Source organism: Pelagimonas sp., from assembly GCF_050633425.1.
In the GTDB taxonomy this organism is placed as follows: domain Bacteria; phylum Pseudomonadota; class Alphaproteobacteria; order Rhodobacterales; family Rhodobacteraceae; genus Pelagimonas.
In genome coordinates, this window is sequence record NZ_JBOEGM010000035.1 from 55,764 (window position 1) to 109,198 (window position 53,435).

Annotated in this window: 49 protein-coding genes and 1 pseudogene; 22 read left to right on the forward strand and 28 right to left on the reverse strand. The window is 55.7% G+C overall.

Annotation, left to right across the window (positions count from 1 at the left end; all coding sequences use genetic code 11):
* Positions 1-21 precede the first annotated feature (21 nt).
* From ACRBB0_RS24055 to ACRBB0_RS24070, 4 genes are all read right to left on the reverse strand, one after another.
* The gene (locus ACRBB0_RS24055; protein WP_431377023.1) at positions 22-777 is read right to left on the reverse strand and encodes a phosphate/phosphite/phosphonate ABC transporter substrate-binding protein; all 756 of its coding nucleotides are present in this window, start codon (positions 775-777) and stop codon (positions 22-24) included.
* Entirely contained in the window at positions 774-1,214 is a 441-nt protein-coding gene (locus tag ACRBB0_RS24060; protein WP_431377024.1) for a TerB family tellurite resistance protein, read from the reverse strand. The genes ACRBB0_RS24055 and ACRBB0_RS24060 overlap by 4 nt, the downstream gene beginning before the upstream one ends.
* Positions 1,215-1,311: 97 nt before the next feature.
* Positions 1,312-1,755 (reverse strand): TerB family tellurite resistance protein, encoded by a 444-nt coding sequence (locus ACRBB0_RS24065; RefSeq protein WP_431377025.1) that lies wholly within the window; start codon positions 1,753-1,755, stop codon positions 1,312-1,314.
* Positions 1,756-1,891: 136 nt separating this feature from the next.
* Positions 1,892-2,680 carry a 23S rRNA (adenine(2030)-N(6))-methyltransferase RlmJ gene (locus ACRBB0_RS24070; protein WP_431377026.1) on the reverse strand — a complete coding sequence of 263 codons (789 nt, stop codon included), beginning with the start codon at positions 2,678-2,680 and terminating at the stop codon, positions 1,892-1,894.
* A gap of 188 nt (positions 2,681-2,868) precedes the next feature.
* Between ACRBB0_RS24070 and ACRBB0_RS24075 the strand changes: the two genes are divergently transcribed.
* Complete coding sequence (locus tag ACRBB0_RS24075) at positions 2,869-3,336, forward strand: hypothetical protein (protein WP_431377027.1); 468 nt, start codon at positions 2,869-2,871, stop codon at positions 3,334-3,336.
* A 31-nt stretch (positions 3,337-3,367) separates the two neighbouring features.
* On the opposite strand, the gene ACRBB0_RS24080 is transcribed toward ACRBB0_RS24075, so the two are convergent.
* The 3 genes from ACRBB0_RS24080 to secG all read right to left on the reverse strand — a co-directional run bounded on the left by ACRBB0_RS24080 (position 3,368) and on the right by secG (position 6,415).
* Positions 3,368-3,709, reverse strand: coding sequence for a hypothetical protein (locus tag ACRBB0_RS24080; protein ID WP_431377028.1), 342 nt, complete (start codon positions 3,707-3,709; stop codon positions 3,368-3,370).
* A 115-nt stretch (positions 3,710-3,824) separates the two neighbouring features.
* Positions 3,825-5,468 (reverse strand): CTP synthase, encoded by a 1,644-nt coding sequence (locus tag ACRBB0_RS24085; RefSeq protein WP_431377029.1) that lies wholly within the window; start codon positions 5,466-5,468, stop codon positions 3,825-3,827.
* Positions 5,469-6,040: 572 nt separating this feature from the next.
* Positions 6,041-6,415 carry a preprotein translocase subunit SecG gene (gene secG / locus ACRBB0_RS24090; RefSeq protein WP_431377030.1) on the reverse strand — a complete coding sequence of 125 codons (375 nt, stop codon included), beginning with the start codon at positions 6,413-6,415 and terminating at the stop codon, positions 6,041-6,043.
* A 151-nt stretch (positions 6,416-6,566) separates the two neighbouring features.
* Here secG and nthA point away from each other — a divergent pair, with 151 nt between their 5' ends.
* Genes nthA through ACRBB0_RS24105 form a run of 3 tightly spaced genes read left to right on the forward strand, consistent with a single transcriptional unit; the run spans position 6,567 to position 8,232 of the window.
* Positions 6,567-7,199, forward strand: a complete 633-nt coding sequence (nthA, locus tag ACRBB0_RS24095; protein ID WP_431377031.1) for a nitrile hydratase subunit alpha — start codon at positions 6,567-6,569, stop codon at positions 7,197-7,199.
* The gene (nthB, locus tag ACRBB0_RS24100; protein WP_431377032.1) at positions 7,196-7,897 is read left to right on the forward strand and encodes a nitrile hydratase subunit beta; all 702 of its coding nucleotides are present in this window, start codon (positions 7,196-7,198) and stop codon (positions 7,895-7,897) included. The genes nthA and nthB overlap by 4 nt, the downstream gene beginning before the upstream one ends.
* Positions 7,894-8,232 carry a nitrile hydratase accessory protein gene (locus ACRBB0_RS24105; RefSeq protein WP_431377033.1) on the forward strand — a complete coding sequence of 113 codons (339 nt, stop codon included), beginning with the start codon at positions 7,894-7,896 and terminating at the stop codon, positions 8,230-8,232. Before nthB ends, ACRBB0_RS24105 begins: the two co-directional genes overlap by 4 nt.
* Before the next feature lie 3 nt (positions 8,233-8,235).
* On the opposite strand, the gene ACRBB0_RS24110 is transcribed toward ACRBB0_RS24105, so the two are convergent.
* Both ACRBB0_RS24110 and ACRBB0_RS24115 read right to left on the reverse strand, forming a co-directional pair.
* Positions 8,236-8,631: a DUF6524 family protein gene (locus ACRBB0_RS24110; RefSeq protein ID WP_431377034.1), complete on the reverse strand. Its 396-nt coding sequence runs from the start codon at positions 8,629-8,631 to the stop codon at positions 8,236-8,238.
* Between the two features lie 31 nt (positions 8,632-8,662).
* The gene (locus tag ACRBB0_RS24115; RefSeq protein WP_431377035.1) at positions 8,663-9,208 is read right to left on the reverse strand and encodes a GNAT family N-acetyltransferase; all 546 of its coding nucleotides are present in this window, start codon (positions 9,206-9,208) and stop codon (positions 8,663-8,665) included.
* A 74-nt stretch (positions 9,209-9,282) separates the two neighbouring features.
* Between ACRBB0_RS24115 and ACRBB0_RS24120 the strand changes: the two genes are divergently transcribed.
* Positions 9,283-10,596, forward strand: coding sequence for an adenylosuccinate synthase (locus ACRBB0_RS24120; RefSeq protein WP_431377036.1), 1,314 nt, complete (start codon positions 9,283-9,285; stop codon positions 10,594-10,596).
* Between the two features lie 4 nt (positions 10,597-10,600).
* Positions 10,601-10,843: a DUF2842 domain-containing protein gene (locus ACRBB0_RS24125; protein ID WP_431377037.1), complete on the forward strand. Its 243-nt coding sequence runs from the start codon at positions 10,601-10,603 to the stop codon at positions 10,841-10,843.
* Between the two features lie 142 nt (positions 10,844-10,985).
* Here ACRBB0_RS24125 and ACRBB0_RS24130 read toward each other — a convergent pair whose 3' ends face one another.
* The gene (locus ACRBB0_RS24130) at positions 10,986-13,535 is read right to left on the reverse strand and encodes a hypothetical protein (RefSeq protein ID WP_431377038.1); all 2,550 of its coding nucleotides are present in this window, start codon (positions 13,533-13,535) and stop codon (positions 10,986-10,988) included.
* A 138-nt stretch (positions 13,536-13,673) separates the two neighbouring features.
* Here ACRBB0_RS24130 and ACRBB0_RS24135 point away from each other — a divergent pair, with 138 nt between their 5' ends.
* Positions 13,674-14,363 (forward strand): thiamine diphosphokinase, encoded by a 690-nt coding sequence (locus tag ACRBB0_RS24135; RefSeq protein WP_431377039.1) that lies wholly within the window; start codon positions 13,674-13,676, stop codon positions 14,361-14,363.
* On the opposite strand, the gene ACRBB0_RS24140 is transcribed toward ACRBB0_RS24135, so the two are convergent.
* The 4 genes from ACRBB0_RS24140 to ACRBB0_RS24155 all read right to left on the reverse strand — a co-directional run bounded on the left by ACRBB0_RS24140 (position 14,281) and on the right by ACRBB0_RS24155 (position 17,885).
* Entirely contained in the window at positions 14,281-15,228 is a 948-nt protein-coding gene (locus ACRBB0_RS24140; protein WP_431377040.1) for a DMT family transporter, read from the reverse strand. The genes ACRBB0_RS24135 and ACRBB0_RS24140 overlap by 83 nt on opposite strands.
* A gap of 60 nt (positions 15,229-15,288) precedes the next feature.
* Entirely contained in the window at positions 15,289-16,218 is a 930-nt protein-coding gene (locus ACRBB0_RS24145) for an AEC family transporter (RefSeq protein ID WP_431377041.1), read from the reverse strand.
* A 69-nt stretch (positions 16,219-16,287) separates the two neighbouring features.
* Positions 16,288-17,088, reverse strand: a complete 801-nt coding sequence (locus ACRBB0_RS24150) for an MBL fold metallo-hydrolase (RefSeq protein ID WP_431377042.1) — start codon at positions 17,086-17,088, stop codon at positions 16,288-16,290.
* Complete coding sequence (locus tag ACRBB0_RS24155; protein WP_431377043.1) at positions 17,085-17,885, reverse strand: TatD family hydrolase; 801 nt, start codon at positions 17,883-17,885, stop codon at positions 17,085-17,087. Before ACRBB0_RS24155 ends, ACRBB0_RS24150 begins: the two co-directional genes overlap by 4 nt.
* Positions 17,886-18,246: 361 nt before the next feature.
* Here ACRBB0_RS24155 and ACRBB0_RS24160 point away from each other — a divergent pair, with 361 nt between their 5' ends.
* Both ACRBB0_RS24160 and ACRBB0_RS24165 read left to right on the forward strand, forming a co-directional pair.
* The gene (locus ACRBB0_RS24160; protein ID WP_431377044.1) at positions 18,247-18,819 is read left to right on the forward strand and encodes a hypothetical protein; all 573 of its coding nucleotides are present in this window, start codon (positions 18,247-18,249) and stop codon (positions 18,817-18,819) included.
* Between the two features lie 117 nt (positions 18,820-18,936).
* A complete protein-coding gene (locus ACRBB0_RS24165) occupies positions 18,937-20,619 on the forward strand; it encodes a methyl-accepting chemotaxis protein (protein WP_431377045.1) in 1,683 nt (560 codons plus the stop codon).
* A gap of 390 nt (positions 20,620-21,009) precedes the next feature.
* Here ACRBB0_RS24165 and ACRBB0_RS24170 read toward each other — a convergent pair whose 3' ends face one another.
* Together ACRBB0_RS24170 and ACRBB0_RS24175 are read right to left on the reverse strand one after the other, a co-directional pair.
* The gene (locus tag ACRBB0_RS24170) at positions 21,010-22,689 is read right to left on the reverse strand and encodes a DUF1963 domain-containing protein (RefSeq protein ID WP_431377046.1); all 1,680 of its coding nucleotides are present in this window, start codon (positions 22,687-22,689) and stop codon (positions 21,010-21,012) included.
* 540 nt (positions 22,690-23,229) lie between these two features.
* Positions 23,230-23,628, reverse strand: coding sequence for a CPBP family glutamic-type intramembrane protease (locus ACRBB0_RS24175; RefSeq protein ID WP_431377047.1), 399 nt, complete (start codon positions 23,626-23,628; stop codon positions 23,230-23,232).
* Positions 23,629-24,025: 397 nt separating this feature from the next.
* Between ACRBB0_RS24175 and ACRBB0_RS24180 the strand changes: the two genes are divergently transcribed.
* Positions 24,026-24,823, forward strand: coding sequence for a hypothetical protein (locus ACRBB0_RS24180; protein WP_431377048.1), 798 nt, complete (start codon positions 24,026-24,028; stop codon positions 24,821-24,823).
* A 326-nt stretch (positions 24,824-25,149) separates the two neighbouring features.
* Here ACRBB0_RS24180 and ACRBB0_RS24185 read toward each other — a convergent pair whose 3' ends face one another.
* Positions 25,150-25,557: a hypothetical protein gene (locus ACRBB0_RS24185; protein WP_431377049.1), complete on the reverse strand. Its 408-nt coding sequence runs from the start codon at positions 25,555-25,557 to the stop codon at positions 25,150-25,152.
* A 243-nt stretch (positions 25,558-25,800) separates the two neighbouring features.
* Between ACRBB0_RS24185 and ACRBB0_RS24190 the strand changes: the two genes are divergently transcribed.
* Positions 25,801-26,352, forward strand: a complete 552-nt coding sequence (locus ACRBB0_RS24190) for a hypothetical protein (RefSeq protein WP_431377050.1) — start codon at positions 25,801-25,803, stop codon at positions 26,350-26,352.
* Positions 26,353-27,557: 1,205 nt separating this feature from the next.
* On the opposite strand, the gene ACRBB0_RS24195 is transcribed toward ACRBB0_RS24190, so the two are convergent.
* From ACRBB0_RS24195 to ACRBB0_RS24215, 5 genes and pseudogenes are all read right to left on the reverse strand, one after another.
* Positions 27,558-28,031 carry a pseudoazurin gene (locus ACRBB0_RS24195; protein ID WP_431377051.1) on the reverse strand — a complete coding sequence of 158 codons (474 nt, stop codon included), beginning with the start codon at positions 28,029-28,031 and terminating at the stop codon, positions 27,558-27,560.
* A complete protein-coding gene (locus ACRBB0_RS24200; protein ID WP_431377052.1) occupies positions 28,015-28,788 on the reverse strand; it encodes an ABC transporter ATP-binding protein in 774 nt (257 codons plus the stop codon). Before ACRBB0_RS24200 ends, ACRBB0_RS24195 begins: the two co-directional genes overlap by 17 nt.
* Positions 28,785-29,855: a FecCD family ABC transporter permease gene (locus ACRBB0_RS24205; RefSeq protein ID WP_431377053.1), complete on the reverse strand. Its 1,071-nt coding sequence runs from the start codon at positions 29,853-29,855 to the stop codon at positions 28,785-28,787. The genes ACRBB0_RS24200 and ACRBB0_RS24205 overlap by 4 nt, the downstream gene beginning before the upstream one ends.
* Before the next feature lie 61 nt (positions 29,856-29,916).
* On the reverse strand, positions 29,917-31,074 hold the full coding sequence (locus ACRBB0_RS24210) for an ABC transporter substrate-binding protein (RefSeq protein ID WP_431377054.1): 1,158 nt from the start codon (positions 31,072-31,074) through the stop codon (positions 29,917-29,919).
* Positions 31,075-31,415: 341 nt separating this feature from the next.
* Positions 31,416-32,148: pseudogene (locus ACRBB0_RS24215) on the reverse strand (IS91 family transposase); the annotation flags it as partial.
* A 513-nt stretch (positions 32,149-32,661) separates the two neighbouring features.
* On the opposite strand from ACRBB0_RS24215, the gene ACRBB0_RS24220 reads away from it, so the two are divergent.
* The gene (locus tag ACRBB0_RS24220; protein WP_431377055.1) at positions 32,662-33,558 is read left to right on the forward strand and encodes an MBL fold metallo-hydrolase; all 897 of its coding nucleotides are present in this window, start codon (positions 32,662-32,664) and stop codon (positions 33,556-33,558) included.
* 123 nt (positions 33,559-33,681) lie between these two features.
* Here the strand turns inward: ACRBB0_RS24220 and ACRBB0_RS24225 are convergent, their stop codons facing one another.
* A complete protein-coding gene (locus tag ACRBB0_RS24225; RefSeq protein WP_431377056.1) occupies positions 33,682-34,206 on the reverse strand; it encodes a hypothetical protein in 525 nt (174 codons plus the stop codon).
* Between the two features lie 314 nt (positions 34,207-34,520).
* On the opposite strand from ACRBB0_RS24225, the gene ACRBB0_RS24230 reads away from it, so the two are divergent.
* Entirely contained in the window at positions 34,521-35,543 is a 1,023-nt protein-coding gene (locus ACRBB0_RS24230; RefSeq protein WP_431377057.1) for a TRAP transporter substrate-binding protein, read from the forward strand.
* 342 nt (positions 35,544-35,885) lie between these two features.
* On the opposite strand, the gene ACRBB0_RS24235 is transcribed toward ACRBB0_RS24230, so the two are convergent.
* From ACRBB0_RS24235 to ACRBB0_RS24250, 4 genes are read right to left on the reverse strand one after another with little or no spacing between them, the layout of a single operon-like run.
* Positions 35,886-37,811, reverse strand: coding sequence for a TRAP transporter large permease subunit (locus ACRBB0_RS24235; RefSeq protein ID WP_431377058.1), 1,926 nt, complete (start codon positions 37,809-37,811; stop codon positions 35,886-35,888).
* A 29-nt stretch (positions 37,812-37,840) separates the two neighbouring features.
* Positions 37,841-38,614 carry a cyclase family protein gene (locus ACRBB0_RS24240; protein WP_431377059.1) on the reverse strand — a complete coding sequence of 258 codons (774 nt, stop codon included), beginning with the start codon at positions 38,612-38,614 and terminating at the stop codon, positions 37,841-37,843.
* A 39-nt stretch (positions 38,615-38,653) separates the two neighbouring features.
* A complete protein-coding gene (locus ACRBB0_RS24245; protein ID WP_431377060.1) occupies positions 38,654-39,025 on the reverse strand; it encodes a Rieske (2Fe-2S) protein in 372 nt (123 codons plus the stop codon).
* Between the two features lie 8 nt (positions 39,026-39,033).
* Positions 39,034-39,966 (reverse strand): VOC family protein, encoded by a 933-nt coding sequence (locus tag ACRBB0_RS24250; RefSeq protein ID WP_431377061.1) that lies wholly within the window; start codon positions 39,964-39,966, stop codon positions 39,034-39,036.
* A 146-nt stretch (positions 39,967-40,112) separates the two neighbouring features.
* Between ACRBB0_RS24250 and ACRBB0_RS24255 the strand changes: the two genes are divergently transcribed.
* The 8 genes from ACRBB0_RS24255 (at position 40,113) to ACRBB0_RS24290 (ending at position 47,851) form a co-directional block, all read left to right on the forward strand.
* On the forward strand, positions 40,113-41,030 hold the full coding sequence (locus tag ACRBB0_RS24255) for a LysR family transcriptional regulator (protein WP_431377062.1): 918 nt from the start codon (positions 40,113-40,115) through the stop codon (positions 41,028-41,030).
* 81 nt (positions 41,031-41,111) lie between these two features.
* Complete coding sequence (locus tag ACRBB0_RS24260; protein WP_431377063.1) at positions 41,112-42,233, forward strand: FAD-dependent monooxygenase; 1,122 nt, start codon at positions 41,112-41,114, stop codon at positions 42,231-42,233.
* Between the two features lie 34 nt (positions 42,234-42,267).
* A complete protein-coding gene (locus tag ACRBB0_RS24265) occupies positions 42,268-43,428 on the forward strand; it encodes an alpha/beta hydrolase family protein (protein WP_431377064.1) in 1,161 nt (386 codons plus the stop codon).
* Positions 43,429-43,430: 2 nt separating this feature from the next.
* Positions 43,431-44,099 (forward strand): glutathione S-transferase family protein, encoded by a 669-nt coding sequence (locus ACRBB0_RS24270; protein WP_431377065.1) that lies wholly within the window; start codon positions 43,431-43,433, stop codon positions 44,097-44,099.
* A gap of 10 nt (positions 44,100-44,109) precedes the next feature.
* On the forward strand, positions 44,110-44,715 hold the full coding sequence (locus ACRBB0_RS24275; RefSeq protein ID WP_431377066.1) for a cupin domain-containing protein: 606 nt from the start codon (positions 44,110-44,112) through the stop codon (positions 44,713-44,715).
* On the forward strand, positions 44,712-45,611 hold the full coding sequence (locus ACRBB0_RS24280) for an NAD-dependent epimerase/dehydratase family protein (RefSeq protein ID WP_431377067.1): 900 nt from the start codon (positions 44,712-44,714) through the stop codon (positions 45,609-45,611). The genes ACRBB0_RS24275 and ACRBB0_RS24280 overlap by 4 nt, the downstream gene beginning before the upstream one ends.
* On the forward strand, positions 45,608-46,573 hold the full coding sequence (locus ACRBB0_RS24285) for a fumarylacetoacetate hydrolase family protein (RefSeq protein WP_431377068.1): 966 nt from the start codon (positions 45,608-45,610) through the stop codon (positions 46,571-46,573). Before ACRBB0_RS24280 ends, ACRBB0_RS24285 begins: the two co-directional genes overlap by 4 nt.
* A 189-nt stretch (positions 46,574-46,762) precedes the next feature.
* The gene (locus ACRBB0_RS24290; RefSeq protein ID WP_431377069.1) at positions 46,763-47,851 is read left to right on the forward strand and encodes a hypothetical protein; all 1,089 of its coding nucleotides are present in this window, start codon (positions 46,763-46,765) and stop codon (positions 47,849-47,851) included.
* A 328-nt stretch (positions 47,852-48,179) separates the two neighbouring features.
* On the opposite strand, the gene ACRBB0_RS24295 is transcribed toward ACRBB0_RS24290, so the two are convergent.
* Entirely contained in the window at positions 48,180-49,958 is a 1,779-nt protein-coding gene (locus ACRBB0_RS24295) for a SulP family inorganic anion transporter (RefSeq protein WP_431377070.1), read from the reverse strand.
* 1,720 nt (positions 49,959-51,678) lie between these two features.
* On the opposite strand from ACRBB0_RS24295, the gene ACRBB0_RS24300 reads away from it, so the two are divergent.
* Positions 51,679-53,435: Ig-like domain-containing protein (locus tag ACRBB0_RS24300; RefSeq protein WP_431377071.1), on the forward strand; the 1,757-nt coding region annotated here is incomplete at its 3' end.

Here is a 53,435-nt window from a genome sequence, read left to right on the forward strand (position 1 = left end):
TTGGATAGTGCAAATGATGATTTACGATGCGTTAACCTGTGCAAATTGCACCGAGGGTGGGGTCGGAAGGTCGAGATATGCCGATTCTTTGAGCGTACATAGTGCATGCAACGAGATCGCTTTGCGTGCATCTTGGTCCAGATTGGCAATTGCACGTTGCAATGCGGTCCGAATCACCCGCGGGTCTTGTCGCAGGCTGGTGATATAGGGCGTCGCCGGTGTCGGGTGTGTGCGGGCGACTTCACGCAGGGATGCGGCATTTGGATCATGGCGTTTGATCAAACGCCAGGACATGGCATCCAGTGCAGCAAGATCACCCAAACCGCGCGCTACGGCCTGTGCCGAATTGACATGCCCGCCTGTTTCACCGGTGATATTTGGCGAAATCCCGAGGTCTGCGGCCTGAAACCAAAGCGCAGCGAAACCTGATTGGCTGTGGTTTTGGTTGATAAGAACCCGGGCGCGAAGAAGATCGGGCAGGGGGCGGGGATCATCGGCGCGGGCGATCATAACCGAATTGTAATATCCCGGCGGGCACCCAGGAAGCCGATAATCCGGGCTGCCGACCAGCTGAACCTTGCCGTGAAGACGCAGGCGAAAAGGCAGATTACAGGTTTGGGCCAGAACCAGGTTCGGTGACAGCCAATGTTCCCAAAGATCGCCGTTTCGGGTCAAATTGGATGGGCCAAAACCAAGCTCTTGGCGGGTCAGTGTCCAGAGTATGTCATTCGCCGCAAAGGTTTCGGCGCGGTCATACATCGGGAGGGCGGCAATCATTGCGCGCGTTCAACCCTTTGGCGGGCCAAAGCGGAATCGCGATCATTGATCCCCAACATTGAAGAGACCAGCCGAAGCAAGGCGTCTTCGTGCTGATCACGTGCGCCATCGGCCAAGGCCACTTGCCACAGGGCTTCGATCACTGCGATACGGTCGTCCAGTGGCACCGCGTCTTTGATCTCTCGGGTAAAGCGGACCGTGTCGGGGGCCTCTTCTTCCAGAGTTTCGGCAAGCCCGCGCAGGGTCAGCGCGTCCGCCTCAGACAGCTCATAGCGGGCCTGTGTCACCTGCAAAATGCGCGCCTGTTCGTCGGCGTCGTAAAAACCGTCAGACCGGGCGACGCGAACCAACAAAGCAGTCAGCGCAAGGCGGCAGTCCTCGGCGGGAAGCGAACCGGATGTGGCTCCGGTCAGGCGCGTAAGAAATGATCCAAACATAACTGACTATATAGGGCCGGATTGGGCGATGCTCAATCCGGCGTAGATTTTGAGTTGTAGTTCGCGGGCCGGTCACAGGCGGAGCCGGGTTTGGCCCCTAGGGAATGGACGCGGCGAGGCGCGCGGCCTCAGAATCCTGCGCGTCGACCCCCAGCACCTTTTCGATCAAATCAACAAGGGCGGTTTCGCGTTCGTCGGAAATTCCGTCGGCGATGACAACCTGCCACAGCGCTTCGACCTTTTCACGCCGGTGATCATATTCGACATTGTCGCGGATCAACTGGGCCATTTCGCTGTCGTCTTCGATGGAAAATGCCAGTTTTTCACAGGTTGCCCGCATTTTTGCGGCCTCAATCGGGTTGAGATCATAGGCTTTGGCAAGAATACGGTCGATTTGTTCGATCTCTTCAAACAGATACGCTTTGTCGGCCATGGCCACACGGACCAGCAATGTGCCGAGCGCCAGTTTGGCGTCTGGTTTCGGCAGCGGTGCCTCGGGCACGTGTTTGCGTTGGAAAAACGATGTTAGTTGCTCAAGCATCAGGATTATCCCTCCCATTCACCCCGCGGCAGGAAGATCGCCGCGGACCACTCCTAACACATCTTAGAGCCGCGTCACTATTGACGTTTCGTTCAGACCATTGGGGACATCGCCGAATGCGGTGTTCGCCCAGAACTTAGCCCTTAGCCAGTAAGGCGGCGAAACGGATGGACAGTTTTTGCGCATATTCGCTGAGCCCCCAGGGCGGGTTGACCACAAACATGCCCGAGCCGACCATCCCATGCCCCTTACGCGCCGCCGGAAAGCTAACCTCGTGGCGCAAGGCTTGGGGGAAGGACGATGTGAGCGCTTGCATCATCGGGGCATGACGTTTGTCGGCAAGGATCGGATACCAAAGCATCAACACGCCAACATTCCATTTGCGATGCAGCTGGGCCATGGCGGCGGGAATGGTCTTGTAGTCGGATTTGATTTCCCAAGAAGGGTCAATCAACAAAATCCCACGGCGCGGCGTCGGTGGCGACAGGCTCTGGGCCAGTTCAAGACCATCTTGTTGGTAGATCTTGGTGGTGTGGCTGCGGGCATTTTTGCGCAGGGCCGCGTTTTCGCCGGGGTGCAATTCGGCCAAATGCAGGCTGTCATCCGCACGCAACAGCGCCTGTGCAATCAAGGGCGAGCCGGGATAGGCCGTATCACCATGGGCCGATTTCGTTTTGGCAAGGGCGCGCATATAGGGGCTGTTGGCCTCAAACCAATCTGCAACTTGGAGGATTCCTTTGGCCGCCTCGCCGGTTTTTTGCGCATCTGCATCCGTCAAATCATAAAGCCCGCGCCCGGAATGGCTTTCGATATAGGTGAGCGGTTTTTCCTTTTGTGTCATGTAATCAAGCACAAAGGCGAGAATGGCATGCTTGTGCACATCGGCCAGATTCCCGGCATGAAAGCTATGTTGATATGACAGCATGATAAGCCCCCCACTGGACGTGCCCCCGTCATATGCCGCCTGAGCGCACATAGGTCTAGGTCGAAGTGCTTGAACTTGACTATTTGGTCAGTAAAATGTCATCGGATTTGGCGGCACCATTTAGGTGGCCGCGGCCGCGATATTTTAGCCGGGTTATTTTGGCTGGACGAATTTACAGGACGCACTGAATGAACAAACCATTGGAGCATGACGGCAAAGAGCAGGAGCTGTTTGATTATCTGCGCATCTTTGTAATGTTCTGGCAAAAGATCGATTTCATCTGGGGGCTGTTCATCACATCTTACATCCCGCTGTTTGGTTTCTTGCATTTCTACCAAGGCCAAATCGGCGGGTCGTTTGGACTCTTGTTCATTATTGCCATTGGGGCTTTTACCTGGGTCAACGGCGCGGCGCTTCGGGCGCATTATGATCTGGCCAATACGATGAGCAAAGAGTTCCGTCGCAACAACCGCAGCTATCCCGACCTAAACGCCGCGCTGTTGCGCACCGCCAATGACGGCAAAGAGCGCCTGGTGCTGTTCACCCACGGCTTTGCCTTTGCCGGGTTTCTCTACATGATGGGCGAACGGGTTGGCGAAACCCTGTGCGGAACCAAAAACGGTTGGGGCTGTTTGATTGGGTCGGTGTTTGGGTAGGGCGGTACTCCGCCCGCCCCGTGATCAGGGGTTACTTTAGAAAGTAACGATTGCCCTTTTTCTTGCCGGGGTTGCGAAATTCAACACCTACCAATTTGCCGTCTTTGTTCTGCACGGCGACAACATTTTGGCAGCCATCCAATTTGAACATCGCGATTTTGCGGCAATACATGCCGTCCTTGAATTCCCAAGTGCCTTTATAGGCTTTGCCATCGAACTTGCCTTCGACCATGCCGTTGCTGCGGATATAAGCATCCGAAACTTTGCTATTGCCCATCGGTTTGTCCAAAATGGCAGTGACAGTCGCGACGGTATCAGCCTGTGCCAGAGTTGCCGACAGAACCAAAGTCAGCGTTAACAGAGTTTTTTTCATTACCATTCCTCACTTTAAGTGCTGGAACACTAGTGAGGATTAACTGGCCACGCAACAAATGAAACTATCCGAAAAAAAGAAAAGCCCCAGAGAATTCTCCGGGGCTTTGAAGGGGTTAGACGAGGCGTGATGCCTCTTTCGCTGCGCGCACAAAATCCTTGAACAAGGGGTGCGGATCAAAGGGTTTGGATTTCAGTTCGGGGTGGAACTGAACACCGATAAACCACGGGTGATCAGGCCATTCGACGATCTCAGGCAGCTTGCCATCGGGGGACATGCCCGAGAAACGCAGACCTGCTTGTTCAAGCTGATCGCGGTATTTGATGTCGACCTCGTAGCGGTGACGATGACGTTCATCGATGGTTTGCGTGCCATAGACATTGGCCACCAATGACCCTTCGTTCAGAACCGCGTCATAGGCCCCCAGACGCATGGTGCCACCCTTGGCGTCGGTGACCTTGCGGTTGACCTTTTCATTGCCCTGCACCCATTCCTTGAGGTGATAGACAACGGGTTCGAAACGCTTTTCACCGGCTTCATGGTCAAACTCTTCGGAGCCAGCCTTGGCCACACCGGCGACGTTGCGCGCCGCTTCGATAACCGCGACCTGCATACCAAGACAGATGCCAAGATAGGGCACTTTGTTTTCGCGCGCGAATTGGGCAGCTTTGATTTTGCCTTCGGTGCCACGTTCGCCAAAGCCACCGGGCACCAGAATCGCGTCATATTTTTCAAGATGAGGGGCGGCGTCTTCGCGTTCGAAGATTTCGGCGTCGACCCATTCAATATTGACTTTGACCCGGTTGGCCATGCCGCCATGGGTCAGCGCTTCGGCGATAGATTTATAGGCGTCTTCGAGCTGAATATATTTGCCGACAATCGCGACGGTTACTTCGCCTTCGGGGTTGAACACGCGGTCGGCGACGTCATCCCATTTGGCGAGGTTCGGCTTGGGGGCAGGGGCGATACCAAAGGCATCCAACACCGCCTGATCCATGCCTTCGCGATGATAGGCAAGCGGGGCTTCATAGATGGATTTGAGATCCTGCGCAGCAATCACGCTATCGGGGCGCACGTTGCAGAAAAGCGCGAGTTTTTCGCGCTCTTTCTTTGGAATAGGCCCTTCTGAGCGGCAAACGAGGATGTCAGGTGCGAGACCAATGGACCGCAGCTCCTTTACCGAGTGCTGGGTGGGTTTGGTCTTAAGCTCACCCGATGCCTTGATAAACGGCAGCAAAGTCAGGTGCATAAACACGCATTGGCCGCGCGCTTTGTCATTGGCGAATTGGCGGATGGCTTCGAAGAAGGGCAGGCCTTCAATATCACCCACTGTTCCACCAATTTCGCAGAGCATGAAATCGACGTCGTCTTCGCCAATGCTGATGAAGTCTTTGATTTCATTGGTCACATGCGGAATGACCTGAATGGTTTTGCCAAGGTAATCGCCGCGACGCTCTTTTTCCAAAACATTGGTGTAGATGCGGCCCGAGCTGACGGAATCGGTTCGGTTGGCCGGCACACCGGTGAAGCGCTCGTAATGCCCAAGATCGAGATCGGTCTCGGCGCCATCGTCTGTCACAAAGACTTCGCCATGTTCAAACGGCGACATGGTTCCGGGGTCAACGTTGAGATAGGGGTCAAGCTTGCGCAGGCGAACCGAATAGCCGCGCGCCTGTAAAAGTGCCCCCAGCGCAGCAGAAGCCAGGCCCTTGCCAAGCGAAGAGACCACACCGCCGGTGATAAAGATAAAGCGTGCCATATTGGGCTAACCCCGTGATTTTGCGTATTATTATGAGCTTTGGCTGAGATTTTGCCGAGCTATATCACGGGAGCCGAGATATAGAGGATTCGAGAGGCGTTGGCAAGGTCAGCGCAAGATGATGTTGCCAGATTTTCGAATCTAGCAAGCGGTTGTGGAGATGCCCAAAACGCCGGTGCGACAAACCGAAATGTTTAACCGCAGCGTTTGGACGATTTTGTGCGGCTGTAGCGCATGTGCGGCGCGCTGTTTGCCCGGTGGACTGAGGGCTCTGATTTCCGGTGTGCATGATCATGTGGGGTTTTCCATGCTCAGCGGACTTGTCGCGACAGCTGCAACGCCCATGGCAGACCACGTCGAAGCATCGAAAGTGGCGAAGAGCATTGCGCTATCAAGACCTGAACAGCGCGCGCTGACGGTGAACAACATGACCACACCTATGTTTTGAGATCGGTTGAGAGGGCGAGGTTTAAGAAATTTCCGAGTCGACAGCCAAGGGCAACGAAACACATATCCAAAAAGAAGGGGCGGCTGTTGAGCCGCCCTTTTCGGTTATGCCGATGTGTCCGGCTTTAGTCGGCGCGTGGCACCAGCGGCGCGTCTGCATCGCCGCCCGCTGTTGGCGGAGGAAGCAAAGCATCCGTATCAAGGTCACCGACCGCTGGGGCGGTTTGCTCAACCGCCGGGGCGCTGCCGCCGACACGGTCAAGAATAGAGCTACCAGAAGCGTTTTTCGCCGAAATCACCGTCAGCGTAATCGAGGTGATTATAAAGGCCGTCGCCAAAACCCATGTGACCTTGCCCATAGCTGTTGCCGCTGAGCGTTGGCTCATTGCGCCGCCACCGCCGCCCATCCCAAGGCCACCGCCTTCGGAACGCTGCATGAGAACCACGCCAATCAAGGCGAGGGCAAGAAGAAGGTGGACGATAAGGATTACGTTTTCCATGGGGCCTGCAGCATACGTTCGGTTCTGTCGGGCTATGTAGGGGATGCGCGGGTGCGGTGCAAGCAGTAGTCGCGCCCGAATGACCGGAAAGGCGCAGGAAAGGCAAAGGAAAGCACTGGACGGATGGCTATAGCGCGGCCATGATCGCGCCATGCCACATGATCACCACGATGACAGTCATCCCCATTCGCTTTTGCCTCCTGACCCTGCATTGCGGGTCAAGGCCTTGGAAACATTACTGGAACGCAAAGGGTTGCTTGACCCTGCAGCGCTTGATGAGATCATTGAAACCTATGCGCACAAGGTGGGCCCCAAGAACGGAGCGCGCGTTGTTGCCCGCGCTTGGGTGGATGCAGATTTTCACAAGGCGTTGATGTCAGACGCGACCGAAGCGGTCTCGCAGATGGGGTTTTATGGCCGTCAGGGCGAACATATGGTGGCGGTCGAGAACACTGAGGCGCTGCATAACATCGTCGTTTGCACGCTGTGTTCGTGCTATCCGTGGCCTTTGTTGGGAATTCCGCCCGGTTGGTACAAGTCCGACGCCTATCGCGCCCGTGTGGTGCGCGAACCACGGGCGGTGTTGGCGGATTTTGGCGTCGAATTGCCCAAAGGCCAAAAGGTGCGTGTTTGGGATTCGACCGCTGAGGTGCGGTATTTGGTGATCCCAAGACGACCTGCAGGAACGGATGGACTGAGTGAAGAGGCCTTGGCGGCGCTGGTGACGCGCGATTCGATGATCGGAACCGGATTGGCATTGTTGCCAGATGGGGCGCAAACATGAGCCGCGTGCATGACATGGGCGGCCGCTTTGGTGACGGGGCGATCCCGGTCGGGGCGGACGCTGATCCAATTTTCGCCGAAAATTGGCATGCCCGCGCGTTGGCCGTGACTTTGGCAGCCGGGGCTTTGGGGCAGTGGAACATTGATATCTCGCGTCATGCGCGCGAATGCCTCTCACCCAAAGATTACGCGCGCTTCTCCTATTATGAAAAATGGCTGGCCGGGCTGGCGGATTTACTGGTTCAAAGTGGCCTTGTACGGGCGGAAGAATTCACAAGCGGCGCAGATGGTCTTGCGCCCGAAAACGTGCAACAGCGTAGATTGTTGGCTGAAAACGTGGCCGCTGTTTTGGCCGCTGGTGGCCCAGCGGATCGCGTCGGTGCGGCCGCCAAGTTTGCCGTTGGCGACCGGGTCAAAACCCGACGCTTGGCGCGCAATACTATGGTGGAGGGGGGGCATACCCGTTTGCCTGCCTATGCGGCCGGTGCCAAAGGTCAGGTGGTTTTGGTCCATGGCTGCCATGTTTTCCCTGATGCTGCGGCCCACCGTTTGGGCGAACAGCCGGAGCCGTTGTACACTGTGGTGTTTGACGCCGCCGAGCTTTGGGGGCGCGCTGAATGTTCTGGGGATGAGGTGACCTGTGATCTCTGGGAAAGCTATTTGGAACCGGTCATAGCCCAAGAGAAGCCAGCGAAATGAGGGAAGCCCAGGATCGCCCGCAGCCGGTTTTCGAGGCCCCCTGGCATGCACAGGCCTTTGCTTTGGCTGTATATTTGAACGAGCAGGGCGTTTTTAATTGGCCGGAGTGGACTCAGGTCTTTGGTGCAGTGCTGGCTCAGCATGGGCTGGCACAAGAGCTCGATGGCGGTGACGACTATTTCCTGGCTTGGGTTGCCGCATTGGAAAAAATATGCGCAGCCAAAGGCGTGGCTGAAATCGAGGCCTTAAGCGCGCTCAAAGCCAGTTGGGAGCGCGCTTATTTAGTCACACCTCATGGCGATCCTGTTCGGGTTGAGGCCGGTGAGGCACCATAGGCGTTATTCTTCGACGTCGTCGGTATCGACCTGACCCGACAGTTTACGGCGAATAATCGACCAGCTCAGCCCAACGGCCAAAACGATGGACAGCGCCAGAATACCGATCCAGGTGGTGACTTTGGGGTTGTTGAAATCGAGCAGCCCAAAATCCCACAGAACCCACAAAATTGCGCCGACAATTGCGGACACCAAGATCATGCCAAAGCCGCCAATGCTACGCAACGTAGCGCGAATATAGATGACATATCCGACGGTTAGGATAAGACCGAACAGAACCACAAGGGGCAGTTGGGTGCTCCAGTTGGTGATGGCCCAACGAACAAAGTTCCAGTCGGTAGGGTTATAGGTCGCGGCCAAAAGGATGAAAGCGAACAGCCAGCGCAAGGCGAAACTCATGGGGCGTCTCCGTAATGTCTTGGGGTTAGGTCTAGCGGAATTGCCTGTCGCGTCCAGTGGTTTTGAGCGGCAATCGCATTTCAGCGCGCCGCAAGGATTGGCCATGACGGGTGACAACCTCCTGTTTTACCAGTTCAAATCCGAGCGCGCCAAAAGGCGTTTGGGCCGCGAGGCTGGCATGCGTTGTCAGGGCAGGTAGGTCCAACTCTGAGGCCTGAGCACGGATCATTGAGAGCAGGCGGCGCAGATGCCCCTTACCGCGCGCGTTCGGAAGTAAGAAAGCCAAATCGAGATAGCCTTCAGAAGTCATCGTCATCATACCCATGAGCTGTGGATTTTTTTCTTGCTCCGTGTGCAGGTCGCCGTATGGGCCAACCGCGACGGCAACATATTGCTTGGCCAGCTTGGCCTCCCATTCCACACCACCTGGAGGCTGTGGGCACCAAGCTTGGCGCTCGGCGCGCGTGTAAGGACTTGGGTCAGCATGGATGGCGGCAAACATGATCTTTCCCAAAACATCGCAGTCCGACGGCACGGCCCAGCGATAAGAAACAGAGCTTTGTGCAGATGCGGCCATTTAACGGTTTCCTGTTGCGACACGCTTGGATATACCGGCGCGGGTTTGAAAACCATCACCGAAAAGGATGTGTTATGGCGAATGTGGTTGTCGTGGGCGCTCAGTGGGGCGACGAAGGCAAAGGCAAGATTGTGGACTGGCTGTCGAGTCGTGCAGATGTAATTGCGCGTTTCCAAGGTGGCCACAATGCTGGTCATACGCTGGTTGTGGACGGAAAAGTCTATAAATTACATGCGCTTCCTTCGGGCGTTGTGCGCGGCGGGAAATTGTCGGTGATCGGCAATGGCGTGGTTTTGGACCCGTGGCATCTGGTTAATGAGATCGCGACAGTGCGCGATCAGGGGGTCGAAATTTCGCCCGAAACTTTGATGATTGCAGAGAACACCCCGCTGATTTTGCCGATTCATGGCGAGCTGGATCGCGCCCGTGAAGAGGCAGCGAGCAAGGGGACAAAGATTGGCACCACCGGTCGCGGAATTGGCCCGGCTTATGAAGATAAGGTTGGACGTCGCTCGGTTCGGGTTGCGGATTTGGCTGATGACGCGACGCTGGAAGCGCGTGTGGACCGTGCGCTGCAGCACCATGATCCGTTGCGTAAAGGCTTGGGGATTGAACCAGTTGACCGTGATGCTTTGGTTGCGCAACTCAAAGAGATCGCTGCTGAGATTTTGCCTTATGCGGCCCCTGTTTGGAAAGTGCTGAACGAAAAGCGCAAAGCAGGCAAACGTATCTTGTTCGAAGGCGCGCAAGGCGCTTTGCTGGACATTGATTTTGGCACCTATCCGTTTGTGACGTCTTCCAATGTGATTGCAGGGCAAGCGGCAACCGGAGTTGGTATTGGCCCCGGATCGATCAACTATGTGCTTGGAATTGTGAAAGCATATACGACCCGCGTCGGCGAAGGCCCGTTTCCAACAGAGCTTTTGAACGCGGATGGGTCACCGGATGCGGATGGTCAAAGGTTGGGCGAGCGCGGCCACGAGTTTGGCACCACCACAGGCCGTCAGCGCCGTTGCGGTTGGTTTGATGCGGCGTTGGTGCGGCAAACCTGCGCGACGTCGGGTATCAAAGGCATCTGTCTGACCAAGCTCGATGTTTTGGACGGGTTTGACACCTTGAAAATCTGTACTGGCTACGAGTTGGACGGTGAAAAGTTGGATTACTTGCCGACAGCTGCCGATCAACAGGCGCGGTGTACACCGGTTTACGAAGAGATGCCCGGATGGTCTGAAAGCACCGAAGGGGCGCGGAGCTGGAACGATTTGCCGGCCAATGCGGTCAAATATGTGCGACGGATTGAGGAGCTGATCGAATGTCCTGCGGCCTTGGTGTCGACCTCGCCAGAGCGGGATGATACCATTTTGGTCACTGACCCCTTCGAGGATTGATCTTGTGGCGTTGAGTTACAAAGCGCGCCGGCGCTGGTCGTTGATTATTTTGCTGATAGGCATGCCGATTTATATCGTTGTCGCGGTGTCTTTGGCGAACCGTGTCGGTGTGTCTGATCTGCCCAAGGCGGTGCAGTTTGTGATCTATGTGGTCTTGGGTGTTGGCTGGGTTTTCCCGTTGAAACCTATCTTTTTGGGAATTGGGCAGGCGGACCCGGATGCGGAGCCGAGTGACGACAACGGCTGAATTTGGTGCCCGGTGACGTCGGGACGGCGCTGTTTCCTTCGGAAATACCCGCCCGCCCACTGTCATCTAATAGAACTGCAACATCCAAAAACGCGAAAAGGCGGCTCATTGAGCCGCCTTTTGTTTTGGGCGATAGCAGGTTTTATCCGGCTGCCCGTGATGGTTTGAAACTGATCCGTTCGGAGGCGGTAAAGCGTCCACCGGATGTTTTTTCAATTTTGCCATCGCGTAACAGTTGGCCAAAGCTGCGCAGACGATCTTCACGGCTTGACTCGGTTAGTTCGGCTTGACGCACTGTTGTCATCAACTGAGGGCGTGAAAACTGATCCAACCCTTCAACATATGACATGTAGGCCGCTGCCGCTTCGAGAAGCTCTGGAAGGTCGGTCGCTCCGACGCTCTCTGCATAGGCTGCGAAATCGCTGTCGCTCGAGGGCTGTTCAAGAGGTGCGGGTGCTGCGTTTTCCTGTGGTCGCTCTGCCCGTGGAGGGGCCGAGGCCGCTGGGTGGACGGACCGGCTCACGCGGCGGGGACGAACGGGTGTCACTTGCGCAGGCGTTTCGCCTTCGGGCGCGGTGTCTTCGATCCGTTGTTCTGCAACGAGCTTAAGCGGGGCAGGGCGCTGCGCTTCAACACTTGGGCGTTCGGTGCGGGCTCCAGCGGCTTGGGGACGGCGCGGGCGAACCACATTCGCAAGATCTTCGCGGTAGGGTTCAGTCTCTTCCTCAGGGGTGGGTTTGCGACCGAGCAGGCGATCAGCCTTGGTCGCAGCGACTGCGGCGCGTAAATGTGCAATGGCACTGCGACGGCGATTTCCTTCAGGTTCCTCAAGCTCGGTGTTTGTCTGATCAAGGATACGGGAGGTGTCGTTATCTTCTACGCTTTGTTCCGTCAGCATTGCGCGGGCGGGGCTGGCGAGTTTAACAGCCTTGCGCGCCCCGTCGATTGCAGCCGACAGATCGATTTCGGGCTCCGGTGTTGAGACCGGGTTATCGAGGCGAAGCGGCTCTGAAGTCGCTGTTGCCACGTTGTCGAGATCATCGCCATCTTCGTCGTCCCAACCCCAGTCATCCTCTTGGGAAGCGTCTGCGAGGGGCGGAGTTTGGGGCTCGGACTCTACCGGTGTTTCGGGTTGATGTTCGTCATCCCATCCTGCCAGTTCGGCTTTGACGGCGGCCAATTCGCGAGCCAGTTCGTCTTCTTCTTCGTCTGACAGGCTGCTGGACGATGCCAAAGGCACGGCTGGGGGTGTTTCAACGACTTTAGGAGCGGATGACGAGGCCGGAGTTTGGGCAACCTCGTCTTTGACTTCTTCGAGTTGGCCAGATTGAACGGCTTGATCGAAGGCGGCGCGCTTTACCTTGACGACACGGGCCCGAACACGACGTGGCGCGGGTGCGGACACGGGTGTTGGGGCAACGTCGACAGCGGCATCAGCAACTGGTTCAGGTGCCTCTTCTGGTGTCTGGCTGACGGCATCTGTCAGCTCGTCAACAGGCTCGTCATCAAACAGGCTGTCGTCGTCTTCATCGTCAAAGGCTGTGTCTGTCAAACCTGCGACGGCGGACGCGATGTCGCCGCCAAGAATGTCATCCTTGGTTTCGTCAAACGCGTCTTCGTCGGCATCCACGTCCCATGCGGCGAGAGGATCGCCGTCACTTTCGGCGGCCTCAGCTTTGTCGACCTGATCCAATGCGGCGACCAGATCGAATTCACCTTCATCTTCGTCAAAGGCGGCGTCGAGAACTTGCTCAACATCCGGTTCAGGTTCGGAAGACACGGCCTCAGGGGTCGCGCTCTCTTCAGTATCAGCTTGCATAAGGCCAGCGATGGTATCGGCGAAGAGGTTATCGTCTTCAATTTGGGGCTGGTCCAGCGGGGCGTCGGCAATCGAATCCGATGCATGTTCAGACAACAATGCGTTTAGGGTGTCGTCGGTGAAGCTGTCGTCGTCGAAGGTGTCGGCCGCGGCGTCTTCGGCGTCAAATTCTGAAACAGCGTCAGAGATTTGAGCCGACTCTTCGATAAGGTCGTCGACATCGGTGTCCAATTCGGCATTGGCTTCGGTATCGGCAACAACAGCGCGAATGCGGTCGAGTTTGGCAGCGACACTGGCGGCACCGGTGGGACGCGGAGCAGGCGCGTTCCCAACCGGCTCGGCCAGTGCGGCCGCCTGATCTGTTTCCTCAACAAGCAGCGCGTCGAGGTCAAGATCGTCCGTTTCAAGTGTGTCTTCTACCAGCTCAGCCATATCAGAAGCGTCTGTTTCGGCGTCCTGGTCAATGGCCTGTTCAGCGGCGTTTTCGATCTCAGGCTCATAGGCCGTGGCTTCGATTGTGTCGTCATCTGGAAGGGGCTGAGCCTCAATAGGGCTGGCAACGCGGGCAGGGCCTGCGGCCAGCGCGGCGGCCAGAGCGCCAGAAGACGCGGCTGCGGCAGTGCCAACAGATGTACCGGCCAGATCGAGGCTGACTTTGCCGCCTTCATGCGAAGCGATTTGTTCGCGCATAAGCTCAGACGCCAGTTCGGGATCAAACTGGGGAGGCTCTGCGCCAAAGAAGCGATCTTCGCCCACGACGGAGCGGAAAAATTGCGTTGTGTCCTTCATCACCGCAAGTGGATCTTCAAATCCTTCTGCGGTGCAAGAAAAGGTGCCATAAGACACTGTAAGAATCTTGCTCGAACTCACCATGTGCTGCTCACTTTCATTCGTTCTGCAACAGTGTGTTTACCATGACGACCGCGTCGAAAGCTGATCGAATCTGTGATCTTCAGCGTATCATTTCGTGGCATGATTGTGATCTGTTTCCTAAAAGGCCATTAATCGGACATGATTACTAAAATTGTTCACAGTCAGAGCCCTGTTTTATTGGTGGGTGGAGGCGAATGTGCTGACAGCGCGTTAACCAATGTGATGGCCGGGTCACAAACCATTGTGGCCGCCGATGGTGGCGCAGCACAGGTTTTGGCGCGCGGTCGCATGCCCGATTCGGTGATTGGCGATATGGATTCGTTGGATCCTGAGCTGCAGGCGCAATTGGCACCGGGTGTGCTGAACCATATCGCCGAACAAGACAGCACCGATTTTGACAAATGCCTGCGCCACATCGAGGCCCCTTTGATTGAGGCGCATGGGTTCTTGGGCGCGCGGGTGGATCACCAGCTGGCGGTGTTTACCGTTTTGGTGCGCCGCGCCGATCGGCGTTGCGTTTTGGTTGGGGCGCATGATGTGGTGTGTGTTGCGCCGCCCCGATTGGATTTGGAATTGCCCGTCGGAATGCGGCTGTCTTTGTTTCCGATGGCCGCTGTGATGGGGCAATCGCAGGGCCTGCGCTGGCCGATTGATGGGATCGGATTTTCGCCGGATGGCCGCATTGGTACGTCGAACGAGGTGTCCGGCCCCGTATCTCTTAGGATGAACGGTCCGGGGATGTTGCTTATTCTGCCACCTGAGGCTTTGCCGGCGGTGATGAAGGGGCTTGCGCGTTCTGACGCAACGTGGCCCGCTCGCGCAGAATAATGTAGAGACCTGCGGCCATGGTGATGGCGATGCCCAGGCTGGCAAGGGTGCCGGGAAGATCGCCAAAAATCATCCAACCGACAAAGGTCGCTGCCGGAATTTCTAAATACTGCATTGGGGCGAGGGTCGAGGCGGGCGCATAGCGCAGAGACCACGTCATCAAAAGATGACCGACTGTCCCGACAATCCCCATGGCCACGACCATGAACCAGATGTCCTGCTGGGGCATCACCCAAGCGAGGCCCGGCCACTCAACAGGCAAGGCATGCAAGGGGATCAAGAGCATGAGGGCCAAGGGAGAGGATAAAGCCTGCATGCCAATTGGGTCCGTCTCGTTGGCAATCTTGCGTGTAATCAGCATGAAGAGAGCAAAGACGACAGCAACGCCCAGCGGTAGGAGCGCGGGCCAGCCGACATCGCTAAAGGCGGGCTGCACGACCATAAGAGTGCCAACAAAGCCGACCGTACAGGCAATCAATCGGCGGATGCCGACCTCTTCGTGAAGGAACCAATGGCCAAGCAAGAGCATGATGAAGGGCATAACAAAGGCGATCGCTACGGCGTCGGCCAATGGGAGGTAATTCAAAGAGGTGAACATCAAGCCGATGCCAAGAATCTGTAACACAGTACGCACTGAAATCAGCGCAAGGGTGTGACCAGAGGCGCGCCAAGGGCGGCCTGTTGCCACGACCAGCGGGATCAGGATCAGGCCTTGGAACACAAAGCGCAGCGTCACGAGCTGCCCCACCGACAAATGCGGCCCAAGCAATTTGGCCAGCGCATCCCCATAGGGAATGAGCACGCAAAAGCCGAGCATCAGAGAGATGCCGAGAAGTGGACGGTCTGCTTGGTGGGACGATGTCATCCGCGCAGGCTAGGGGCGGCGGTAATGGGCTGCAAGGGGCGAATGTTGTGGGCAGCGGTGTTAGGGAAGCAAAGACAGCCAGATCCAGACGGTCATGACGGAGATGGCGGTTGCAATTAACACCGACGAGGCCGCAACGCGCCGTGCACGACCATACATATTGGCAAAGACATAGGCGTTGATACCCGGAGCCATGGCGGCTGTAACAACTGCGGAACGGAAGGAAGTTGTGGAAATCTGGGTTATCGTTCCCAGCGTCCATGTGATCGTTGGATGCAGCACCAGAGACACAAAGCAGATGAGTGCAATGACACGCCCATCCCCTTGGGGACGGTAGCGAAAGAGCACTCCGCCCATACCAAACAACGCGGCGGGCAGGGCGGCGCGGATCATCATATCAAGCGCGTCGGTGACTGGACCGGGGATACGGATGTCACTGAGGTTGGCAATGGCCCCAAGGGTGATGCCGATCACCAAGGCGTTGCGAAACATGGCGCGGCCAACTTTGCCGGGCAGGTGGCGCACGGGGGTTCCTCGGGCGCGCACCAGTTCCATTGCGGTGATCCCGATCCCGTAACAAAACGGGGAATGCATTGCGACGATAAGATAGTTCGCCTGGAGGGCATCGGCACCATAAGCGCGTTCGGTGATTGGCAGGCCAATCAGAACCGAATTGGCAAAGAGGCAACAAAAGCCAATGGCGACAGAGTCTTCCCAATCGCGTTTGAAGCCATATCGCGCGGCTATGAGCCCGATGGCAAACCCGGTCGCAGAGCCTGAATAAAAGGACAGCAAGACAAAAGGATCAAAGTCGGGGCCAACGTCGAGTGTCCAAATGGCACGAAACAACAGGCAGGGAATTGCGAAATTCTGGGTAAAGGACATGAGGCCATCGACCGAGGGATCCGAAAACCAACCGCGCCAAACCGCCCCATAGCCTGCGCCGATAACCAGGAAAACCGGCAGGATGACATCTAAGAGGGCCTGCATGTGTGTTAGGGCCTCTTTGAAACGGGCTGCCGCGCAGAGCCAAAGTGTGATTGTTGGCGCTCTGCGAAACTAAAGTGCATAGCGAATGACCATGCCGTCATAGGCGGGAGTGATATGGTCGGGGGTTTCCGCTGCCACCGTGGCATAATCCAGGTCGATATGCATGTTGGTCAAAACGGCGCGCTGAGGTCCTGCCCGCGCAATCCATTCGAGCGACAGATCGAGATGGGCATGTGTCGGATGTGGCGTGCGGCGCAGCGCATCAAGAATCCAGCAATCCAATCCGCGAAGATGTGGCCAGACGTCATCTGGAATGGCGGCAACATCTGGCAAATAGGCCAGATCGTTGATCCGAAAGCCCAAAGCGTCAATGGCCCCGTGGTTCACCTCAAAGGGTGTCAGGGTGATATCGCCGCCTGCACCTGAAATGGTCAAAGGGCCATCAATCGTATGCATGTTCAAAATTGGCGGATAGGGCGAGCCTTGGGGTTGAACAAAAGCATAACCAAACCGCGAAATCAGGTCGTTCTGCGTGGGCCCATCTGCCCAGACATTGAGACGTTCACGGGTGTTGAATACGATCTGGCGCAAGTCATCAAGACCGTGAACATGATCCGCATGACCATGGGTCCAGGCCACGGCGTCAACCTTTTCAACACCGGCATCAATCAACTGTGTGCGCATATCTGGCGATGTATCAATCAGAACGGTTGTGGTGCCCTCTGGCGTTTCACGTTCAATCAAGAGCGAACACCGGCGACGGCGATTTTTGGGATTGTCAGGGTCGCATTCGCCCCAATGCCCGCCGATGCGCGGCACACCGCCAGAGCTCCCACAGCCCAATATGGTAAAGCGTAACTCAGACGTCATGCGGGGGCCTGCGCGATAGCGGCCTTGGCAAAGAGGCGATCAAAATTGGCTTCGGTTTGTGCGGCGAAATCTGCGTAACTCATGTCGAACACTTCTGCTCCTTTTTGGGCTGTGTTCACCACATAGGAGGGTTCATTGCGTTTGCCGCGATAGGGGGGCGGGGCCAAATAGGGGCTGTCGGTTTCGACCAAGATGCGATCAACCGGGGCCGTGGCAAAGATATCGCGCAGCTCTTGGCTTTTGGGAAAGGCGGCAATGCCCGACATCGACAGATAAAACCCAAGATCGAGCGCGGCGCGCCCCAGTTCAGCCGAGCTAGAGAAGCAATGCATGACACATGTATATGAACGCGCTTTGTAGGTTTCCGTCAAAATGCGGGCCATATCATCATCCGCAGCACGTGCATGGATGATCAAAGGCAAGCCGGTTTCCTGCGCAGCCTCAATATGCACCCGCAGGCTTTGCCTTTGGATATCCGCACTGTCGGCGGTGTAATGGTAATCCAAACCGGTTTCGCCAATGCCTACAAATTTGGGATGTTGTGCCAGTTTGATCAGCTCATCAACGGTGGCAAGTGGTTCTTCGGCTGCACTCATCGGATGTGTCCCCGCAGCGTAAAAAACAGGGTCATGGGTTTCGGCTATGGCGCGCACCTGCGGTTCATTGCGAAGGCGGGTGCAGATGGTGACCATGCGTTTCACACCAGCATCCAACGCACGGGCGATAACCTCGGGGCGCTCTTGGTCGAAATCGGGAAAGTCCAAATGGCAATGGCTATCGGTGATGGAAACGGTCATGGGAACTCCTTGCCTCGCTGGTATCGGGGAACGCAGCAGCGGGGTCAAGACACGAGCGCTGGGCAATTGGCGGACTCGGTTTTGTGGTGACTGATATTGTGAACCGGATGCTGACGAAAATGACGAACATGGCGATGTGCGTGAATGTGCGGTTTTGTCGATTACGTCAGGCTGCCCATGCTTAGACAGATTGGTTTGGTGATCGCTCGTAACTCTTGGTTATTGTTTTAAAACATGGTCGCATGTCGCCCCAACGGATCATTTTACCGCAATTTTTAATCACAACCGGAAGCTCTGTTATCCGATGATAAACGCTTTTGAACATAGCGTATCAGCAATTATAAACCTCGGGATAAAAGCCATGAAAACGATCATCAAAGCCGCTCTCGCCGCCTCACTCTGGGCCACACCTCTGTTCGCGGTGGAATACGAATCTGCAATGCAGGATTTTCTGGACGGGAACATTCGTTCTTGGGCGACGTCACCTGAAATCGTGTCGGCCATTCACGCGCAAAACGAACGCACCGCTGGGTTGGACGAAGCGCAGATCATCAATCTTGACACCGTCTGGCGGTCCGAGATCGGTGAAAGCGACACGCCGACAATCACACCCGTATTGTCCAACGCCGCCGCCGAATTCCTGCGCGGTCAGGTGGCACTTATGGATGGCGTGATTACCGAAATTTTCATCATGGATTCCGTCGGTTTGAATGTAGCGGCTTCGGATATCACCTCTGACTATTGGCAGGGAGATGAAGCAAAATTCACCGAAACCTATGCCATTGGCGCCGACGCTGTTCATTTTAGCGAAGTAGATTTCGATGAGTCGAGCCAATCCTATCAGGTCCAGATTTCTTTGACGATTGTTGATCCAGCATCTGGCGATGCAATCGGTGCAATGACAATCGGGGTGGTCGCAGACGCTCTGATGTAACCTTGCCAGCCAGCTAAACAACGTCAGCTAAGCAACGGTGGATCAATGACAAATCTAAAAAAACACTCCCTTTTGAACAAGGCCTTTAGCTCATTATTTGTAAAATGTGCTGGCTTAATGACTGTCACCACCATTGTTGTCGCTGGGATCTTAACGGTCTTGTCGGCAAAGCTGGCGGACGACCTTATTTTCCAATCGGTTGAACATAAGGTTCAAAACACATTGGGGCAAAAGGCCGGGGCGCTTGCAAACCCGGTCAAATTTAAGGTCGCAGACAAGATTGAAGCGGAAGTTTTGGATGCCCTTCAATTGCTTGGTGACGATGGCTTGGCGATTGTCGTCCTGGGAGTGAACGGCGACGTTCTCTTCGCCTCCGAAGCGGATGAACAGCGGATTGAGCAGTTAAAGCTTACGGCGGCCCAAGCCATTGAAAACGGTGACGTGGCGAGTTCCCAGTCAGGGTCTATTTTAGCCGAACCTATTACGGCTGGAAAAGACGCAAAGCTGATTGGTGCGATCTCACTTGAATGGAGCGCGGCCGCAGCGCAAGCCGCAATTCTGTCTGAGAAAATCGAGATTGTAGCCTGGGGCGGCGCGATTTTTGTTCTTATGTCAGTTTTGACGATCTACCTGCTGCGTCGGTTCCTTGGGCAACCCACGCACCAACTGGGACAAGCAATGGCGCGGGTTTCTGCCCGAGATTACGACACCGAAATCGCGATGAAGAACCGCCCGGATGAATTGGGCACCGTTGCTCGCCATTTGGCGTCTTTGGTGGAAACACTGCGCGAGGCACGCGACAGTGAGACCGAAAAAGAACGCCAAAGAGAAATTCAGATTTCGGTCGTCGAAAGACTTGGGGCCGGTTTGATTCAGCTGGCGGATGGTGTGCTCCACGAAGAGATCGACGAAGCCTTTCCTGGGCAGTATGAGAGCTTGAAAGATAACTTCAATCGCGCTCTGACAGGCTTGAATTCAGTTATCGCTCAAGTTGATACAAACTCCACAAATATTCTGGGACATGCAGATGAAATCGCTCAGGCGTCGGTAAACCTGTCTCGACGGACCGAGACACAAGCTGCGACTCTGGAGCAATCAGCCGCAGCGCTGGACCAAATGCTGGAGCAGATCAAAGAAGCCGCCAATGCTGCGGAGGAAACGGATACTGCGGTGCAAACCACCAGCGAGCTTGCCACCAAGAGTGGCGAGGTTATGCATTCGGCAATTAGCGCCATGAGCGAAATTGAGAAGTCTTCGGAGCAGATTAGCAGCATTATCAAGGTTATTGACGACATCGCTTTTCAAACCAACCTTTTGGCATTGAACGCAGGGGTTGAGGCTGCGCGGGCTGGCGAGACGGGTAAGGGATTTGCGGTTGTTGCGGCAGAAGTCCAAGGGCTTGCGCAACGCAGCGCCGAGGCCGCTCAGCAAATCAAGGACTTGATTGTTGGGTCAACAAATCAGGTCCAAGACGGTGTTCAACTTGTTCAGAGTGCGGGAGCAGCCTTAGAAGAGGTGCGAAACAATGTATCTGGCATCTCGACGATGGTTGGGGGCATCGCCAAGCGCGCGTCGGTCCAAGCTGAAGGTCTGAACGAAATCACGATTGGTGTGACAAACTTGGATCGAGTGACACAACAAAATGCGGGAATGGTCGAAGAAACATCTACGGCTGCGCAGATGCTTCGAAAGCAGGCCCTTGATTTGACCGAACTGGTTGGGGAGTTTTCTTTGAACAAGGTCTCTCCTGGTGACGTCGCTCCAATGCAAGATGCGGAGGGGGCCGACAAAGCTGCGTAATCGGTGGTGCTTTCTTAGGAACGAGTATGGGCAGCTGTGACAAAGGAATACCCGGTTGCCCAGTTGAGATCGGTTGTGATGATTGGGCGTAAATGAGTGCTGGTTTGGACTTCTCAAAAGCATGGTTGGATGTCACAGCACGAGACATGATCGGGTTTCAAGTCATGTCTCACCCCCCCCAACACAATAGTCATGGGACGCAGGGAACAAAGCTCTGTTTTTCAATCGGATCAACAGTATGTATGAGACATTTTTTAGCTGTGCAATGAAACGGCAGGGACAGCCCTAGCGCTCGGTAAGCCAGTACCGGCACCTTTTACGCAGTGTGTTATGGCCCTAAATCGTACGGCATCACGGATTCCAATAACCCGATAACTCCGCCAGCGCTCTCTAAGTGCCGACTTCGATCTGAACCGCATCAAGGTTGCCAAGCTGAAAATCCGCATGGCTCAGCCAGAATTGGATCGCACCGCCAGCGCCGAAAGACCAATCGCAAAGCAGCGAATAAGGAAGTTGCAACAGCAGCAGATCTTCACCCGGTGCTTCGCTTCCCTGAATTCCGGCGGTGTGCCCCAAAATTTGAATCGGTCCGATCGACGATGTCGGATGCCAAGAAGCGGCGACCTTTCGAAGGCGATTGGCTATGTCGTCTGGAAAGACGGATGGATCGGTGGAAAGACTACCGATAACGCCGTGTGCTACCGCGTTTTGGTAAAACTCGAGCATTCGCGTTGGGCTGTTTACCCCCCATTCAGGCGACCCAAAACGATCTTCAAGCATGATGCCGCCTTCTGCATCAAGCGAGCGCCAGAACGTCATAAACGCCTTGCGGTCCTTTGCGCTGGTTGCCTCGTTTCGTGGTCGTTTGTTAGCAAGCTGTTGCCACGCTTGAATTTCCAAGCGAAGCTCAGCAAGATCAGTGAGTGCCGCTCGCGTCCGATTGATTTCGGCCGTTCGGTCTTTTTCAGCCCCCTTGATCCACAGGCTAGGGACCTCGCACTCCGGCTGTTGGCCCGCATTCGCCGCGATGCGATCATGATAGAATGCTTCAGTTAGGTCGACCAAAAGAATGTGTTGTTCGAGCAACCGTTGAATAACGCCCCAAACATGGGGAAAACAGTCAAACTCACTTGTGTCAATTCTCAGTTGGCGCGGCTTCAAACGCCCGCCTGCCGCGTTAAGAGCATCAAACATGTGCTCGAAGAAATCTCCAGGATCATCCCCAAACGGCTCTAGAAGCGCGTTGGGTATTTCCAGATTATAGTCATAGCAATGGTAACTGGTCGGGGCTTGCGTCTCTAAACGCGGGGCAAGTGGCCATTTGGGACCCACCGACAATGGGGGCACATCGTTTTCGTACAACCAGCCGGTCTTCAATTCTGGCAACGCGTGATTGCGATAGTGCGAGGTGTAGGGTTCAAGCCCGGCCGGTGGTGTGTGTTCAAACGCGCCGTTCAATGTGTGATGCTGCACCAGCGGATCGGATGTCGTGGCATCTTTGGGGGGCTCAAAAACAAAAAGCGCCCCTTCATCCGGAAATAGCTTACGCAAACCAAAATCGGCGGGAAGGTCAGCCAAGTCAAACTGGCAAAGAAAGCGGCACGGCGTTCTTCTGCCGTCTTTTCCGGTTGTATGTGGCCAGATCATCGACGACGGCGCAAATGGCATACCACCACAAAAGCTATGATCGTCGGGTGAGGCAGGGCGGAGAACGGGGTCAAAAATCAGTGCCGTGCGCATGCTGGAGGCAAAGAAATCCCGGACCTTCCCTTCGGGAAGTGAGGTGAGAATGGAGCGTTGCTTGGCGTTCAGGACAGGGACGTCTTGCGCCAACAATGCGCGCCGCGCCGCATCCCGATCAGATTGTTGGTTGCGCTGGTGTTCAAGGGCACCGGTTTTTTTCAACAAGTCTCGTTGTCTGGTCACCATCGCCGTACCGTGCTCGGCGAATTGTTTGAACCAGTCGGAAACATTGTCGTCGCGCGATGCCAATTTCTCGTTTTCCTCCGTCAGCTCCATCAATTCCGCAGGTGTCAGCCTGCTTGGATCACCGCCCATTCCTCTGATCATCCGTTTGGTCAGGTCCTGAGACTGTGTCCTTTTTTTTGAATTCAAAAGGTTTCTTATAATCGAAAACATTACTGCAACCTTGTTAAAACGGCGTGGATTTAGTGGCCCATTATTGTGCCACGAATATGGCATAGATTGGAAATGATGGGGGCCCAGCTTTGAGACCCGGAAGAGCATCCGTTCCACTGAGGCATCGGGGTGCAAAGCTTTGCTATAGGGATGGTGCGTCTAAGGAGAACTACCACAACCAAGAGAAGGGCAGCGCATAGAGACTTTTCCAAGACAAACCCTTGCGTAAAAATCACTTTTTATCAAGCTCTTGAAAGGTAGGTGAGGCAATCCTTTATCTCCATTCACGTTACGTTATGTAACATCTAGGTTGAAACGCGAATGGCCGAAATTCCTATACGAAACATTACACTATTGCACAGGCTCGCTTCTTCCGATCGCCAGGTAATCTACCGCCGGGATGCAGCTGCACCAATCTCTGGTAGACGATATCAGCGCAGGCCTCGTAAATTGCATCAAACTCCTCGAAAATCAATTTTTGACAGGTAGCTCACTACGCTTACGCCAAAACGAAAAGCCGATGACTGCGCCAACAAGCGCCAACATCAACCAGTGCTCGCCAGAAATGTAATGTGTGAAACTCGACGTTTCGGTGGTCACGTTCTGGAAGAAACCTTGGGTATGAGAATTAACGGCCATGTGAAAAATCACAGTTGTCCACACTCTGCTGGATCGTATTCGGATCCAAGCCATAATTGTGCTAAGTCCTACGTCTGCGACAAGGCCGATAGCCAACATCGGAAACGATGAAACGTCTAATCGCGGCCCCATCAAAAAAACCAACAATGGCCAGTGAAACACAGCCCAGATCAGGCCACTAATCACCGAAGTTTTGCTAAAGTCATAGTGCTTAAAAAGCTCGGGAACCAAAAATCCGCGCTAGCCCAATTCCTCGCCGATGCCATGATTGCTGTTTTTGTTCGCCATGGTGCGCTGTAAACTCGACTTTCAGCGATGCCGCCTCAATTGTCCATGCCGCGTCGACACGAACGGCCCACACCCGCCGTTGGCCAGAGGTCCAAGCGCTGCATTGCAGCTTCCCCGAAGCAGCCGTTCGACACATCATGCAGCGTTTTTGTTGGCCAGAGGTCTGTAATGCGGGACAAAGTGTTAATTCTCTGCGGCTGCGCCAAAGTCTGCTTTGTCGCTTGCGCAACGGATGCGCTCATTTTGTTACTTGATCCGAGAAGACGCCTAGACACTACAACGCTAACTTGCGAAGAGGGGCGCACTCTTTGAATGCGGAAGTAATGAGTGAGGCGGCACAATGAATGCGATTGAGATATTACGCGACGCTTTGTTTGTTATTCTGATAAATTGGCGGCAAGCGATAAGAATTTTTCTTGTCCCATTAGGACTAATCGTCGGCGTTTTTGCCAGTGTCATGATTTTTGGGACACTATCGGTCAAGATTGACGGGCAAACAGTTCAGGTTCCTAGTCCCTTCCTATTTGTACTATTTCCATTGTTCCTCTTCCTGATTTTTTGGCCTGTTGTAGCATGGCACCGACTGTTGGTTCTTGGTGAACAGCCAACAGGTTTTGCGCCAACTATTAAGTTTAAGCCTGTGTTACGATATGTTTTAAATCTTTTCGGGTTGGGCATGCTAATTTCCTTGCTAATGCTTCCGGTCATGGCATTCATCGGTCCGATGATGATCAGTGAACTAGACCCCGAAGCTATATCTAGGGGTGAAATGCCGCCGCTTAAGTTCTTTATCTGGCCTACTCTTGCATCCTTACCTGCACTCTACTTAGGCATACGGCTTTGCCTCATTCTTCCAGGCGCTGCAGTCGAAAACCATGTCGGTTTGTCTGGATCATGGGATTACACCAGTAGTAAAGGTACATCTTTGCTGTTGATCGTGCTCCTAGCAGCGACTTTTTCAATAGTTTTGCAGATCATTCTTAGCGCGATTACCCCCAGTCTTTTCGAGGCACCACAAGGTGTACTAACAGTCTTCCAGCTCACTCAGTTCATTGGTCAGATGATTGGCTCACTCTTTGTTATCTCGGTCATGAGCACCATGTTTCTTGTCTTTGTTCAGGACAAATTACCCAACTAAGCGCAAGTTCAGTCATTGCCAATATCGAAAAGCCGCCATTAGGGCACGCTGCAACATCCGTCTCAATGGGCTCAGACCTGCCCTCGACCTCTAGAGCTGGTCATTTCCAGTATGAATGTCCGCTCTAGGGAACGTCGAGGCAAACAGTTGGCACCTGCAGCAACGCCGGTCGCAATCGCCCGACATTGGTCATTTTGGGCTGAAATCAGCCACTGGGCAGCGTTGATCACACATGATTTCGCCGCAGGTGTGCTGCCGCATCGCCGCAAGGCGGCTTGGAGCCCAGATTAACCGATGCAGTAAGACGCACCAATGGCCGTTGTCTGTCAGTGTTTGTCGCCGGTGCGTAAACGGCTCATTGTGACAGGTGAGATCCCTAAAAAGGATGCAATCAACATATGGGGAAAGATGTCTTCATAGCCGGGAAATGCTCGGCGAAACCAAGTGAGCCGCTCAGCCCCTTTAAGAGCGGCGAGGCACCACTCTCGATCTACCTTCCGGCTTAGCGCGTCCCGCAGAACACCATTGGCCCAATTTCGGATGGGCTCAGATGAAATCATCCGATTTGAAAGTAGATCACTGTCGATCCTTGCAAACAGGGCATCGGTCGTTGCCACAATGGACACGAGCGACACACCGCCGCGCGTTCGAGCGATATTTGGCGTGATAACGCAGGGACCCAGATAAAACTCGACGCTAACTTCTTTGCCGTCGTGGTCACAAATACTGCTCACCAGGCACCCCTCTAAAAGAACGAATTCGTCTGTTTCGGGTTGTTCCTGTCGGGTAAGGTGCGCCCCCTTGTTCAAACGCTTTCGTTTCCAATCAGATGCAAAATCGTCCGCGCAAGCCCTATCTGGCAGGTCGGGAGACTGCATCAGAAACGTCCGTAAATCCATCTCAGCGTGCCTTATCAAATGATAATGCGGGTGACCGCGTCTGAGGGCATGTGTGGCACAGATCAAGGAGTTTACAAAATGAGGAACAGAATTTTGTCAAAACATATTGGAATAGTTGCGGTTGGCTCAGGACTGATGGGTGCATCAATCTATTTGCTGATGATCAATGTTACGCTCGCCCATATCGAAGCGGTCTCAGGGCACGTCCCATTCGACATGCGTCCTTTCGGCTATGGCCCCATAGAGGCGGCGACGCTTCTTGAAGCGTTGGGAGTGGAAGGGCGCGCGTATTATCTCAGTCACCAGATCGCTTTGGACACACTTTACCCATTCATGCTCACGTTGACTTTAATCGCCACGATCTGCTGGTTTGGGCAACGCATGCCCAACAGAAAACTTGTCCGCTTTAGCATTGCCTTTTCGGTTGGTAGCGCTCTGTTTGATTATGTCGAAAACCTTGGTATCGTGGCCATAATTTGGAGCTGGCCAGAAATTTTCGTTCCACTGGTTTATGCCACTAGTTCAGCCACAATTCTTAAATCCGCTTTAACAACCCTAGCTGTGCTGCTGACGCTTCTGGCGGGTTTAATTGGACATGTCTCTCTGAAGCAGACGTTCGTCCATAGGTAGACAAACGGCAGCAAAGTCCCGCAAACCGTCCTTTTAACCGACAAAAATGCTGCACCATGTTTCGAACGGCTGGTCTGGGGAAGCTGCATCGCAGCGTTTGGTGGTTTGGTCAGCGGCGGGTCTGGGCCGTTTTACTCATTCTACCATTCCGCTCGCATGACAAAGAGGGAGCCAATCTTCACTTGCTCTCCTTCATAGTACAACTAGCTATTTTTGCGCTACTAGAACAGCGGCTTGATGTTGTGGGCTTTGGCATCTTTGGCCACAATCGACATTCTCCACACAGAAAATCCAAATGGCCTTGTTTTCGCGAAAACCGATGAACAGCCATCGACCTCCTCCCACAAAATTCAGATAATACCATGATGTTAAATATTTTTGGCAACTTGGCGGAGCACCTTCTGGAAGCAGGCCTACCCAAACCCACTGCAAACGTATTGAGTGCTTCCGGATTGAACGATGCTACAACGCAGCATTGTTCGAAGAGGCTAAGGTCCGATTTGGGTCGTCCTTGCCGATCACTGGCTACTCGACCCTAAACTTTGCAAAGCTCACTTCCTGCGCTTCGCGGACCTACGCACGATCCAAGTTCGCCCTGGACCGTTCGCTTCAGCCTGAGATGACCGGTCTCAGCCCTTCTAGGTCATTTGTGCGAAGCGCAGCGTTAGCCCTTCGTTAGCTTGTAGGGGGGCGGAAACCTGACATTTGCGGCCTCCTGTCGAGGAACAGCAATTCATAGGGGTGTTACACCGCTTCTCATGCTGGGGTTGGCCTTAAGGTGAGCTCCTCGGGCTTGACGATCATTTGGAGATCGAGCGCAATCGCGGGGGAACCGGATTCGAAGCTTTGCAGAGTTCAAACACTCGTTCGAGTGTGGGCTTACCGAACTCTGCCGTAAACAAAGCGGACACATGAGGGCTTGGTGCAATAGCGCCAAGTAATGGGGAGAAATGGCAGACACTAAGATTGGAGCTGTACCCGTACAAATTTTGTCCAAACTGGTATTGAAACTCCTTCGCCTCATGGGGTGTTTAACCGTATTGTTTCCAAAGACGTTTGTAACTTCGACGCGACCTGGCATATCCGGCGGGGGGAGAGCGGTTCATAGAAGGCTTGTAGAGGCCAAAGCCATAGCGGCTTCAACAGCGAAGCCGCTATGGCAAAGCTACTTGTTAGGGCCAGACCTCAGTGATCAGACCAAATGTTCAGGCTTCGAGCTCTTTCAAAAGTGTGCGGAAGATTTTGCGGGCTGTGCCGGGGTGGCGCACTTTCTTGGCGGCCTTCAGATTGTGCAAGTCATCGCCAACGACAATCACGCCGACCATGCCCCATTCGTAATGCGGAACGCAGATGTGGCCGTAAATTCCGGGCACCCTAAATTCAACAGTTAGCTCTTGATCAACAGCACCATTCCACGGCTCGGCCCCTTCTGGGATCATGCCCCGTTTGGAGGCTGAGTTGTGGCCTGCATCCGTGGCCAGAAAGGTCACCGTGTCGCCGGGGTTTATGCGTAACAAGGCCGGTTCAAACACATTGGGCGTATCTGGATCACCGCAGCCCGCGTTTAGCATCAAGACACTGTGGGTGTTCCCAACTGGCGAGGGCACGGGGCATGCGATGGCGGTTCCTGCGCTCACAAAGGCACCCATGGAAAGGGTGAAATTACGACGGGTAAGCATGAACAAGAAGGTCCTCTCTGGGGCCGGTGGAAATCTCGATCTCGACACCGTAGGTGTCTGAAATCGCTGATGAACGCAGCACATCGTTCGGCGCGCCTTGTGCGAGAATGCGCCCCTGTCCGACCAGCAAAAGATGATCGGCAAAACGAGCGGCGAGGTTCAAATCATGCAGCGCCACTATCCCAATAGCGTTGCGCGCGGCAACTGCCGTTTTGATGTGGTCAAGCACGGAAATCTGGTGGCGCAGATCCAGGGCCGACGTCGGTTCGTCAAACAGGTAAACATCGGAACGCCGAATAAGCGCCTGGGCTGCGGAAACCATCTGGGACTGCCCGCCGGACAAATCGCTGATATAGGCCTCGGACAAATGCCCAATGCCCGCATGGTCAAGCGCTCTTGCAACAGCCGTCATATCATCGTCTGTCACTCGCCAGCCTTTGAGCTGTTTATGGGCCATCATCACAACGTCAAAAACCGTCAGGGCCGCGTTGGCGGCAAAGAACTGTGGCATGAAACAAATGCGTTTCAGGCGCGCGCGGCTGCTTAGGCTATCCAAATCGGTGCCGCCCAGATAGGCTTTGCCCGCGTCGGGTTTGAGAAGCCCCGCAATCACCCGAAATAGAGTGGATTTACCGGCCGCGTTCGGCCCAATGAGAGCCGTCAGTTTGCCAGGTTGCAGAGCGTCGAAACTGACGTTGTTCAGCACTTTGTGGGCGCCATAGGAAAAGCTCAGATCATCTGCTTTTAAACCTGTCATTGCCAGTGCCTCTTACGTTGTCCGAGGATCAAAAGGATGAAAAACGGGATGCCAATCAGGGAGGTGATCATGCCAATCGGATAGACGATACCGGGGGTAATCGCCTTGGACGCGATTGACGTCCCGGACAGGATCAAAGCCCCGCACAGAGCAGATAGCGGCAGGAAGCCGCGCTGATCTTCGCCAACAATCATGCGGGCAATATGCGGGCCGACAAGCCCGACAAAGGCGATGGCCCCGACAAAAGAGACGGCGACGGCTGCGAGAACCGACACCCCGGCAAGGACGCTCACCCGCAAGAGATTGACGTTGACGCCGAGGGCCGCGGCCTTGTCTTCGCCCATACGCAGGGCGGTCAGCGCCCAAGCGCGGCTATAGAACCAAGGCAATAGCACCGCCAACACAACAGCGCAGATCGCCACCTTGTCCCATGTGGCACGGGACAGAGAGCCAAGTTGCCAGAAAATGAGCTGCGCCAGCTGCATCTCGGAGGCACCGTATTGCAAGAAGGCCAGCAAGGCGTTGAACGTGAAGAGCATCGCGATGCCGACAAGGATCATCGCCTCGGGCGACACGCCTCGCAATTTGGTAAACAAATAGAGCGCCATAGACGCGCCCAACGCGAACACAAAGGCGTTTACAGTCACGAACAAACCGCCCACGCCGGGGACAATGGACCAGCCTAGAACGATGGCAAGCGCTGCGCCGAAACTGGCGGCGGATGACAACCCCAACGTGAACGGGTCAGCAAGCGGGTTGTTCAGAATCGTCTGCATCTCGGCCCCTGCGACACCAAGCATTGCGCCGACACACACGGCCATCAAGGCGACCGGCATACGCAATTTCCAGATGATCACGTCTTCCTTTGGCGTGGCAATGGACGGGTTCAAAATAACCTGAAGCGTGCGACCAAAGGTCAAATTTGCCGGTCCGGTGATAATGTCGAGGATCATCAGCGCGGCCAGAGCAACGAATGCGCCGAGCACCATAAGCACCCGTCTACTGCTGCGCTTGCGGTAGCCTTGGACAAGACCAGATGCCGTTGGCGCTATTGTTTGATCAGTCATGTTGGAAACCTGAAAAAGGGATGTGACCTGCAGGTGTTTGCCTGCAGGTCGGGTGAGCACATCACTGAGCTGCGGGAGCAGACATCCAGAATGTTCCGTCGGCTTCGAACGGCAAGAAACGTTCGTGTAGCTCTTGGAAGTTGGCCCATGGGTCGAGATCTTCGAAATCACCGGGGTGGAACCATTTCGCCAATTGCTGGATCGCGATGAAGTGATAGGGCGAGTTGTAGAATTGGTGGAAGATGGCGTGATAGTTGCCCGCTTTCACCGCCTCTAGATCGGCAAACCCATCACGAGATGCCAGCGCCTTGATACGTTCGGCATTGGCCTCCTCGGTTGCTTCATAGCCCAAAAGAACCGACGTCACTTCGGGGCGCGCTTCGGCCCAGTTCGCCCCAGTGGCGACGATATGGGCAGGATCAGCTTCGATCACACCCTCAAGATTCAGCGTCACGGAATAGGCGTTTGCCAAGGTCGAGGCATAGTTTGTACCCCCGGCCAGTTCGACGAAACGGCCATAGTTATAAGGCCCAAACGACCAACAGCAGAAATCAGCCTGCCATCCCGCCGCGTTTTCGACAACCACCAATGGGCGTTCTTCTGCAGGGATTTGGTCAACGATATTGGTGACTTGGCGCATCTGAGAGATGTAAAAGTCGATGAACTCAGCCGCACCTTTTTCCGCCCCAAACACACGGCCAATCAGCAGGAGCGACGGAACGGTGTTTTCCGTCGCATTGCGGCGGAAATCGATGAAAGCAACCTGAACACCTGCGGCATCAAGTTTCTCGATCAGACCGGTCTCTTCGGCCTTGAAAAGGCTGCCCGCTTCTAAAAGCAGCAAGTCGGCTTCGCTCTCCAGTACGGCCTCGATGCTGAAATCACCGGCATAGGGGTTGCCAAAGTTGATCATCCGGGCCGTATCTTCTGGAAACGCAGTCTGAAACTTGCGGAACCCATCCGGGTCATATTGGACAAGATCGTCTTTCCAGCCGACAATCTTTTCAAAGGGGTTGTCTCCGACGACAGCCGAAATCCCGTACATCATCCGGCCTTCGCCAAGAATGATTTTGTCAGGCATTTCAGGAAGCGTCACTTCGCGGCCTGCGATATCGGTGAAGGTCAAGGCTTCTGCTTGAGCATCGGTTGCTGACACAAGAAATGTTGCGCTGGCTGCAATAGCACCAAGGAAGCCGCTGAAACGTGTCGAGTACGACATATGCGGTCTCCGGTTGGATAGTTACGGAGCCCCTCATAGGTCCGACAATTTGAGAAGGCAAGTAAATCCGACTAAAAAAGTAAGATTTAAGTTGGGCGATGAACCTCAACCTCTTGCCCTTGTCTAAGTGGCACCAAGAGAGATGCTCGAAACCAGCGTTTACGCGCTGGTTTTGGCTGCCCAAAAGTAAAGGCGAGCAACAAAGAGTATTAGCTATAGGGCTTCATTATAGTGGGGGGGCGCCAAGGATAGTGCGCGTTTCGCCAAGGCCCGCTTGGTCTTTTGGAGCGTTTCTCAACTGATCTGTGGATCATAACCCGAACGTTGAAACCCAATATCGGATAGCGCCCCAGATATGCCAGCGCGGCCTTTGGTTCTGCGAAGCGGGCTTTGGCATGTACGTCCCAGTCGATTTGGCACAGGGGTTTGAGGAACGCGTCGGCGGTCATCTGGTCAATGAGGCCCGTATTTTCCCTTAAAGAATTTTCCCTCAAAAAGTTCAGTTTCTCCGCCTCGTGCAGCTTGGCCAACCCTCCTGAATAAACCTACGATACAACCGGGACGGCACGCGCTTGGATAGGACGACGTTCGTGCGGGATACGATCCATTTTGCGCCAACGGTAGAGAAGCCCCAGCCAAGAACGATCATGTCAACATCGGGATGGTGGCTTAGCCTCAGGTCTGCCGGACCGAATTAGTTCCAGCCCGGGCACCAAGGTGCTTGGGGTGGTGTCGATCTTGATCACCGTTTCAGAACTCGCTCGCATCAGCAGTTTGCAGATCTCACGCTTGTTTTGATGCGGTTTATCCGCGATCTGTTTGTGCAGAATGAAGACGAGGTGGAAGTGTCAAACGGGCAACAGCTCTGTCTCGCGCGTCGCCAGCCAGACCCGCTTGGCGTTTGGGGCAGTGGCGGTTGCGGCACGAGTTTTAGACGTATTGATGCGCTCAGTCTGCGCTGCGCGCAAAACATCCGCCAAGCGCCGCCCTGCGCCCGCGCTCGATTGCCGACATCTCTTTCAACTGTATCGGGCTGAGATGATCCGCGTTTTTAGCATGCCAAGCGCGACCATTCCCAACCTACATTCGAACTGCGCATTTTGGCCTGAAACGCCCTGGCATAGGCATTATGTGCATTTCGTCCGCAAGCATGGGGAAATGCCAGCGCGGCACGCACATCTGATGCAGCCGTTCTTGCAAGATCTGCCCCTTGTGAAGGTGCGGATGAAAATGTCGGTGTGCGGGCACCCGGTTTTGTTGGGCACTGGGGCAGGGGGCTACCTATTGGATTTACGATCATTTCTTTGCCTTCCAGCGGCCTTGACTTATGCGGCTTAAAAGTCGTCTGACCGCCCGCGCTTTAAAACCGGGACCAGAGGCTGACCCAAAACAGCTTGGTGCTCTAGGCAGTTTTCCGGCCAAGTTTCACGACGTTTTGGGCGAGGCAAAGGTGCAAGCAGCCCAGGTAGGAATCGATTGCGTGAATGCGAAAAATTCCCGTAATCAATTTCCATGATGGCGGTTGCTCAATTAAGATGCGCAAAATTCACTGACACAGTCCCAGCGTTCCGTTGAAAGGATTTCGCCATGCCGAACCCATCTGCAGTTATCACTCTTGGCACTGCCGGGGGGCCGATGCAAAATCCCCAACGCGCCCAGCCAGCACACGTCTTGATGCATGGGGAGCAGCCGATCCTGATTGATTGCGGCGAAGGCGCAATGGGCCAGCTGAAACGCGCGGGGCTGGAATTTCGCAATGTGCACCACATCTTTTTGACGCATCATCATTTTGACCATATCGGCAGCCTCTTTGCCTGCCTTGGCCTGAACATGATGACCCAGCGCCGGGTGCCGCTGACCATCTACGGCCCTCCGGGAACCGCGTCGATCATCGAGGGGCTCTGCGCCGCTTGTGACGTGCCCAATGCCATTGGTTTTGGCATGCCTGGCCAACAATTGCCGCACCCTCGCGATTTCACCACGGTCACGGAAATCAATCCGGGCGACACGATCACCTTGGACGATCTGACTGTGACCTGCTGCGAAAATACCCATTACCGCAACGAGGACCAATTCGGCCAAGAGGGGTATCTGTCCCTGTCGCTGCGTTTTGATCTGCCAGACCGATCGGTGGTCTTTACGGGGGATACCGGGCCGTGCAAAGCGTTGGAAACACTGGCGCAGGGTGTTGATCTGATTGTTGGCGAAATGATGGATCTCGATATCACCATGGGCCGGGTTCGCGCGATGAACCCTCAGATGCCCGAAGAAAAGCTTGAGATGATCAAGGGGCACCTTTCGCAGCATCACATTAACGCAGAGGACTTGGCGCATTTGGCCAAGGTGGCGGGCGCAAAAGAGGTGGTGGCGGTTCACTTCCCCCCCGGCATTGCGACGCCCGACTCGGCGCAGGGCTACATTGATCGGGTCAACGCGGTCTATTCCGGTAAGTTTACGATTGGGCAGGATCTGGCCGAGTACTGACCTCGGGCCAAGGCGGCCCTGTGCCGCCTGTCACGCCGCTTTCACCCGGCCACTGGAAAAACCATCGGACAAAAAAATACCCGCCAGAGATGGCGGGTATTTCTATTCTCAAAGGGAACGGAGTCAGTTCCGGGTGATCTCGACCTTGACCACGTTTTCGTCGACCAAAGTGATCTCGTTGGTGCCTTCGGAATGACCGATGTCATAGCGGTGAAGGTAGAAAGTGCCGCCACCCATCGAGATGTCATGCACGCCGCTGATAACCTTGTCTTCGCCGGGGCCGTAGCTGCCTTTGGCATAAAAGCGCAGGGTGTTGGACTGGATGTAAAGATCGGTTTCGGCCACTTCGCCGCCCGCGATCATAACTCCGGGAGGGCCCGATTTACCCAGAACAGGGCCCGCAACGCCTGCGCCGATCTTACCGTTCATCGGGCGTGGGTCGCCTTCGAGGACGGTGGTGACAAAGTCTTCGGACATTTTGCCATCGGTGTATAGGAAAGGTTCGGCCAGCGTGGCATCCAGAACGATCAACGGGGCGATCGTTTGGCCCTCGGGCATCATGTTGGTGACGCGGATGTGGTAGTCCTGAGCCATTGCTGGCACTGCGCCGAGCATTGCCATGGCAAGTGCCATCGTTGCTGTCTTCATTGGGTGTTCCTCCATAAATTCGGGGCTGACCTGATACGTGACACGTAGCGTGGCACTGACCTCCCCTCCCAAATTCAAGGCGATATTAGGTAGAGCAAGACCATTTCAAAAACGGAATTGTCTGATACACCTTATTGAAACTATCAATGCAGGGACTTCATGGGCAGGGGCAGAGCGCTGCGGAACGGCGCTCTTCATTTATTCATGAGATCAATCCATCGCATTCAATCAAACAAATACCGAAACGGGTGCAATCTGGTTAAGATGTACGGGATGGCCATCTTTGGCCGATTTGTCATTTCTGGGAGGAAACCATGCGCAAGACCCTAACGGCCCTGTTCCTGATAGGGGCAACAGCCCTAACGCCGATTGCGACAACAGCTGAAACCCTGACCTTTGGGACAGGCAACGTCGTGATACATCCGATCAACAAACGCATCATGACTCCTTGGGCCGAACGTGTGAACGCCGAGTCCGACGGCGCGGTTAACATCAAGGTGCGGCATGGTCAGATGTTGGTGAACTCCAACAACTACGTTGACCGGATTTCTGATGATGTGGTTCAGATCGCCTTTGGCATGCTGGTCTTTAACCCCGGTCGCTTCCCTCGGTCGTTGGTGACAACAGTGCCCTTCGTCGAAGGATCGGGCGAGGCCTCGGCCTTGGCCTATTGCAAGATGTACGAAGCGGGTGCCTTTGATGAGGAAATGGGTGCCTTTAAGCCACTGTTCTTTGTACCTTTCCCGCAATCGTCGGCGCATTTGAAGGGGGCCGAGCTAACCTCCATGAACGATCTTGAGGGCAAAAAGATCATGGTTGGCAGCCCGATCCAGTCGCTGATCGTGTCGGCCTATGGCGGCACGCCGCTGTCGATCACCCTGCCGGATCAATATCAGTCGCTTCAGCGCGGCACGGCGGATGGCAACTTCATGACCTTTACCGCATTCCCGGCCTTCCGCTTGGACGAGGTGACATCAGATCACCTGCAGCTGCCGCTGGGTGGTGCCATGGGCATGGTCTTTATGGATCGCGCCCGCTACGAGGCCTTGCCAGAAGACACCCGCGCGGCGTTGGATGCCCATTCGGGCTGTGATCTGACCCGTGAAGTTGGGGCCACCATCGACACATGGGAAGCCGAGTCCAAGGCCTATGTCGGCGCGCAAGAAGGGCAAACAATCAATGTACTGGATCCTGCAGAGGTCGACGCCATGCGCGGCGAACTGGGTCCCAAGGTTTTTGCAGGCTTTGGCGAACGCGTTCCCGGCGGTGCAGAGCTGCTGGATCAGTGGCGCACTGCGATAGAAGACGCGCGCCGCGAAATCGGCGAGATCGAATAAGCCCGGATCGCCGGACCCTGATCAAAACATATCCCAATTTGAGGTCGGCCAGTTATTCTGGCCGACCTTTTTCGTGTTGGCTTTTTCGTGTTGGCTTTTCGGGCTGACGTCTTTGGGCGGCTTTTATCCTGCGGCCACGTCAGGCTAGGTCAGGGAAGGGCAGGGCACTTAGGGCCCGGTTTCATCTCAGGTGTGAGCAGCAGGTTGGCATCGCCCGCCGCCTCATGCCGTTACCTGCTTTGGGGCATCCCGAAAGGGCGGATGAAAAAAGGCCCGAGCCTCCGATAGGAGACCCGGGCCGGGCAAGACAGATGCAGTACCACCTGCCGATATCGGATCCGGCTACATCGTAGATGGAAGCCAGAGCGACAGCACCGGAAAGGCCACGATCAAGATGATCTTAACGAAGTCGGCAAGGATAAAGGGCACCACACCGCGCATCACAGTGCCAAGACGCACATCCGGGTCAATGCTCTTGATGATGAACAGGTTCATCCCAAAGGGCGGTGTGATCATGCCAATCTCGACCACAACCAGCATCAGAACCCCCCAGAACAGCATGTCATAGCCAAGATCCAGAATGATCGGCGTGACCACAGGCAGGGTGATGATCATCACGCCAAAGCTGTCCATGATCGACCCCAAGAGCAGGTATATCACGATCAATAACGTCAGGATAAGGATCGGCCGCGCATCAATGCTGGCGATCCAGGCGCTGACCATCTCCGGCGCGCCCCCGAGGTTGATGAAAAAGGCGAACATCAGCCCGCCAAAGATCAGCGCATAGATCATTGCTGTCGTGGTTGTTGTCTCGGAGAAAACCGCAAGGATGGTGAATTTGGTCAGTCGTCCACGCATGAGCGCCAGCAAAAAGGCACTGACAGCCCCCACCGCTGCGCTCTCGGTGGCGGTAAAGACGCCGCCGTAAAGGCCGCCGATAACGATGGCGAACATGGCGATCACGGGGAAAGAGCCCTTGAGCGCGGGCAGCAGGTCAGCGGTGCTGTCGCTGTCGACGTCAGGGGCGGCATCGGGGTTCAAACGCACCACGGCAAAGACCGCGCCAAAGTAGAGCAAAATCGCGACAACTGCAGGGATCATTGCCGCCACAAAGAGCGCGCCGATGGATTCTTCGGTCAGAAGGGCAAAGAGAATGATCACCCCCGACGGAGGGACCAGCGCCCCAAGCGTGCCGCCAGCGGCGACACTCGCGGTGGACAGCGTCGGCGCGTATCCGGCCTTTTTCATCGCAGGAAGTGCCATGCGTCCAAAGGTGGCCGAAGTGGCGATCGAGTTCCCCGAGACCGCGCCAAAGCCCGCGCAGCCCGCGATGGTTGCATAGGCAAGACCGCCCCGGAACCGGCCGAGAATGGCATTTCCCAGTCTGAACAGATCGTCCGAAACCCCTGCGGCGACAGAAAAGGCACCCATGATCAGGAACATCGGCAATGTCGCTACTTGTTCGTTGCGCAGGAAATCCGCCGCGTCGCCAGCAAAGGTGTTCATGGATGCGCTGCCGCCGATAAAGGCCATCGAGCCAATCACACCAATCATCCCGGTGACGGTGGCCAGCGGCAATTGCGCCAGAACCGCCAGCCAAAGGATCAAAAAGCCGATGATTGCGGCTGTGCCGGGATACATCATGGCCGTGTTGGAAAAGCTGTCAAAGCCAAATAAGACCCAACCAGCGATGCCAAGAACCAGCACGCCAAGCGTGCCAATTACGACCAAAACTGCAGGGTGCGATCGTTGGGTGCCGGTCTCGGCCCGCGCAAGGGCAAAATCTTCGGTGAGGTTAAATAGCTGGACGATCGCAGACAGGCCCATGGCCAGCGACACCGCGAAATAGGTCGGTGCCAGCGGCAGTTGCAGCAAGGCTGAGGCACGACCTTGGGAGTCATAGCGCAAAGCCAGCCCCCAAAGCCGCCAGCACAGGATGGAAAAGAAGACCAAGAGCATGACACCACCCACGACACGTAGCCATGCAGTCAGGCGCGGACCGGTGAGATGGGCCAGCAAGTCAATCTTGAGGTTCACACGGTTGGCCGCCCCAGCGGGCAGGGTCAGCGCAATCGCCACCGCGAAAATCGCGGACATGATCTCGTTCAGCGCAAAGACAGAGGTTCCAAAGAGCCAGCGCCCCAAAACATCGAACACGATTGTCATGGCGCCCAGAAGCGCGGCAGTAATTGAGGTGACCGAAATCACCCCAGCGATCTTTTTAACCCAAGGAAACCGAGGGTCCTGAGCTTTGCGTGTCTTATCCATTTTTGTATCCCCCCAAACCTGATCTGTCGTCAGGTGTCTAAAATCGCTACTGGCCTGCACCATCCGGCGGAGCCTTTTGCTACCTTGACCGGCAAGGCGATGACCTCAAATCCGGTGGCAGGCAATTGGTCAAGATTGGCCAGCTTTTCCATATGGCAATAGACCGTGTCGGCCCCGGCCTTGTGCCCCTCCCAAAAGATCGACCAGTCGCCGGTTTCGCGCGCCCGTGCTGCCTGCATCATCAGTGGCGGATCCCAGCTCCAGGCATCTGTGCCACAGACTTTGACGCCGCGTTCCGTCAGATAGAGCGTCGCCTCGCGGCCCATTCCGCATCCTGTGCCGACATAATCGGGCTGGCCATAACGCGCGCCAGCGGCGGTGTTGACCAGAACAATGTCACCGTCCTTTAGCTCATGATCAATCCGCGCCAATTCCGCAGCAACTTCTTCGGCGGTGATTGTATGGCCGTTGGGCCGGTCACGAAAATCGAGCTTTACGCCCGGGCCAAAGCACCATTCAAGCGGCACTTCGTCGATAGTGATCGCACGTTCACCGCCGTTCATTGTCGGGTGATAGTGCCATGGTGCGTCCATATGGGTGCCATTATGCGTGGTCAGAACGCAACGTTCGACTGCGGCCCCGGCACCATCACGCAGGGCACCGTCGGGCAAGCCGAACATGCCGCTGAAGTCGGCAGCGCCCTCTTTGTGATCGACATAAGTGATTTCGGGACCAAGGCCCGGTGGGTCTGAAGCAACCTGATCCGTCAGGCTGACGGCAAGGTCAATGATCTTTCTGGCCATGCTCTTCTCTCCTCGCGAAAGAATGAAATTTGTGGTCTGTCAGGCTTGCGCTTTGGGTGTTGCGGGCACCGCGCCCAGAACCATCCCGTCTTTGACAGTGACCGGGATCGGCTGCAGCGCTTGTCCGAGGCAGGGGCCAATCGTGCAGGCTCCATCCTCGATCCGAAACAAGGCCCCATGCGCCGAACACATGATGCGATCTTTTGCACCGTTCAGGAATTCGTCTTTCTTCCAGCCAAGCGGGGCGCGGTCGTAATGGGGACAGTTGTTTACGTAGCCATAGACCTCATCCCCCTTACGCACCAAGAAGCCCTGATCGCGGCCACGGGCATTGGGAAGAACGCCCTTTGAGCCGCCATCAGGAATATCGGTAAGCGCACAGAGAATCTGTTGCGTTGGTGTTCCGCTCAAGGCCCGCGTCACCCTTTGCCGGGAGGCGGTCCGCCGCCCGGAGACCATTTTTCGACGTTCTCAAAGAGGAACAGCTGCGCGGCCTCTTTGTCCATCGGAACTTCACGTTCGACCCATTCGCCGTCGTGCAAATCCATGTCGGCATCATATTCGATATGCGTGCCGAGCGGAGAGTTGAAGTACCAGAACCAGTTTGAGCCGAACTTGTGACGACCAGGCCCCCAAAAGCTTTCATAGCCCTTTTGCACCATGCGCGATCCCGCGAGCATCAACTCGGTCGGGCCCTGCATGTGGAATGCCAGATGCTCGATGCCTTGCATATAGGCGGGGGTTTGGATCATGAACAAAACGTGGTGGTCGTTGTTGGCCTGCGGACGCAGGAAAGGACCGGTGTTCGTGAATTTATCTGTAACCACAAAGCCGAGACGCTCAATGTAGAATTTGGCGGTCATTTCCATGTCGGGCACAAAATAGACGATGTGGCTCAGCGTGCGCGGCTTGGCCTCGGCGTCTTGGTTTGAGGCGACAACGTTCATGCCGCGCCCAGGCTCGGCACCGGGTGAATTGACCAGCTCAGCTGGCAGGTCAAGCTTGATCCGGCGGGTAATCCGAAACGCGATTTCGAAGCCTGCGTCGTCTTTGCTGCGCAGGGTGCCATCGTCTTGCTTGACCACGTCGCGGTCCTTAGACAGCTCGGCCTCGATTGCATCAAGAGTGGCTTGATCCTCAACCCCCCAGATCGTCAGCCGCAACAGGCTGCCGGTCTTCAATGGCGCGGGCAACTCAGGGTCGTCTACGCTGCGCACTGTCAAAGCAGTTTTGTCCAGCGCCTCGAACCGGCCATCGCCGGCGTCGGTCAGGCCGTAATCCGTCAGGAATGTCTGGCAGGCCTCAATATTATCGACCCCAAATACCAGTTCATCTGGCCCAATGATACGCATTGTGAAGATCCTCCTTTTACCCCGATTGAGTTTAATTGATATCCGTGCATCCAGAAAATTGTAAGATTGAATGCGATGCATTGATTATTGAAATGCTTCCGAATCGCATTAAGGTGGGCCCTGTCGCTGGAACCGGGGAGGGGCTTGTGCGGTTTAAAAAGCTTGATCTTAACCTTTTGGTTGCATTGGATCACATGATAGAATTGCGGTCTGTTTCTGCGGCGGCTGAAAAGATGTTCATGAGTCAATCGGCTATGTCCAACGCACTGACGCGTCTGCGCGACTACTTTGATGATCCGCTTTTGGTTCAGGTTGGACGCAGGATGGAGGTCACTCCGCGGGCCGAGGCCATGCGTCCGGCGATCCGCGATATTCTGGTGCGGATCGAGGCAACCATCGATTCCCATCCCGAATTCCGCCCCGCAGAATCCACGCGTGAATTCACCATCTTGCTGTCAGATTATTCTCTACGGGTGTTGATGCCCACGGTCCTGCGGTTGCTGGATGAACAAGACGCCACCGTGCGGCTGAACCTTCGGCCACAAACTGAAATGCCGCATTTGCTGCTAGAGCGCGGCGAAATTGATCTGCTGATCACGCCTGAGCCTCTGATCTCGGGCGATCATCCCTCTACGCTTGTCTATGAGGATCATTACGTTGTGGTTGCTTGGCGCGGCGGAAAGTTCGGCGATGTCACGATGGATCGTGAAGCTTATGAAAGCGCTTCGCATGTTGTCATGGTTCCGCCCAATGCCGCAAAGGCTGTCGAGACATCCTTTCTGGCCCAGTCGGGGGTGAAGCGGCGGATTGATGTGGAAAGCTTCTCTTTCTCGACTTTGACCCATTTGATCACTGGAACGAACCGTATCGCGACGGTTCATGCGCGCCTAGCCCACTTGATGAAGGATCGGGCCGAACTGGTTTGCTACCCGGTTCCGGTCGCGCTGCCGCCGCTGCGCCAGATGCAGCAATGGCACGCATATCGCGAAACGGATCCCGGGATTGCCTGGTTGCGTGACGTGGTATCGCAAGCGGCTGCCTCTCTGCCTGATGTATTGACGTAACTAATATCCGGGATTGCGTCTTTCAATTTTGAAAATGCTTTCTCAGGCCTTAATCTCCCCTCAAACGGGAGGAATCTGGATATGAGTGTGACTTCGGCATTGATCGTTGGCGGCGGTATTGGCGGGCTGACGGCTGGCATCGCTCTGCGTAAAAAAGGGATCGAGGTCGAGATCATCGAGCGCGATCCCGACTGGACAGTTTACGGTGTTGGCATCATCCAGCAAATGAACGTGATCCGGGCCATGAAAGAGCTGGACGTTCTTGATCAATACCTCTCACGCGCGTCGGGTTTTGACAGCACGACCCTGTTTGTCGGCCCTGGCGGTCACCAGGAGGCCAAGTTCGACACGCCCAAGCTGGCCGGGCCGGATTATCCGTCGAACGCTGGCATCCGCCGTACCGACCTGCAAAAGGTTCTTGCTGAAGGTGCCAAGGCCGCCGGGGCGAAAATTCGCCTTGGGCTGACCGTGGCCAATATGACCGATGATGGTGCGGGCGTCGATGTGGGCTTTTCCGACGGCACAAGCGGGCGGTATGACATTGTGATCGGTGCTGATGGCGTGTTCTCTAGCACCCGGCAGATGCTGATACCTGATGCCCCAAAGCCAAATTATACTGGCCAGTGGGTCTGGCGCTATAATATGCCGCGCCCAGCGGATCTTGATGGTATTCACATCTTTGCTGGCCCGCTCAACGGCGGATTTGTTCCGATTACACCAGAACTGATGTATGTCTTCTTGCTCAGCACCGAGCCCAACACCAAGCCGATCCCGGTGGAAGGGGCCGCCGCCGCCATGCGGTCGCGCGCCAAAATGCCACCGCCGCAGTTCGCAGCGATGCTCGATAACATCACCGAAGATGCCGGTGTTGTTGCGCGCCCCTTGGAAACCATTTTCCTCGAGGGTGATTGGCACAAGGGGCGCGTCGCGCTGATTGGTGATGCGGTGCATGCCTCGACCCCACATCTGGCACAGGGCGCAGGCATGGCCATCGAAGATGGCCTTGTGCTGGCGGACGAGCTCGCCAAAGCTGAGACCCCAGAAGAGGCATTTGCCGCCTATCAAGCGCGCCGCATGCCACGCGTCGCGCATGTTGCCAAAAACTCTATTCGCATTGGCGATATGCAGATGGGCAAGATCCAGCCGTTCGATGTGGGCGAGCTTACTGGCCAGACCATCGGCATGATGTGCCAGCCTATCTGATCCTGATCTAACTCTCTCAAAAGGAACGTCGCTTATGGCCATGTTTGACTATTTCCCCAACTACGTCTGGAATCTGTCCGTTTCCATCGCAATGGCCAGTGGCGCAGAGCTGGGGGAAATCATGGACATGTGTCAGCCTCTGCTGGCCAAGGCAGAGGCGGGCGAGGACGCTGGCACGGCCGAGTTCATGCGTGAATGGATGAAGGTCGCTGACAAACTGGTGGAACTTGCCGCCGAAGACGAAGCCAAGGGCCGGCTCTTGTCCGCTGGGCCAAAGCTTCAGCGTGCCGCTTTGTATTATTTGACCGCAGAGCGAATGCAGGCCCATGGCAGCGAAAACCGGATCGAAACCTTTAAAAAGGGTCTGAGCAATTTCCTCAAGGGGACGCAATTCTCAGGCGAGACTGTCACCCGGATGGAGATTCCTTACGGCGACAAGGTTATTCCGGTGCTCTACACCCCCGCCATCGGCGTTGAGGGGCCCGCACCGGCTGTGGTCTATCTCAATGGGCTGGATAGCAACAAAGAGCTTCTCTACTGGTCGCGCCTGCCGCAAGAGCTGGCCAAACGCGGGATTGCAAGCCTCTGCGTAGATCAGCCCGGCACCGGTGAAAGCCTGCGCCTGCAAGGCATGCCCGCCATTCCCACGTCTGAGGACTGGGGTACGCCGGTGTATGAATGGCTCGCCGCGCGCGACGACGTGGACGCAGACCGCATCGGTATCACGGGCATTTCGCTGGGCGGGTATTATGCGCCGCGCGTTTGCGCCAATGAGCCGCGCTTTGCCTCAGGGGCCGTTTGGGGCGCCAATCACAACTGGGCCGAGGTGCAGCAAAAGCGGCTCAAGCGCGAAGGCGAAAACCCGGTGCCGCATTATTGGCAGCACGTGCATTGGGTCTTTGGTGCCAAGGATATGGAGGACTTCCATGCCAAGTCCAAGGACATGCACCTCAATGGCCAGATGGAAAAGATCAAGGTGCCCTTCCTGGTGACCCATGGTGAATTCGACCGCCAGATCAGCTTGGACTATGCGCACCAAAGCTATGACCAACTGGTCAACTCGCCGCGCCGCGAGCTGAAAGTCTTTACCCCGCGCGAAGGTGGTGTTGAGCACGTCGGCGCAGATAACATGAGCTTTGGCCGTGGCTATATCGCTGACTGGTTTGCGGAAACGCTCGGCGGGCGCCTGTCCTGATCATGGCGCAATTTACGCTATACGCCGCGCCTGGAGCCTGTTCCCGCGTTCCGCTGATGTCGCTGGAAGAGGCGGGGGCAGACTATGATCTGGAACTGATCCGCTTCATGAAGGGCGAACACAAACGCCCTGACTATCTGGCGATGCATCCAGCGGGAAAGGTGCCGTTGTTGGTCACTCCAGAGGGGCCTCTGACCCAGAATGTCGCCATCGCGCGCTATCTGGGGCAGGTCTTTCCCAAGCTTCTGCCGCAGGCCAACGGAGCCTATGAGGCGGAAAAGATCACCGCCGATCTGGCCTTTTGCGCCGATACGCTGCACCCGATTGTAACGCGGATGCGCATGCCGATGTTTATGGTTGAGGGCCCCGAGGCGCAGGCCTCGGTCAAGGCCAAGGCCATGGAGGCGATGCAGCCCCTGGCAAAGGTGGTGAACGACCGTCTGGCCAATGGCCCATGGTGGTACGGCGAGACCTGGTCGATCCTGGACGCCTATATCTATTGGATTTGGTTTCGCATCTCCGGCTGCGGTTTCCCGGTCGAGGACTGCCCAGCCTGGGCCGCCCACGCCGAAGCCATGCAGGCACGCCCTGCGGTGCAACGTGCCCTTGCCAAAGATGCCGCGCTGCAGGAGCGGCTTGAGGCCGACGGCCTCGTGCCCAAGAAGGCATAACGGACGTATGATGGCCTTTTCAGACATTCGACGCGTTGTGACCGGGCATGACGAAACCGGAAAGGCCATCGTTTTACAGGACGGGCCTTTGCCGCATGTGACACGCCCACTGACCCAGCCGGGCTCGGCGTTTCACGAAATTTGGAACACGGGCCACATGCCAGCGGTTCTAACGGCCCGCGAGGCGGAACCGACCGACCGTCACCGTGCTACGGCCCCGCCGGAAAACGGCACTATCATCCGTTTTGTGGATATCCCCCCCGAAGGCCGCGAAGGCCCCGATTTTGACCGGGATCAGGCCAAGGAGCTCTTTGACGCTGTTGGGTTGGGTGAAAACGCCGAACACACACTTCGCGGCCGTCACCCGCTGATGCACCGCACCGAAAGTGTCGACTATGGCGTTGTGGTTGCAGGCGAGATCGTCTTGATGTTGGACGATGATGAGGTCACCCTGCAGCCGGGCGATGTGGTCATCCAGCGGGGAACAATCCACGCATGGGCGAACCGTTCGGATGCGCCGTGCCGGATGCTTTTTGTTCTGACCGATGCCCGCTTTGATCCCGAACTGGCAGCTGGTCATCAGGCGCAGGACGCGCGGGTCAAGGCCGGAAAGTGAGCGCCCGTGTTGTCATCACCGGGGCTGCGGGCTTTTTGGGGCAAGCGGTTGTTCGGCTCATGCTGGCCGATCCCAGGGTGTCACATGTGACCGCGAGCGATCTGACCCCCTGCGGCATGTCGCACCCGGCTTTGACGGATTTGCCCGGTCGTTTAACGGATCCGGCCCTGTTGGCCGAGGTGGCGCGCGCTGACGTGGTCCTTCATCTCGCTGCAATTTTGGGTGGCGCTGCAGAGGCTGACCCAAGCGCCGCTCGGCAGGTCAATCTTGATGCGACCTTTGGGTTGATTGAGGCCTGCCAAAGGGGTGCGCGTTTTGTGTTTGCCTCCTCTATTGCAGTCCTTGGCGAAACATCCGCCGATAGGGCACCGACAATGGTTTATGGTGCCCATAAGGCGATGGTGGAAGTTGCCATCGAAACCGCAACGCGGCGGGGCGAGATCGACGGGATTTCGCTGCGTCCGGGCGGCATTGTGGCACGCCGGGATCAGAACACAGGGCTGAAATCGGCCTTCTTGTCCCAAGTGTTCTGGGCCGTGGCTGAGGGCGTCGACTATGAGTTGCCCGTATCACAAGAGGCTCAGACTTGGTTGAGTTCGGTGCACAACGTGGCGGCGCAATTTTCGCAAGCGGCGCTTGCCGCCAGCCTCGGCCCGGCGCGCAGCCTGACGTTGCCCATGCAAAAATGCCAGTTCAAGGCACTGGTTGAGGCGCTAAAGGCGCGTTTCCCGAGCAGCCGATCCACAGTCACCTTTGTGCCAGAGGCCGAGACCATGCGACTGTTTGGGCAAGCGCAACCTCTTGATTTCACCTTGGCACGTGCCGCCGGGTTCACGCCTGACGCCGATCTCGCTGCGCTGATCTGCGCCGCCCTATATAACGGAGAGACGATATGAAGCTTGCAACCCTACCAAACCAGACACCCGATGGGCGTTTGCATGTGGTCAGTCGCGATCTGACCCGTTGCACCCCCGCCGAAGGCGTCACAACGATGCAGGCTTTGATCGAAGATTGGGAGGCGCTCGCCCCGGCGTTGGCCGCACAATATGAGACGCTGAACGCGGGTGGCGGCACCGCTTTTGTCCCCGCCGAGGCGTTGGCGCCGTTGCCACGCGCCTGGCAATGGCTGGACGGATCGGCCTATGACAGTCACGGCGACCTGATGCAAACCGTGTTCAAACTAGAGCCAAACCCCAAGGGTCGCCCGCTCATGTATCAGGGCATGTCGCACCAGTTTTTGCCTGCAACCGCCGATGTTCCGCTGCCGTCCGAGCAGGACGGAATTGATTTCGAAGGCGAATTTGGAGTGATCTGCGACGAAGTTCCCATGGGGGCCGATGCAGCCACAGCGCTTGGTCATGTCCGTCTTCTGGTGCAGATCAATGATTGGTCATTGCGCAGATTGGCACCGATCGAGATGAAGACCGGCTTTGGCTGGATTCAGGCCAAACCCGCCTGTTCCGTGGCGCCAGTCGCCGTAACCCCGGATGAGCTGGGCAGCGCTTGGCGGGATGGGCGGGTTGACCTGCCTCTGGTGGTGGATTTCAACGGCACGCGGTTTGGTGCTGCCGAGGGCTATCATATGTCCTTTGGGTTCGACGAGCTTCTGGCCCACGCGGCGCAATCGCGGTCTTTGGTTGCGGGAACGATACTTGGGTCGGGCACCGTGTCGAACGAGAATTTCCGCGAGATCGGATCATCCTGCATTGCAGAGCGGCGCGGGATCGAACTGCTCGACACGGGGGCACCAAAAACCGACTACATGAAATTTGGCGATGGCGTTCGGATGCAATGTTGCCTGCGTGACGGCACACCCTTGTTCGGCGTGATTGACCAGAAAGTTGTGCCTAACACCTAAATTTATCGTCCTGATTGGCGTGCGCACATGTGCGGTCAAATCCTGTTCGTACATCGGACGGGGGGATGGAGGCTGGACGGCAGAGACCGAGCATTGGTCTCGGAAATGTCAGGCATTAATAGGTTTAATTTTACATTTTCCAATGGGTTATCCCATATCGAAACGATCTAACTAGGGAGGAGAACTGCAATGAAATCTCTTTGCAGCACGATTTTTTGCGGGGTTCTAGCATTGCCAGGCGTCGCGGCAGCTGAATTCACGACAGGTGCTCAACTGGTGCTTGGCTATGGTGAGGTTGACGGTGATGGCCAAGGCTACGGCATCCTTGATTTCAACATGGGCAACAAACATGATCTGGGCGCGGTGAAACTGTCGTGGGACGTCCGGGTTCGTGCGCGCACCGATCAGGATGAAATCGGTGACGTTGAAAACAACAACATAGATGGCGCGATCGAATTCGATTTCGGAGGCGGCGGCAAACTTGGCTTTACCACTTTCATAGAAACCTATGACCAAAAACCTTGGGCAGATGGTGATCTCTTCAACCGCGGCTCTGTCGGTGTTTTCCCGGTTATCCAAAAGCGCTATGATGGTGTCAGAGACAGCCAGTTCACTGCGGGTGGCCCATTTGGCAAAAAAGTCGATCCTGATCTTCTTTTGACCTACTCCAATGACTTTGGTCGGGTCGGGTTCGAATTTACTGCAAACGTTCTGGGCACTTGGGATGGCTACACGCGTTCCGAAATGGCCGACAACGGCGATAATTTCGCTTTGGCTGAGGCTAAGTTCACTCTACCGACCAAAGGTTATGGCATCTATAGCCTCAAGGTGAACGACATCGGCGACGCCGAGATGCAAGTCGTCTATCCCATTCGCAAGATCGGCTTGACGTTGATCGGCCGCTATTCGATCAACGAAGGCAACTTTGATCAATACCGTGGCAACTTGGCGGCGATCTATCGTCATAAAGGCGATAGCCTGTTCAAAGGGGCCTTTCTGGCCCATGCCTTCAATGATAGCGCCTCTCGTTCGACCTTGGGTCTGACATTTGGTCAGGACAATTGGGAGATGAAGTTCGCTGGGGACACAGATGGCGATTACGCTTTGGAAGGGTCCTATTCTTTCTCTGACAACACATCCTTGTTGGTTGGCTGGGACAGTGGCTTTGAAAATGACGGTGGTCCCGGGAACGGATTTGATGACGCTACCTTCCCCGCTCCGGTCTTTGCTGCCGGGCGCGACAGCGCCTTTGAAATCGCACTTGTTCAGAAGTTCTGAGCAAAGGGTATTGGCCATTATCTGAGCTGATCGAGGCCGGGCGGGATTCATTCCCGCCCGGTCTTTTTTGCACGCGGAACGATTGTAATTGGCCCTGACGTAGGCTCGCCTGACCGATCTGAGTTTCCCCTCAACCGGAGCCTATCCTTGGGCAGATTTGGTGTTTCGAAGCGGCGCGTGAGACTGAGCAGGCCGTTGGCTTTGCAGGCAGCGATTGGGCAAAAGCACCGGGTCGGCGTTTAGCGTTTCGCAATGCACCCGGTAGAGCGCAACCCAGATGTGTGCCGAATTCTCAGCCAGGTTTCAGGCCAAGGAGCCAGCGGCGCTGTTAGCTTTTGGGGTGGTCTTCGGGCGCGGATTGTTCATGGCCGGGCAGGGCAGAGCATTCGGTAAAGACCCGTTTGCTGCAGGTTGCGCAGATTGACAGATCCATGTTGGCAATCGCCGCCGCCAAGGCATCCCCTTTGGAAATATGCAGGTGGTCCTCGCCGATCTCTTCGAGCACCTGAAAGCGCCGCAGACATTCCAACAGGGGCGGAAAGAGCGCGACGATGTGGAAACTTCCACCCTCTGCGCGGATTTCACGGGCCGCATGAATCAAAAAGTCAGCCCCCGAAAGATCAATCTTGCCGACGCCTTTGAGGTAAAAGATCACATGCTTTTGGCCTTTGCGCTTGGTGCGCAGCGCTGTCCATTCCTCTTCGACATGTTCGACCGAGCCGAAATAGAGCGGGCCGTCAAGCCGCACGACCATCAATTGCGGACATTCGGGCAGGCCATGCAAGGCCGCATTGCGAAATTTTCGGCGCCCGCTGGCGGCCTCAACCGGGGCACTGACCCGCAAAGAGGGGTGCGCACTGTCGTAGATAAAAACCGAGAACGAGGAGATGACGCCGATATAGATCGCGAAATCCAACTCAAGCAACAGGCCAGCGGCCAGAGTCAGAAGGAGGATCAAGGTTTCGGGGCGCGACGTCTTGATGATGTGCTTGATCTCTTTGCGGTCGATGAGACGCCACGCCACAAAGAGGATCAGCCCGGCCATGGCGGGTTTTGGGATTGCGGTGATGTAATTGCCAAATAGCAGCAAGATTGCCGCAAGAAACAGGCTTGCTGAGATAGCGGACATCGGGGTTTGAGCCCCGGCCTCGGCATTGACCCCGGATCGGGTGAATGAGCCAGAACCCGCGTAGCACTGAAAGAAACTGCCGATGCTGTTGGACAGTCCCTGTGCCACGATTTCTTGGTTTGGAGCAAAAGGTTCATGTCGGCGCAGGGCAAATGTCCGCCCGATCGAAATCGCTTCGAGCAACCCAACAAGCGCCACCGCCGCAGCACCCGAGGCGAGCAGGGCGACGTCTGACAGGTCAATTTGAGGAGTGTGAAAGCTGGGCAGCGCGGCCGGGATCGCGCCGAGCATTTCGACACCTTTGTCGGCCGCACCTGTCACGGCAGCGGTGGCGGCACCCGCAACCAAAGCAATGAGAAACCCCGGCAACCGAGGCGCAAAACTCTGGATCGAGGCGACCGTGACAAAGGTGACGGCAGCGATCAGAACGGCGAGGGCATTAACCTCAGGCGCGGCTTCGGCCACGCGGATCAACCGCTCGACCACATTGCCGCCGCCTTCAATTTTGACACCAAAGGCTCCGGCCAGTTGGCTTACTCCGATCAACAAGGCCGCCGCCGCCGTAAAGGCCACGATCACCGAATGCGAAACAAAGGACACCAAGCCGCCCAATCGGGCCAATCCGGCGATGATTTGAAACAGCCCGACCAGCAATGTCAAAAGCAGTGCCAATTCAATGTAACGCGCACTGCCCGGCACGGCCATGCCCTCGAGGGTGGCGAAGAGCAGCGCAGAAATCGCGGTGGTTGGGCCCGAGACCATGACCATCGACGATCCAAACAACGCGGCCACAATGGCGGTGATCATCGCGGTATACAGTCCATATTCCGGTGGCAGACCGGCGATGGTTGCAAAGGCCACCCCTTGCGGCAGGACAATGGCTGCATTTGTCAGACCTGCAAGACAATCGGCTTTCAGGGAAACAGGGGTTGTCCTGCGCAGCCAATCGCGGGCTGGAAAGAGGCGAAGTTGAGTCATCGTAACTTTTCGGATTTGGACGCAATATTGCGCGATATGTTAGCGCCTGCTGCGCAGGATTTTCCCGTCCGTCTTAAAGGCAGAAAGTCACGCTGTGCAAGGGATGTTTGAGGTGTTTTTTCCCTTAAAAACGGGCATTCGGGCCACGTTGGAAAATGCAGGCAAGAGGGCGGTTTTTTGCTTCAATTTTGGTGCTGTTATTTGGGGGAATTGCCCTTGCCTACGATCAGCGGACAGGCCGGATGGCGAATACCCGCCATTAGGAAGAGCACCGGAACGAACAGCGCGCGCGCGCCACTTGCTGGTCTGGTTGTTGCCAGTACCGGGCTTGTCGGAGCTGTTGCGCAGGGCAAGAATGACCTGGGCTTTTGTCCCAGAGATTGAGGCGTTTGTTTCAGATCGGCTATTTGCCGATCAGCGTCTTACATAAGAACATCTGTAATCGTGCTTGGCTCTGCGAATGCGGTGAACCCATTTGTTTGGCCCTGAACGCTCGAAGCCCGAGAACGCCAGATTGGTATTTGTCCTTGTTCAGACCGCGCGGTTGTCCATTCGGGGTGCAAGAACGCGGAGCCTTGGCAGTCGGCAACTGTCTGGTTGTGGCGACTACGGGACGAAAAATACACCAATGATCTGTACAAACGTTGTGTCTCTGCGTTTCACGGCGTGGCCAAGGCATGATGGTTTGAGATTTGATCCACAGATCTCCGAATATCCGGTGAGAGACGAAAGAACATGAAAGGGCAGGGGCGTATGGACGTGGGAAACTTTCTGGCACGCACGCCGTTGCGATCAAAGGGTCACTTCATAGGTGCGCTCCAAAGGCGACATCGACAGAGACGTTAGAACTCATTCTTTGACGCTGATCTCCGGACACATGGATGGGGTGGAGCAATGGCAATTGCCGGGCCGGGCCTCCTAGCGTGTCGAGGAACACGGAACCTATAGGGGCAGTAGACTGTGGAAACAGCGCAACCAATAGGTAGATCAGCTGTCTTTCCAAACACCAAATGCGGTGGCGCACGGTCGAATCATCGGGCAATTCGCCTTAGTTTTGCATAGAATGATTCGTATTCGGCGTAGCTTTGAATGTGGCACTTATGGCCAATTTTGCGCCACAGGTAGAATTGGTTCCAGATTAGATACAAAGCCAAACATTATTTTCTAGGCGGTTTTTGGCCAACGTTGTTTCGCATCCGGCTGAATGATTGTTGCCAATCATGCGACGGTTCCATGTCAATATCCAAGGATTGTCGTTGAAATAGTCTAAAATTGGCTGAAATAGACGGTTTTAATGCGACCTTTGCGTGACCTGTGGAAACAATTTGCGATCAACCTAAGGAAAAGTTGAACGTTTTCAGGCTGGTTTTGGCAATCGGAAATGCCGCTTTGCCGCCGTTGTGCCATTTTTTCCTTCCGACAAAGCGTTGTTCGAAGTATCACTACTGCAAGCCCAACTGGGGGGTGAAGACATAGGCCACGGGGGCGGCCGCTGAACTGTTGCGCATCTTTATAGGTGCGAAGTGAAGCGATGGGCGGAGTCCGCCCGAGCCGCAATTTGGCGTTCTTCGTCCACGTAAGACGTGGGCAGAGGCAGCGCGGAAAACACTTCGCATACATACAGGCGTGACGAGCGTAATTGAAACGGGCAGTGCACGGGCATTGTCTTCCGCAATAGCGGTAGGGGCATGCCCCGTCTGGAGTATGAGAGGGTCTTACTATGGCTGATTTATTTTTAGATTGGGGTGCCCTGGGTGCATACGGTACAGCTTTGGCTGATACGGCACCTGGTGATGTAACTGCCACGGTCGATACAGGTGGCGTTGCTGTCGATATTACCTTTGACGGTCAGGATGCTGGGTCACAGGCATTCACTTTCAACGGTAACGGCTATTTTGGCGCAGACGAAACGTTTAACCCAACATCGCATTTGAAACTGTTTGGCGAAGGTGGCGACGGCGGTGTTGATCCATCTGCGACATCCACAACCGTTATGGATTTCCGCGCGCTGGATACAGCTGCTTATACGGACAACGTTCAAAACGTGAGCTTCCGTCTGAACGACGTTGATGCCGGTTTTGGCGGTGACTTGGACGCGCCAGGGACCGGTTTCGAAGATGTTGCGACGATCATGGCCTATGACGCCGAAGGCAACGCGGTTCCGGTGACCATGACACCTGCCGGAAGCGCGTCAGTTTCTGGAAGCACGGTCGATGGGAATACTGAATCTGGTTTCGAAGACGCGACCGGCTCCGTGTTGGTTGAGATCCCAGGCCCCGTGTCGCGCATTGAGATCACTTATGAAAATGGCGGCGAGAGCGAGCAGGGTGTTTTGATCTCTGACGTGGAATTCTCAACCGTTGATGTGGATGACGAGAACTCGGACCCAGATGCGGTTGATGACAGCGACAGCACTTTGCTTGATACCGCTGTTACCATTGATGTTCTGAGCAACGATACCGACCCAGATAGCGACCCGTTGAGCGTCGTATCATTCACACCGCCTGCAAATGGCAACGTCACCGACAATGGCGACGGGACCATGACTTATACGCCGGCCTCGGGTTTCCTTGGAACAGATACGTTCACCTATGTGATCGAAGACGGCAATGGCGGCAGCGATACCGCAACCGTGACTGTTGAAGTGACTGAAGGTGGCGGCGGCAACACCGACCCTGATGCGGTTGATGATAGCGAAACCACTGGTGTCAATTCACCGGTTACAATCGCCGTTTTGTCAAACGACACTGACCCAGAATTGGATACATTGTCGGTAGCGAGTGCGACTGATCCGGCCAATGGCAGTGTTACTGTGAACGGCGACGGCACGGTTGACTATACGCCCGATGCTGACTTCACCGGAACAGACACCTTTGACTATACGATTTCGGATGGCAATGGCGGCACTGATACAGCCACCGTGACTGTGACTGTTGAGGATGCAGGCGGCAACCGCCCACCTGTTGCTGAAGACGATACAGCAACCACCGATGAAGGCACTGGCGTACGTATCTACGTTCTGGGCAATGACTCTGACCCTGACATGGATCCTTTGACACTGACGTCGGTGACGGATCCGGTTAACGGCACAGCGGTCATTGATCCGTCCGATAACACCATTGTCTACACACCTGATCCCGGGACTTCCGGTGAAGAAACCTTTGAATACACGGTTTCGGACCCAAGTGGTGCGACTTCTACGGCGACTGTCACTGTGACCGTTACACCAGATGATGATGGCAACACACCACCTGCGGCCGTTGACGATACCGCGACCACACCTGAGGGCACGCCGGTTGTTATCGACGATCCAGCCGCGAATGACACGGACCCAGATGGCGATCCTCTGACCGTGACCTCGGTTGGTGATCCAACCAACGGCACCGCGACGCTGAACCCAGATGGCACCGTGACCTATACGCCTGCGGATGACTTCACCGGCGATGATACCATCCCCTATACCGTTGATGACGGTAA

Bases quoted from the DNA above. Each gene is read 5' to 3' on its own strand.
- ACRBB0_RS24055 (WP_431377023.1), bottom strand. From the start codon at position 777: ATGATTGCCGCCCTCCCGATGTATGACCGCGCCGAAACCTTTGCGGCG.
- ACRBB0_RS24060 (WP_431377024.1), bottom strand. From the start codon at position 1,214: ATGTTTGGATCATTTCTTACGCGCCTGACCGGAGCCACATCCGGTTCG.
- ACRBB0_RS24065 (WP_431377025.1), bottom strand. From the start codon at position 1,755: ATGCTTGAGCAACTAACATCGTTTTTCCAACGCAAACACGTGCCCGAG.
- ACRBB0_RS24070 (WP_431377026.1), bottom strand. From the start codon at position 2,680: ATGCTGTCATATCAACATAGCTTTCATGCCGGGAATCTGGCCGATGTG.
- ACRBB0_RS24075 (WP_431377027.1), top strand. From the start codon at position 2,869: ATGAACAAACCATTGGAGCATGACGGCAAAGAGCAGGAGCTGTTTGAT.
- ACRBB0_RS24080 (WP_431377028.1), bottom strand. From the start codon at position 3,709: ATGAAAAAAACTCTGTTAACGCTGACTTTGGTTCTGTCGGCAACTCTG.
- ACRBB0_RS24085 (WP_431377029.1), bottom strand. From the start codon at position 5,468: ATGGCACGCTTTATCTTTATCACCGGCGGTGTGGTCTCTTCGCTTGGC.
- secG (WP_431377030.1), bottom strand. From the start codon at position 6,415: ATGGAAAACGTAATCCTTATCGTCCACCTTCTTCTTGCCCTCGCCTTG.
- nthA (WP_431377031.1), top strand. From the start codon at position 6,567: ATGCCACATGATCACCACGATGACAGTCATCCCCATTCGCTTTTGCCT.
- nthB (WP_431377032.1), top strand. From the start codon at position 7,196: ATGAGCCGCGTGCATGACATGGGCGGCCGCTTTGGTGACGGGGCGATC.
- ACRBB0_RS24105 (WP_431377033.1), top strand. From the start codon at position 7,894: ATGAGGGAAGCCCAGGATCGCCCGCAGCCGGTTTTCGAGGCCCCCTGG.
- ACRBB0_RS24110 (WP_431377034.1), bottom strand. From the start codon at position 8,631: ATGAGTTTCGCCTTGCGCTGGCTGTTCGCTTTCATCCTTTTGGCCGCG.
- ACRBB0_RS24115 (WP_431377035.1), bottom strand. From the start codon at position 9,208: ATGGCCGCATCTGCACAAAGCTCTGTTTCTTATCGCTGGGCCGTGCCG.
- ACRBB0_RS24120 (WP_431377036.1), top strand. From the start codon at position 9,283: ATGGCGAATGTGGTTGTCGTGGGCGCTCAGTGGGGCGACGAAGGCAAA.
- ACRBB0_RS24130 (WP_431377038.1), bottom strand. From the start codon at position 13,535: ATGGTGAGTTCGAGCAAGATTCTTACAGTGTCTTATGGCACCTTTTCT.
- ACRBB0_RS24135 (WP_431377039.1), top strand. From the start codon at position 13,674: ATGATTACTAAAATTGTTCACAGTCAGAGCCCTGTTTTATTGGTGGGT.
- ACRBB0_RS24140 (WP_431377040.1), bottom strand. From the start codon at position 15,228: ATGACATCGTCCCACCAAGCAGACCGTCCACTTCTCGGCATCTCTCTG.
- ACRBB0_RS24145 (WP_431377041.1), bottom strand. From the start codon at position 16,218: ATGCAGGCCCTCTTAGATGTCATCCTGCCGGTTTTCCTGGTTATCGGC.
- ACRBB0_RS24150 (WP_431377042.1), bottom strand. From the start codon at position 17,088: ATGACGTCTGAGTTACGCTTTACCATATTGGGCTGTGGGAGCTCTGGC.
- ACRBB0_RS24155 (WP_431377043.1), bottom strand. From the start codon at position 17,885: ATGACCGTTTCCATCACCGATAGCCATTGCCATTTGGACTTTCCCGAT.
- ACRBB0_RS24160 (WP_431377044.1), top strand. From the start codon at position 18,247: ATGAAAACGATCATCAAAGCCGCTCTCGCCGCCTCACTCTGGGCCACA.
- ACRBB0_RS24165 (WP_431377045.1), top strand. From the start codon at position 18,937: ATGACTGTCACCACCATTGTTGTCGCTGGGATCTTAACGGTCTTGTCG.
- ACRBB0_RS24170 (WP_431377046.1), bottom strand. From the start codon at position 22,689: ATGATCAGAGGAATGGGCGGTGATCCAAGCAGGCTGACACCTGCGGAA.
- ACRBB0_RS24180 (WP_431377048.1), top strand. From the start codon at position 24,026: ATGAATGCGATTGAGATATTACGCGACGCTTTGTTTGTTATTCTGATA.
- ACRBB0_RS24190 (WP_431377050.1), top strand. From the start codon at position 25,801: ATGAGGAACAGAATTTTGTCAAAACATATTGGAATAGTTGCGGTTGGC.
- ACRBB0_RS24195 (WP_431377051.1), bottom strand. From the start codon at position 28,031: ATGCTTACCCGTCGTAATTTCACCCTTTCCATGGGTGCCTTTGTGAGC.
- ACRBB0_RS24200 (WP_431377052.1), bottom strand. From the start codon at position 28,788: ATGACAGGTTTAAAAGCAGATGATCTGAGCTTTTCCTATGGCGCCCAC.
- ACRBB0_RS24205 (WP_431377053.1), bottom strand. From the start codon at position 29,855: ATGACTGATCAAACAATAGCGCCAACGGCATCTGGTCTTGTCCAAGGC.
- ACRBB0_RS24210 (WP_431377054.1), bottom strand. From the start codon at position 31,074: ATGTCGTACTCGACACGTTTCAGCGGCTTCCTTGGTGCTATTGCAGCC.
- ACRBB0_RS24220 (WP_431377055.1), top strand. From the start codon at position 32,662: ATGCCGAACCCATCTGCAGTTATCACTCTTGGCACTGCCGGGGGGCCG.
- ACRBB0_RS24225 (WP_431377056.1), bottom strand. From the start codon at position 34,206: ATGAAGACAGCAACGATGGCACTTGCCATGGCAATGCTCGGCGCAGTG.
- ACRBB0_RS24230 (WP_431377057.1), top strand. From the start codon at position 34,521: ATGCGCAAGACCCTAACGGCCCTGTTCCTGATAGGGGCAACAGCCCTA.
- ACRBB0_RS24235 (WP_431377058.1), bottom strand. From the start codon at position 37,811: ATGGATAAGACACGCAAAGCTCAGGACCCTCGGTTTCCTTGGGTTAAA.
- ACRBB0_RS24240 (WP_431377059.1), bottom strand. From the start codon at position 38,614: ATGGCCAGAAAGATCATTGACCTTGCCGTCAGCCTGACGGATCAGGTT.
- ACRBB0_RS24250 (WP_431377061.1), bottom strand. From the start codon at position 39,966: ATGCGTATCATTGGGCCAGATGAACTGGTATTTGGGGTCGATAATATT.
- ACRBB0_RS24260 (WP_431377063.1), top strand. From the start codon at position 41,112: ATGAGTGTGACTTCGGCATTGATCGTTGGCGGCGGTATTGGCGGGCTG.
- ACRBB0_RS24265 (WP_431377064.1), top strand. From the start codon at position 42,268: ATGGCCATGTTTGACTATTTCCCCAACTACGTCTGGAATCTGTCCGTT.
- ACRBB0_RS24270 (WP_431377065.1), top strand. From the start codon at position 43,431: ATGGCGCAATTTACGCTATACGCCGCGCCTGGAGCCTGTTCCCGCGTT.
- ACRBB0_RS24275 (WP_431377066.1), top strand. From the start codon at position 44,110: ATGGCCTTTTCAGACATTCGACGCGTTGTGACCGGGCATGACGAAACC.
- ACRBB0_RS24285 (WP_431377068.1), top strand. From the start codon at position 45,608: ATGAAGCTTGCAACCCTACCAAACCAGACACCCGATGGGCGTTTGCAT.
- ACRBB0_RS24290 (WP_431377069.1), top strand. From the start codon at position 46,763: ATGAAATCTCTTTGCAGCACGATTTTTTGCGGGGTTCTAGCATTGCCA.
- ACRBB0_RS24295 (WP_431377070.1), bottom strand. From the start codon at position 49,958: ATGACTCAACTTCGCCTCTTTCCAGCCCGCGATTGGCTGCGCAGGACA.